Origin of the sequence: Acinetobacter rongchengensis (assembly GCF_003611475.1) — a bacterium.
In the GTDB taxonomy this organism is placed as follows: Bacteria; Pseudomonadota; Gammaproteobacteria; order Pseudomonadales; family Moraxellaceae; genus Acinetobacter; species Acinetobacter rongchengensis.
The window spans coordinates 1-57,671 of sequence record NZ_RAXT01000016.1 but is presented as its reverse complement, the minus strand read 5'-3'; the positions used below and the strand labels follow the sequence as shown (position 1 = coordinate 57,671).

The window sequence follows — 57,671 nt, the reverse complement described above, 5'->3', positions numbered from 1 at the left end:
TGATTGTTATATTTCAAGTCTTAAAATGTAAAATCACTATGAAAACCATATTTTAAAGTTAAAACAGTTTGAGTTTGTTTTAAAATTAACCAAAAATTAAGTGAACATAACGGTTTAATTCAGAATGACCATTAGAACACGGCTCTTTTTTTCCAATTATGACGAGAGAATAATGAGTCTCCAAGATGGGACAAAAGCATTTATTACTAGAAATGGTAAAAAGCGTTAAAGTAACTTCGCTAACATTTTGTTAGACTAGCCATATGCAATAAAGCCGAGAAAATGTGTGTTGCCATTTAAACTTTGGGTTGATGCAGATGCATTGCCTAAAATCCTACGAGAAGTCATTCTGCGTGCTTCTGATCGTTATCAATTGGAAGTGACTTTTGTTGCCAATCAACCTGTGGGGATTACACCATCGGTTCGGATTAACTCAATTCAAGCGATGTCAGGTGCCGATCAAGCAGATCAAGAAATTGTGAATCGTATGAATGAACACGATATTGTGATTACACAAGATATTCCTTTGGCTGCTCAAGTCATTGAAAAGGGTGGTGTTGCGATTCATCCACGTGGTGAGGTTTATACATCGGCCAATGTCAAAGCACGATTACATTTGCGTGATTTTATGGACACTTTACGTGGTGCTGGCGTGCAGACTGGTGGACCACCACCTATTTCAGAACGTGATAAGCGGGAATTTTCGAGTAGTTTAGATCAAACAATTTTAAAGCAAAAACGTAAAACAGCGATATAAGTGACTTTTTAAAATTCATTGGCGTGGCAACTTTGTTTGAATTCACGGTTTTTATGATGATCTTTGTTTAATACATAAATACCTACATTCGGTAAATGTGATTTAGCCTTGTTGAAGAGGATTTTACATTGAGCTGCGACATTATTTAATGCGCAGATTCATATGCTGTTTTCAAAGTGATATGTGAATATTTAATTCTGACGCCGCATTGATATTTATCGTTGTCATTACATTCACCATAATCAAAGCCAAATGGTCTATTGGCCAATAGGAAATCATATGCCCTCCAAATCTAACCTGATGATGACTTATGCTTTATTGGTCTTCATTTGGGCAAGTACACCTTTGGCAATTGTCTGGAGTGTGTCTGATTTACATTTGATGTGGGCTTTAGTTTTACGGTTTTTTATTGCTTTACCGATTGCTTGTGCTGTCTTACTCTTACTTAAAATAAAGTTACCTTTCAATAAAATAGCCATGCATAGTTATTTGGCAGGTTCATTGAGTTTGATTGGCTCTCAAGTCTTTACCTATGCTGCAACGAAATACTTGAGTTCAGGTATTATTGCTTTAATGTTCGGATTTGCACCGATTATGGCAGGTTTGATTGGTCGTTTTGGATTTCAACAAAAGCTTTTATCTTTGCAATGGTTGGGAATGGCTGTTTCTGTTGTTGGGCTAGGCATCATTTGCATGAGCGGTGGTGAAAGTCAGCATGTTCACCCAATTGGAATCGGTCTGATGTTACTGAGTGTATTTGCATACTCGTTGTCGATTTATTGGGTTAAATCTGTAAATGCGCAGATCGAACCGATGGCGCAAGCTACGGGTTCCATTTTGTTTTCTACCTTTGCTGCATTGTGTATTGTTCCTTTCATTTGGCAATATGTGCCGACACATTTGCCCAATACACAATCGCTACTTGCATTGATTTATACTGTTTTGATGGCATCATTATTGGCCATGTTCTGCTATTTCAAACTGGTACAGAATATTAAAGCGACAACTTTATCTTTAACTACCGTCATGACGCCATTGTTGGCGATGTTGTTGGGTGCATTGCTGAATGATGAGAAATTAACAATCACCGTCTTTATCGGGGCGGCTGTTTTAATTTTTGGATTATTCTTATATTTCTATAAAGATTTTAAAGCGAGCAGATTACTCGCTAAAAAAATCGGTGCTTAGTTTTTCGGGTAATGTCTTCAATGAAATCCTTCAGTTTGAAGGAATAGCATTGAGCTGAATACATTCAGCGAGTTTGACTCGGTCTTGAGGATGCAAGGTGATGAAATATGCACCCACACGATATTGTTCATTTTCTACACTTTCTGAATAGGCAATCTGAGCTGTTGCTGCGATATGGAAGAAGTTTTCAGGATGGCTTAAGGCCACATGAATATAAGTACCTTGTTTTAAATGTTGTTGACTAGTAAAGCTAAAACCACTCTCAGAAAAATTGACTTTTTGAGGGGTTGGTAACATGGTTTGTACAATAGAGTCGTAAATAGAACCTGTAATAAGGTTTAACTTTTGATTGAATAAGGATAAGATTCGAGCAATTTGTTGATCTTTTTCATTTAATTGTTCTAATTCGTAGTGAAGTGCATGATCAAATTGATCTAATTCTGCAAGTAGTAGAAAATAGCGCGGTAATACAAAGTTAGAATCATATGGATCGTTCAGCGCAACTTCTTCAGAAATGACTTGATAGTTGATCCTTAATGCAGCATCGATGCGCGACATCACGCGACGTTCATTTGTTTCATTTTGATGCTGTAACGCTTCCATAAAACACCTCGGACTAGATGGTATGTTTAAACCAATCTCGCTGTATATAGGGTTGAGATACACTCGCGCACGGCGTAGTAATCACTTTATTTCTTTTATCGCTCTGGTTTCCATGATCGGTCTCACCTTAGGCGTCGCTGTACTGATCACAGTTCTGTCTGTTATGAATGGTTTTGACCGAGAGTTAAAGACTCGTGTCTTGGGTATGATACCTCAAGCCACTGTTTCTTCAACACAAATTCTAACAGACTGGCCCGTTCTTGCAAAGAAGATTGAACAACATGAGCATGTCACTGGTGTTGCACCCTTTACGCAATTACAAGGTATGCTCACTGCACAAGGTCAAGTTGCTGGAATCATGGTCACGGGTATTGAACCTCAATATGAAAAGAAGGTTTCAATTATCCAAAATCATATGGTGGAAGGTAGCATAGATCAACTAAAAAAGGGTGAATATGGCATTGTTTTAGGTAAACAGATGACAGATGCTTTAGGACTAAGCCTAAATGATAATGTCACACTAGTTTTACCTGAAGCGACACCATCTCCTGCAGGCGTAGTACCGCGTTTTAAGCGCTTTAAAATTGTAGGTATTTTTAGTATAGGTGCGGAAGTAGATTCGAGCCTTGGCTATATTGCTTTGAATGATGCTTCAACTTTGTTACGCCTACCCGATGGTGCGCAAGGTGTGCGCATGAAGTTGGATGATATTTTCCAAGCACCTCAAGTGGCCAATCAAATTGTAAAAGAACTTCCAGGAACGTTTTACGCTTCTGACTGGACCTATACACATGGTAATTTGTTCAGTGCCATTCAGATGGAAAAGGCGATGGTGAGTTTGCTACTTTTCTTAATTGTTTTGGTTGCAGCTTTTAATATTGTGTCTTCATTGGTGATGGTTGTTACCGATAAAAAATCGGATATTGCGATTCTTCGGACTTTAGGTGCTTCACCTGCAACGATTACCCGGATTTTTATGGTTCAAGGTACTGTGATTGGTGTTGTTGGAACAGTGGCTGGAGCTATCTTAGGTATCATTTCCGCTTTAGGTATCAGCAACTTTATTGGCTGGTTGAATACTGCATTAGGTTTACATTTATTTGATGCTTATTTTATCAACTATTTACCGTCTTATTTAAGATGGCAAGATGTGGTTGTGATTGTCGGATTATCCTTATTGTTAAGTTTCTTGGCGACTATTTATCCAGCTTTACGTGCTGCAAAAATTCAACCTGCGGAGGCACTGCGTTATGAGTAACTTTGCCAATGTGGTGAATAGCAACACAGTGCTTGAAGCCAAAGACATTTATAAATCATTTACAGATGGCAAATCGAATGTAGATGTTATAAAAGGTTTATCTTTACAAGTTCAACAGGGTGAGTTTGTCTCGATTGTTGGTTCGAGTGGTTCGGGTAAAAGTACGCTATTGCATATTTTGGGTGGTTTGGATCGTCCGACGCAAGGTTTAGTCAATCTGAATGGCAAACGATTTGATAACTTAGGTGAAGCTGAGCGTGGTTTTTTACGTAATGAACACTTGGGTTTTGTTTATCAATTCCATCATTTACTTCCAGAGTTTACCGCTTTAGAAAACGTTGCAATGCCTTTAATGTTGCGTAAAGATGCAGATTTTAAACAAGTCAAACAACGCGCTGAATATTTACTTGAGCGTGTCGGTTTGACGCATCGTTTAACGCACCAACCTGGTGAATTATCAGGCGGTGAAAGACAACGGGTTGCCTTAGCACGTGCTTTGGTGACGCAACCTAAATTGATGTTGGCCGATGAACCTACGGGAAATTTAGACCGTAAAACAGCCAAATCGATTTTTGAATTGCTGCGTGATTTACGTGAAGAATTGAATATGGCCATGTTAATCGTGACGCATGATGAACAATTGGCTAAATCGGCAGATCGCATTTTACATATGCAAGATGGTTTGTGGATTGACGCTTAATCACAACTGATATTTAATACAGCCTATTTTCTATTCTTAGAATAACATTTAAGCTCAACCAGATTGGGCTTAAGTTTCCTTTAGATAACAATAAAATCGAATAACTATTATGAGTATGTATAGCTACATCATTTTGATTGGGTGGATACTGGGTATCTCATTCATGGGGGTTAAAACACCTCAATCTCTCAACTTATATTTTGCGCTTAGTTTGGGGCTAAGTTTAATTTTACTGGGATTTAAATACTTTAATCGCTTCTATAAAAAATACTCATGTACAGACAGTTCTATATTTAAATGTATGACGTTGATTACGGTGTGTATTTTTACATATCTATCAGGTTTGTTGTATGCAGATCATGCATTAGAAAAGCGTTTGGCGTTAAGACCTTTACAGAATAATCAATCACAACATCTGATTTATATTCAGTCTATGAATAAAATTAAATTGAATGATCAGGCCCAAAATAATACCCCATCGTTTCGACAACAAAAACTGATTCAGCAACGTATTGTGGTTTTAATGCCGAACCAGCAGCCCATTCCCATGGTGATGTATGTCAATGAACAACAAGCTGAAATGATTCAACTGGGACATTATTATCAAGTTACTGGGCAATTTAAGGTCGTACATGGCTATGCTGTTGAAGGTACATTTGATAAAGAAAAATGGTTTTTGCAAGAAAATCTACTCGGGATACTTGACCTACAAGCGATTCATACGATTGATGAAAATCAGCTAAAACAGTTCGGTTTTCAATCTTTTATTGATCAACAGCAGCACTTTGATCAACGTATTTTATTGAAAATAGAACGCCTACGTTTGGATTTTAGACATTTTATTTCTAATTCATCTTTGCACAATAAAGGGCTTTTATTGGCATTGTTAACAGGAGATGAAAGTTTACTCTCTGTTGAAATCCAAAGCTTATTTAAAAAGCTTGGTATTGCACATTTACTTGCAATATCAGGGCCTCATGTACTTATTTTTGCCATGATGTTTTGCTTTATTTTTAATCTTATTGCGAGGAAAATTTATCCAAAAATATTTTTAAAAATACCTCGACTTTATTTATTGGTGTACCCATTTTTAGCTTGTGTGGTTTTTTATACGGCTTTCGTGGGATTTGAAATACCCGCCTTACGAACCATGATTATGGTCTCTGTGTTTAGTCTAATTCTACTTTTAAACCAAAAAATTCAAGCCATTAAACATTTGTTATTCACGGCAAGTATTTTATTACTGATCGACCCATTTAGCATTTTATCCGCTGCATTTTGGTTATCTTTTGGGGCATGTTTTATTCTGATTAGGGTTTATCAAACAATACAGCAGCAACCTAGGCAACAAGTGCAATCATGGCAAGCAAAGCTAAAGCATTTTGTACAGGTATTATTCGATTCTCAGTGGAAAACATTTATTGCTTTAATGCCTTTAGTATTGTGGATTTTTCAACAGTTTTCATGGCTTACACCACTGAGTAATTTTATCGCGATTCCTGTGATTGGAAGTTTGGTCGTTCCTATTGAGGTCTTGGCTGCATGCATGAGTCTATTTTCTACGTCCTTGGGAATATTACTTTTTAAAGTTGCAGATCAGTTGTTGAGTTTTCTATTAAGTTTGCTTGATTTTTTAGATCAGACTTTAGGTTTTAAATTAGATTGGTGGGCTTTTAGTGCTGTACAAATACTGTGTATTGCTTTTGCAATATTTATTCTGTTCTTACCCAAGGGAGTGATACCTAGATTTTGGGCACTCATATGCTTAATACCTTTATTATTACCCAATAAAAGTCAGTATATTTTTCAATTTAATGTGTTAGATGTCGGGCAAGGGCAAGCGGTTTTTATCAATTTACCTGAGCATAAAATGATGGTCGATACTGGCGGTTTTTATGATGAAACTAAATTTAGTATCGGCCAAAATTTGATTATTCCGTATTTGGCTCGACAAGGAGTTGCTCAGCTGGATCAAGTGATTTTGTCTCATTTAGATCAAGATCATAGTGGCGCTTTTGCAGAGATTGCCAAAGTAGTCGATATTCAAAAGGTCTATTCAAATGAAAAAGATCAGCGTTTTGATCATTCTAATTTTGAATATTGTTATCAAGGGCAACATTGGCAATATGGTCAGGTCAAAATAAAGGTGTTGTCACCACCGAAAAATAGCCTAAGTGGAGTGCCATATAATCAAAATGAATTATCCTGTGTGATTTATATTCAAGTGCCTCAATCGAATCAGTATCAAAACTTTTTGATCATGGGTGATGCAGGTTGGGAAACAGAGTTCAGTTTGTTACAACAGTATCCTGATTTAAATGTAGATGTATTGGTGATGGGGCATCATGGTAGTCGGCACAGTTCTTCATTTGCATTTCTAAAACAGCTAAAACCTAAGCTGGCTATTGTATCGGCAGGTTATGGAAACCGTTATGGACATCCACATCCGATTGTTTTAAAAAGATTAAAGGCGCTGAATATTCCAGTAAGGACTACAATCGAGCAGGGATCAATTGAGTTTAATGTTAAAACAAATGGTCAAATGGAGATCAAGGATTTTCGACAAACCCAAAAGTGGTTAATCTTCAAGAGTCACTTGATTTCTGACTGAATTAACCAAAGACATTGCATCAAGATTGGGGATGTTATAAATTTTTTTCAGCTGAGGATGTGCTTTAAAACGTTTATAACTCCAATGATAATGTTCAGGAAATTGTCGAATGAGTTGTTCGATCTGTTTGAAAATGATCGAAGTGCCCTCATCGGCATTGACCTGATAAATACTTTCATCAATTGGTTCAATGGTCATATCAAAGCCATGATCATGATTTCTAGTCGCATATAAAAATAAAGCTTTGGCTTTGGTTTTCTGTATCAGTTTTGCATTTAAATTACTTGAATAAAGTGGAATGCCAAAGTACTCAATCAGCTCCCCACCGATATCAGGGGTGTGGTCTGGCAAAATCACAGTTGTCCCACCTTGTTTTAAGGCTTTGAAAATTTGTCGTACTCCAGACTCATCTGTAGGGACTAAATTTGCATTTTCACGACTTCTTGCTGCACGTACAAACTGATCTGCTTCGTCGCTTTTGATCGGTTTATACATAATGGTCATTTGCGTATATTGAGCAAACCAAGCATTCATGATTTCCCAAGTGCCAAAATGCGGTACGATAAGCACCAAACCTTTACCTTGTGCAATTGCATCATGAAAATAATGTTCGCCTTGAATCTGGTGAATGCGGGCAATATTCTTTTGAGCGGAGCTTCCCCAAATGGTAAAAAACTCCATATAGGATTGAATTTCGTTGCGAATCGCATGACGAGTAATCAATTCACGTTGAGGTTTATCCAATTCAGGAAAGCATATACCAATATTTAAGCGAATCGTTTCCGAAGTTTTACTGATGTGTAATACATTGACAACAGTTGCCAAAAAACGCCCGATAAAACGAGCGATTGGAATTGGCTGTCGACTGAAAAAATTGAGAAGTCGAGTGATTGTAGTCTTATGTTTTTCAGTCATCGGTACGAAAAATAGAAATGTGGTTGATGTATATTGTGATTTAGCAAAATATTATAGAATAAATCGCAATGATTAGACAGATTATATGTATTCCTTGTATATAATGAACCCTGAATAATTAATTTGGATGGTATAAATGTCTGATTGGCCGCCGAAACCACAAAACGAAAACACAAATTCGAATCCTTCCTCTGGTCAACAACCTACAGGACAAGAATGGCGTCTTTTAGAAAAAGTCGTTCTCGCTTCTGTAGAAGAACAACGTCGTAGTCGTCGTTGGGGAATTTTCTTCAAAGTTCTTACATTCCTTTATATTCTTGTTGTCTTGGTGATGATGACTAAAAGTTGTTCATTATCAAATGGTAGTGATGGTGAAGTAACTTCGGGTGAGCATTTAGGTGTTGTGAATATTGTCGGAACAATTGATTCAAGTAATCAAGGTGTGAACAGTGTTGACACGATTAAATCTTTGAAAAAGGCATTTGAATCAACATCAGCCAAAGCTGTGGTTTTAAATGTCAACTCACCAGGTGGTTCGCCTGTGCAATCTGATGATATTTGGCAAGAAATTCAATATCTAAAAAAACAAAATCCAGATAAAAAAGTTTATGCTGTGATTGGTGATATGGGTGCATCAGGTGCTTACTATATTGCTTCTGCTGCTGATGAAATTTGGGTTAATCCTTCAAGCTTAGTGGGTTCTATTGGCGTGATCATGCCAAATTATGGTGTGAATGGCCTAGCTCAAAAATTGGGTGTAGAAGATCGAACCATGACTGCTGGAAATAACAAAGATATTTTAAGCATGACGAAACCGATTAATCCTGAGCAAAAAGCACATATTCAAGCATTGTTAGATAATGTACATTCACACTTTATCACTGCTGTGAAACAAGGCCGTGGTGCAAAATTAAAATCAACTGATCCTGCAATCTTCTCAGGTTTATTTTGGACAGGTGAGCAAGCCATTAAACTAGGTATTGCAGATAAAGCAGGAAATATTGAAACACTTAAACGTGAGTTAAAAGTCACTAAAGCTGTAGATTATACAGTTGAACGTAGTCCTTTTGAGTCAATTTTAGGCCGTTTAGGCTCTGAAATGGGGCATGGCGTGGCTGAGGCAATGAGCCAAAAGTTGAGCATGAACCAAGATGTAAAAATGCAGTAAAATTTTAAAGCCTCCTCTCATTGTTTTACGGTGAGAGGCGTTTTTCTGACTTTTAAAATAGAAAATTAAATATCATGAATCATTCGCATCAACAAAAGCCGCTCATTCATTTTGCACATGCCAATGGTGTACCTTCAAAAGTTTATACCAAGCTATTTGATTTGCTGAAAGATGAATATGATGTGATTTATGTTCCCTTGCTTGGCCCTGATCGCCGTTATCCGATTGCACATGGTTGGAATGAGCTGACAGATCAAGTCATTGACAGTATTGTCCAGCAAGCGCAGGGACGTAAAGTGATTGGTTTAGGGCATTCTTTAGGTGCAGTGTTGACTTTTAAAGCTGCATATAAACGACCTGAATTATTTGAAAAGGTCATTATGCTTGATCCGCCTTTAATCGTGGGAAAAGCTGCTTTTGTGATGTTCATGGCTAAAATTTTTAAACCAAAATTGATTGATAAAATTACGCCAGCATCACTGAGTATCAAACGTCGTGATCATTGGGACTCGCGTGAACAAGCAGCAGAATTGTTAAAACCGAAAGGGTTTTACCAGCATTTTGATCAAGATTGTTTTCAAGCTTATATAGATTATGCTTTAACTGAAGATACAACGAGGGGTGGTGTTGAGTTAACCATTTCTAAATACGATGAAGTCGAAATTTTCCGGACAAATTCAGATTCAATGTGGTTACCTATGCCAAATCCACCTGTACCAACACATTTGGTGATCGGGGATGAAAGTCCATTTCTAAAGCAAAAATTTCCACAAATCATTCAGAAAAAGTTAGCTATACCTTTTACAGTAACCTCAGGAGGACATATGTTTCCTTTGGAGCATCCTGTTAAAACTGTTGAATTGGTCAAGACGTTAATTCAACAATAGTTGGTTCTAATCTGTTTTATCCAAAACTATAATTCCAATAAAAAATGCATCCGAGGATGCATTTTTTGTTTTCAGACACTTGATCATTCTTCAAAGTTGGCAAAACTGAATTGGCTTTTCTAAAGCTTGCCCCTTATATAAAACTTGACCGTTTTCCAAATGTTGAATTGTGCCATTACAAATCCATTCAACTGCTTGAGGGTAAATCAGATGCTCAAGTACATGAATACGTTTTGCAAGTGATGCCACATTGTCATGCTGTGCAACTTTTAAAACACCTTGCGTTAAGGCTTGCCCTGCATCAAGTTCCGCAGTGACATAATGCACTGTGCAACCATGCAGTAAATCCCCAGTGTTTAAAACACGTTGATGGGTGTGCATACCTTTATAATTTGGCAAAAGGGAAGGGTGAATATTCACCATTTTACCTTCCCAAGCGTTGACAAATTGAGCACTTAAAATCCGCATAAAACCAGCAAGAATAACTAAATCAACATTCCAATCGCTGAGTTGTTGATGCATCGCATCATCAAAAGCTTCACGATTAGGATATTGTTTATGTTCAATTATTGCGGTGGGAATATTCGCATTTTTTGCACGTTGTAGTGCATAGGCATCTGCTTTATTGGAAATAACTCCAACTATTTTCCCTGAAAGATTGGCATCGATCAGGGCTTGTAAGTTACTTCCACTGCCTGAAACCAGTACAGCAATTTTGATCATGTGATGTACTTATGCAAAAATAACGCGAATTTTTTCGTCAGCGCCTTCAACTGATTCAGCATTGTCTTGGATATGACCAATTTTCCAAGCTTTTTCACCTTGAGCATTTAATACTTCAATGGTTTTTTCAGCATCAGCTGCATCAACTGCAATCACCATACCTACGCCACAGTTAAATGCACGATACATTTCAAATCTGTCTACACCACCTTCTTTTTGAAGAAGTTGGAATAATTCAGGCCATTGCCAAGATGATTCATTAATCACGGCTTGTGCGCCATTTGGTAATACACGAGGTAAATTACCTGGAAGACCACCACCTGTGATATGTGCCATCGCGTGAACATCGACATGTTTTAGAAGTTCTAAGATCGCTTTCACATAAATGCGTGTTGGTTCCATTGCTGTATCTGCAAGTGGACGACCATCTACGATTTGTGTTAAATCAACATTTTTAACATCAAAGATTTTACGAAGTAGAGAGTAACCGTTTGAGTGTGCACCTGAAGAAGCAACACCAATCAAAACATCACCTGCTTTGACTTTAGTACCATCAATAATTTTGCTTTGCTCAACCACGCCTACACAGAAACCTGCAAGGTCATAATCTTCACCTTCATACATACCCGGCATTTCAGCAGTTTCACCGCCAACCAATGCACAACCTGCAAGCTCACAACCTTGACCAATCCCTGTAACAACATTGGCAGCTACGTCTACATTTAAGTGACCTGTTGCATAATAATCTAGGAAAAAGAGTGGTTCCGCACCGCAGACAAGAAGATCGTTCACACACATTGCAACTAAGTCTTGACCAATTGTGTCATGACGGTTTAAGTTTAGTGCTAAACGTAATTTAGTACCGACACCATCTGTACCAGATACAAGAACAGGTTCTTCATAACCTTTAGGGATTTTACAAAGGGCACCGAAACCGCCTAAGCCACCCATGACCTCAGGGCGAGTTGTACGTTTAGCGACAGATTTGATTCGATCGACAAGTGCGTCGCCCGCCTCAATATCGACACCAGCGTCTTTATAGCTTAAACCAGTGTTTGGGGTAGAAGTTGAGTTGCTCATATGTGAAGTCTCCGCATTCGTGCGCAGATTATACCTGAATATACGAAATTCTTATGTTATTTCTGCACTAAAATGTTATGTTTATTCAAATATTTTTCTTTCTATAATGATTAAATCTGAAAAAGGCGTGATTACATGCACGATCGGACCTTAAAACGCATTTTTATACTTGGTGGTATTGCCTTAATCCTATGGGTTTTATACTTACTCAAACCCGTAGTCATTCCTTTTGTCGCTGCTTTTCTTGTGGCTTATTTATTTAGCCCAGTGGTGGAAAAGTTATCTCAATTTTTACCAAGATGGCTGTCAATTGCAATCGTATTTATTGGAATTGGTGTTGTACTGACATGGGCGGTATGGTTCGTTGTACCTTTGGTGTGGAAGCAATTAATTTATGCACGGGATAGTATTCCAGCAGGGATTCATTGGATTAATTCAACTTTCTTACCTTGGGTTTCTAATTCATTCAATGTAGAGCGAATGGAATTAGATACAGATCAAATTTCTCAGGTTGTGATGGAATATGTGCAGACCAATTATAGTGCTGACAGTATTCAAACCATGGCTTTGAAAATAGCACAATCGGGCCTCAGTTTTATCTCGATTGGTGGAACTATTGTCTTAATTCCAATTATTGCATTCTATTTTTTACTGGACTGGAATCGCATGTTGGCAAGCTTAAGAAACTTGATTCCACGCCAATATGAGCAAAGTACTTTAAGAATTGTGAGTGAATGTCATAGTGTTTTAGGCGCATTCGTCAAAGGACAATTCTTGGTCATGATTTTACTTGGAATTGTCTATGCTGTTGGTCTGCAATCGATTGGTTTAGAAGTCGGTTTAATCATTGGAATGGTTGCTGGTTTATGTAGCATTATTCCTTACTTAGGTTTTGGTGTAGGAATTATTGCGGCAGTGATCGCATGCTTTTTCCAATTTGGTATGGACCCAAAGCATTTATTGATGGTACTGGCCGTTTTTGGTGTTGGACAATTAATAGAAGGCTATATCTTACAACCGTTCTTGTTAGGCGATAAAATTGGTTTATCACCCGTTGCTGTGGTTTTTGCTGTCTTAGCAGGCGCTCAACTTGCAGGCTTCGTGGGAATGTTGATTGCATTACCTGTCGCAGCTGTAATTGTGGTATTACTCAAACATGCTAGAGAATGGTATGAACAAAGTCAGTTTTATCAATTCAGTGCGCCAGCATCCGTTGTGATACACAATGACGGGCATGTTGAAACGATTTCCGTGGATAGTCAGCAAGTTGATCTTGATATTGAAATAAAAAACACGCAAGATAATGAAGAAAAGGTCAAATCAGACCAAGAACCACTTTAGGAATTTATACCGTCTATGCGTCAATTACAGTTGGATATAGAACCACAACTGGATGCCCGAATTAGTGATTTTTCTGGGCCAGGTTGGGGGCCTGTAATTGATGCTGTGCGTCAGCTTCATGCGGGTTTGATGAACCGCTTCTATATTTATGGTGGAGCAGGGACAGGGAAAAGTCATCTACTTTCGGCGATTTGTGATTCTTATTTAGAAATTGGCAAATCTGCAATTAAGGTTTCTTTACTTGAATTACTCGACGCACCAATTGAAGCGATTACCTCATTAGAAAGTTATGATTTAGTCGCCTTGGACGATATTGAAGCCATTAGTGGTGTACCGCATTGGCAAAAAGCTGTGTTTCATTTAATTAATAATAATAATGAAGGTGGTGGTCAACTGGTGTTTTCATCACGTTTTGCACCAATCGAATTAAAGCTCGAATTACCTGATTTACAATCACGTTTAACCCAAGCAGTTAGTGTAAAAGTACCAAGTGGAAATTCCTACGCAGACCGTCAATCACTTTTACATTCAGTACTTGAGCGCAGGGGTGTACATTTTGACCCACAAATAACGGAATATATGCTATTACATGGACCGCATCAAACGAGTACACTGCTTCAGTCAGTTGAACAATTAGAAAAGTTACTGAAGGGTGAGAAAACAAAGTTATCCCATTCTACGTTAAGACAAATCTATGCATTGATTGATGAGTATAGACAATAGATAGAGGGTAGTCTTCGATTGTCTAGCAGGAAGTAAGCCGCAATATCTTGTCAAATCACGTTATCGCAAAATTCTTGAGAATTTTTTTTAACTGTGACAAAGTACGCGAAAAGGATTTATGGCCACATTGCTGGTTGATAAGAAATAATTAAAAGAAATTAAGGAGACTATAATGCTCAAACGGGGCATAGGCTTAGGATTATTATGTATCAGTGGTCATGCATTTAGTGCGAATATTGCGGTGACAACAACGGAAGATGTTGTTAAAGCGGATGATCAGTGTTCATTAAGAGAAGCCATTGAATATATTAATCAGGGGATGCCAGAAGCAGGCTACAATGGTTGTGGTGGCAAGTCAGCAAATGCAAGAATTCTTCTTGATGCCAATAAAGAATATGTGCTCAATAAAGAAGTGCGTATTTCTAAAAATATCGATTTTGCATCTAACTATGAAACCAATGTTACCGATACTGAAAATGTTGTCGGTAAGAAAAACGCAATTATTAAAATGGCAGGTAAAGACCGTTTATTTCACATTGAAAAAATGGTAGATCCTGCTGCTGAAACAGCACCAGCAATGCTCAATGTTACATTTACTGAAATTACATTAAAAGGGTGTGGCCAATCAATCTGTGCAGAACAGGGTGGTTTGATTTATAACAAAGAAAAATTACTTATGAATCATGGTCAGTTGCTCAATGGTGTCGCGAAACAAGGCGGTGCAATTTATAACGCAGGTATTTATGAAGCCAATAAGAGTTTAAGTTTTGTTGGTTTGAACAACACTTTAATTAAAGGCAATAAAGCAGAAGAAGGTGGTGCAATTTATACCGAAATTCCTGCCTATACCATTATGCAGTCGCTTATACGTGATAATGAAGCGACTGCAGCAACAGGTTCAGTCCTTGATACAAAGAATCAATTTTCAGAAGAGGCATTAAAAACTTTAGGTACAGCAGTGCCATTTGGTGTGATTAACAGTACTATTTTTAGCAACAAAGGTTATGTTGCTAAAGTTTTCGATGCCATGCAGATCAATAATGTCACCATGATTTTAAATAGCATGGGCCTGATTTTAAATGCGCCACAAAAGAAAGGTTATGTCGCCAACAGTATTCTTGCTAAAAATGGTACGCAAGACTGTACGATTGAGGCTGGTGGCGAAGCAATGCAGGTGAGTAATAACCTTTATTCTGCAGGTTGTAATGGTTTTCAATCTACTGAATTAGGCAATACGCAATTAATCGCTGGAACAACTACTGAAGGTAAGTGTGATTATAGTTCTAGTGGGATTTTGTGTCCTTTCACGGAAGCGCCATCAATCTCATTAGGTTATTTTTTACCTCGGATTTTACCAAGCTATACTTCTATTACAGACTCACCAATTGTGAATCATGGTGTAACTGTTCAAGATCAAGTTTTGGCATGTTCTACTGCGGATCAACGTGGAAAAGCACGTGATCGTAACCCTGAGTTGTGTGACCGTGGTGCGATAGAATTGGTGATTGATACTTCTAATGTGACTACAGTCGGTCAGGATATCCTATACGATCAAACTGCGAATTTCTCTATTGCAGATCAGTTGCAAGATGGAGAATTAGTGAGTGCTGAACAGTGTAAGAAAATTTTTAATCGTGATTTAGATGGTAACGGTAAACCTTGGCAAATCGGTTGTTTGAAAATAATTCAAACCAAGACGCCTTCAAAAGGCAGCATAACAATTAATCAAAATGGTGATGTGGTTTATACACCAAATGGTCATTGGCAAGGTTCAGATGAGTTTAAAATCAATGTAGTAACATCAACCACCAGTTTTAATAAATCTGATAATCCTTACATTACAATACCTGCACGAATTGTACAAAGAAAACCTGACGATTTTAAAAACGATAAAGTTAAAACTTCTGGTGGTAGTTTTGGTTTCTTATCACTGATTGGTTTAGTTGGATTGGTTGGTTATCGCCGCATAAAGTATAAGTAAAAGGGATTGGACATGAAAAATTATAAAAAAGGACTTTTGACAGTTACGATATTGTCTGCAATGTCACTTATGGCAGCTGAAGATCGTACGATTTACGTGACGACCTTTGCAGATGAAGATGGTGAAAATCTTGATCATTGTTCCTTGCGAGAGGCTTTAAAAGCAGCCTCTACGCACAAGGCATACGGTGGCTGTATTGCAGGGCAGGTCTATGCAAGCGTGCCGAATATTATCCAACTTGAAGCTGGAACATATTTATTAAACAAAGAATTACGGCCAAATTCAGACGTGGCAATTTGGGGTAAAGAATCTGCTGATTACTCACGTCCAAGTGTATTGACCAATACTTATCCTGCGCCTTTACCTTTAAAAACCACCATTTCTGGTCAAGGCAAGGCTCGTATTTTTAATACGATCTATGACAATAAACCAAGCTTAACCCTAAATAATTTAGTGTTAAAAGATGGTTCAAGTTCGAGCGATAGTAATAACGATGTTGGTGGAGCTATTTACGCAGGCGGGACGTTAACTTTAAATAATGTTTCTATTCTGAATGCAAAAGCCAAAGCAGGCGGTGCAATTTATTTAAACGATGTTACCAGCGCATTGACCATTACATACGGTGTATTTCAAGCCAATCAAGCTGAGCAAGGTAGTGTCTTAGGCATGACATGTGCCGATAATTTAAAGTTTACGACACGTAATATTGCGATAAGTTCAGCAAGTTTTGTCAATAATGGTTCGGCAACGAGTTCGAGTGTTTTTAATTTCTGTGGACAACCAACAGCTGCATTGACTGCGAATACAATCACCAATAACACAGCTAACCCCAATAACGGTAGTATTATTCAGTTCAGTGCTACAACACCACAGGGCAAGGTGAATTTCAGTGATGCCTCAAGTTTATCTTTACAAAGCAATACCATTGTTAAAAATAATGCTTGGACGACATTATTGTACGGATATTATGGTGCTAAAGCGCTGGTCAATAATGTGTTGGCCTATAACACAGGCAAATCTTGTCGTTATGCAGATGGTGATGTGTCGAAGGTTGAAGACTCAGGGATGATCTTGAGTTATAACGCATTGACCCTTGCAGCTGGAAATGATCAATGTGAGGTTGCAGAAGCGCTAACCAAAGACAATAAAGATCATACCTTGGATGTCAGTCAAATCAATTTCTCAACGATTTTAACTGAATTACAAACGCCGAGTGAATCGACTAACTTCATGCCTATGTATTTCCCTAAAGATTTAGGCACCGACAAAGACTTAGTCGATGTGGGATATGTAGGATGTAGTACTGCGGATCAGCGTGGTGTCACCCGTGTGGTTGCAGTGAATTCAAATGGTACGAATGAACAAGCAAATTCATGTGACTTAGGTTCAACGGAGTTGCTTCGCTTAACTGCAAACAATGTAAGTGCAACCAATACATCAGTGGTAACTGCGCTAAAAACATATCAAAATGAATTGGATACCTATACTAAACTGCTAGAAGATAAAGCGACAAAACCAGATTATCTGCCGTTTTATAAAATTCAGGTGGATAAATACAGCAATCTGATTAAATATACCAAATCAGACCAAAAGTATCGGACGATCTTTGTTGATCCATTTGCGACGAGTTTACCCGCTGAGGTTGTGACAAAAGATGCGAGTGGCAATGATGTCAGAACAGTGAAACATTTAAGTTCCGATAACTATGAAGTTGTTGTTAAACCATTAGGTGTTGGAATTTTAGATAGCAACAAACAATTTGATGGAAAAGTAGATCCAAAGCTTCATTGTGAATGGAATGCGAATCTCAATAAAATTATGATGTGGCGTACCAGTGATAATGTGACACCATCAGGTGATAATGAGTTTTGTAGTTATCAGTTGAAATTAAAAGGTGCCAATCCTGAGGTTGTGTCATCGGCATATATTATTGCGAGTTATGTCAATATCGCACCTAATGCTGAAGATACCACATTAAATATTGCCTATGGCTCGAGCAATGCAATTGATATTGACCTATTGCAATATGCAAATGATGATGGTGACGGAAATACCAGTGCTTTAACAGATAGACCGAATAAACCAAAATTTTATGTCAATGCAAACGGTGAAGAATTACCAATACGTATTGCAACAAATCTAGATCCTGTGATTATTACAGCTGATCGCAGTGGACCATGCCCAGGCCAAGACAGTAAATATACCTGTTACGGTGGTAAGTTGCATATTCAACTTAGAAATACCTTAGATCCTTTCAGTTATAAATTTACATATCATGTTTATGATGCAGATGGTCTAATTTCTAATGCAGCGACTGTGAAGTTAGAAAACTCAGGCACAGCACCAGGAAGTACGCGTGTGAGTGGTGGTGGTGCCTTTGGTTGGTTCAGTATATTGGGCTTAATGGGACTCGCAGGCTATCGCCGTTATAAAATGAAGCATTAAGACTATTGTATTGTTTATTTGTTTGAAGGAAAGCCAGTTTGAAGAAACTGGCTTTTTTAATCTGTATATTTTTTGCTATTTATATAGGATTCATACGCAATTTATATTATAAGTTTAATGAGGCTGTGTTTTATTTAAAGCATTGCGTAAATCTTTGATAAATTTTGGATAAATATTTCATTTTAAACGGATATGAAACAATTTAAAGTCCTCACTCCTATTGAGCAAATTCCTTGTAGTTCTGATGAGTTGCTTTCAATTAAACGTAATGATTTGATTCCTTTGTTGGATAATCAAACACGTATGAACATGTATGCAGACCAGCTCATTCAGGCGCAATCTGTATTATTAAACAGTATAGATCCAAATTTAACGCAGAAATTAAGTTTAGTGATTAGTAAAATTATTGAACAGTTATCAGTATCCAAAAAAAAACTAGATCAACGGAAATTCAACATTTTACAAAGGTGGTTAGGACTTGATTTGGAGTTTAGTGCAGGTCAGGTTAAATATTTACACGATTTAGAAAGTTCGATAGAAGAAGCGAAGCATTTGAGTCAGCGTCTACAGATTGAAATCCAAAAATCTGAATCACGCTTCCAACAAGCCAGTGGTTTACGTGAACAAATGGCAAAATATATTCGTGCAGCACAAGAGTTTTTACATGAATATCCTGACTTTGTGCAAAATAGACATCCTTTAGATAATTTTTCAGATAGATTGTCTAAGAAAATTCATACTTTACAGACGCTTCAAGCAAGTAATGATATTGCATTGGCTCAAATGCAACTCACTCAACAGCTTTCATTATCATTATTAGATCGATTTAATGAAGCTCAACAGGTGTTGATTCCTGCTTGGCAATATCATGTCAAACAAAGTAGTGCACAGAATTCTTTTACGACAACAGACGATCTCGATAAAAGTCGTGATAAATTAATTCAGTCATTAAAGAAATCATTAGAAAACAAATAGGGTACATTTTTATGAGCGAATCAAATCATCAACAGCCACCAATTGAGTCAAATTCGAGCTTAGAATTACAAAAGTTTGAACAGCTGAATTTAAAAGAAATTGGTTTAAACAATGACGATTTTAATGAAGTTGTAAATGCGCATAAAGATTTGGCCAATATTAATCATGCAGCTGTCGCTGAGTACGGTAAAAATATTGCAACTAAAACATCGACTTATACCGATGAGTTGTTGAACTTGGTTAAAAATAAAGACTTAGATGTAACGGGCCAAAAACTGAATGAGGTTGTACAAGTCGCTCAGCAGTTAAATACTTCAAGTATTTTGAATAAGTCTAAAAGTTCAGGCTTTATTGGCGGGATTTTAAGTAAATTTAAGGGTGCAAAACAAAGCTTTGATCAGCATTTCAACACCACCAAAGAACAGATTGATAGCTTAGTCAAAGAAATCGAAAGTTCACAAACGGGTTTAAAAGCACGAGTTGATACTTTGGATCGTATGTTTAATGGTGTGCAAGAAGAATATCGTCAGCTTGGTATTTATATTGCTGCAGGGCGGATCAAACAGGAAGAAGTGCAGCAAGAAATTGCGAGTTTATCCGCTTTGGAGCAGGATCAGAAAACGACACAACGTGTCTATGATCTCAATCATTTGGCAAATAACTTAGAAAAGCGTGTCAGTGATTTACAGGTATTACAGCAATCTGCAATGCAAACGCTACCGATGATCCGTATTATCCAATCTAATAATATGATGTTGGTGGATAAATTTTATGCGATTAAAAACATTACCTTACCTGCATGGAAGAATCAGATTAGTTTGGCTATTTCTTTAAATGAACAACGAAATAGTGTGCAATTGGCTAATACCATTGACGATGCAACCAATGAGCTATTAAAAAGAAATGCAGATTTATTGCATCAAAATTCTGTTGATACTGCAAAAGCGAATCAACGTTCAGTGATTGATATAGAAACACTTGAATATGTTCAAAACACCCTCATTAAAACTGTGAATGATGTAATTCAGATTCAAAAAGAAGGCATGCAAAAACGTGAAGAAGCGTCTACACGAATCAAAGCATTACAAAATAATTTGCAGCAATTGGTGATCAGTTCGAATACCAATAAGCCATCATGAGTTTTGTATTGATCTGAATAGAATTTTGACCACTTTGTTAGCATAGGTAGTTTGATTGAACCAAACATTGAACCAAAAAACGAAATATCCTTTAGATACTCAGCATTTACAACAAGGCTTAGTCACTTTGACGAAACGTCAGAAAAGATTAACTTTTTTGGCAGTTTTATTGAGTACAGTGGGTATCGTAAGCTTGATGACTGTATTTATGCAGCAAGCCATAGTGTTTGGTTTATTTGGATTGAGTTTAGATATTCACCAAGTACATATTCCTTATGCTGTTGATGAGCAATTGAGGGCGTTTATTCATCAACCTGATTATTTAATGAATGCATTTTCATGGTTTGGGTGGTTGATTTTAAAAGTCATTGTGTCGTTCATTGGTGCCTTTTTTATCGTTAGTGTTTTAAAAAGATTTAAATATTTTTTATTTAAATTTCAGTCTTTTGTACTTAAATTCGTGGCATGGATACTGGCATTTATCGTACTTTGGTCTGCATTAACCTATGTTCAATATGATTTAAAAGATGATGAAGCAAGTGAAGTTGCCTCTTTTATTGAGTATGATCAGAATATTCAACAAAGTGAAATTTATGCTTATTTACAGCAAACAGATATACCTGATCCTGTAAAACATTATTTATTGGTACAAACAGCGTTGATGCATAAACCAGAGGACAAAACTGTCGCGAAAGTTTATGCGGAAAAGCTATTGAATGATGAAAGAGTAGATCGTCGTTTTCAAGAGTATGGCTTTAAATCTGAACAAATTTGGACAATTCAACATCAAGTCTATGGGCAGTCAGTTTCAACGATTGCAAAAACAGTTGATCCACAAATAGACAAAGCGAAATTTTGGTCGAATATAGCACAGAATATTTTATGGTTGGTCACTGCTGTTAGCTTTGCATTGAGTATATTGATCTATTTTCTAGCAAGTAGAATCAAGCAACGTCTTATTCGTATAGATCGGCAGATTGACCACGATGAACGGACAACTTGATTAACACAATAAAACTGCACACTGTTCAATGGTGAATTGTAACCAGCGTGCAGTTTTAGTTATGTGTATTAGTTATGACATGCCAATCATCATTAACGAAATGTTTAAAGGTTTAAGCAACACTTTTCGTATCTTCAAGTAAAAGTTGTTTTAGCTCCAAAGTATCGAAAGTTTTATCCCAAATCTCACCATCTACAATGTAAAACGGAGTGGGATGCTGCCCAAAACTTCTTACGTATTGAGTGATTTCAGCTTGTTTGTCATTGATCTCTTTATGTTGGATCGAACGTAAAACTTTATTGCCATCCAGTCCCATTCCTTCGATGATATTTTTTAATTCATCATGATTCGCAATGTCTTTACCATGCGCGAATAGGGCATGAAAAATGGCTTGGGTTAAGGCATATTGGTCGAATGTATTATCCAAGGCCAAAATTGCTTGATGCGCAAGCCCGCTGTTTGGCATACGTTTCATGTGTTCGATATCAACAGTTAGATCTTGGCTGTAGGCTGCAAATTTGGCCATATCCAACTTTCGATCAGCCTCTTTAGTACCATATTTTTCAGTCAAATATTGATAAATATTTAAGCCTTCTTCAGGAATTTCGGGCAAAACTTGAATTGGCAATAATTCGATTTTTTTTGCAGTAGGTTGATTCCAATGCTGTTTCAATTTTTCAAAAGCTACATAACTCATTGGATAAGCAATATCGAATACAAACTCAATTTTCATTGTTTTACCTCACTTGATTACTATTCTAGGTTTTGATTAAGAACAAGAAACTGTAGTTAATCGTGGAGAAAAAAAGTTTATGGATTTAGCTTAAAACTTTGAAAGAAGATTGGGCATGATTTTTTGTGTAAAGATAGTCGCAAATTTATTATTTTTTATTGAGGATTAATCAAATTTTAAGCTTGCAATAAACTAGAACTTTCACTTAAAGAATTAGTGTTGAAACTATGTTGGATATATTAAAAGATTGAACTTTAACATTAGAAGAATAAGATAGGAGAGGTTAAGAATTAATTAAACTAAAAAACCGATTGTTTTTATGAAAACAAACTGTTTTATCTATTTTTTAAATTGCCGTACTATATACTCAATAAATGAAATTAACTCCTTTGGAGATGTTTACCATGTTAGATCAAAATACAACTGCTCAATTAAAAACACTTTTAGAACGCTTGGAAGCTCCGATCGAATTGGTTGCGTCTTTAAATGATTCAGAAAAATCTGAAAAAATTAAAGAACTAGTGACAGAAGTTGCAGCTTTGTCTGAAAAAGTGACTGCACGTTTTGATGGGCAAAATAATCGTAAACCAAGCTTCGGTATTGCTAAAGCAGGCGAACAACCACGTGTATTCTTTGCTGGTTTACCGATGGGGCATGAGTTTACTTCTTTGATCTTGGCTTTATTACAAGTTTCGGGTTACGCGCCTAAAGTTTCTGATGAAGTTCTTAGCCAAATTAAAAGCTTAAACATCACGGCTGATTTTGATGTATTTGTATCTTTAAGCTGTCATAACTGTCCTGATGTTGTACAAGCTTTAAACTTGATAGCGATTAATAATCCAGGCACAACAGCAACCATGATTGATGGTGCTTTCTTCCAAGATGAAGTGGAAGAACGTAAAATTTTAGCTGTACCTATGGTTTTCCAAAATGGTGAGCATATTGGCCAAGGTCGTATGACTTTAGAAGAAATTGTTGCAAAACTAGATACAGGTGCAGCAGCTAAAGATGCTGAAAAATTAAATGCAAAAGAAGCATTTGATGTATTGGTGATTGGTGGCGGACCTGCTGGTGCGACTTCAGCTGTTTATGCGGCACGTAAAGGCATACGTACTGGTATTGTTTCTGAGCGCTTTGGTGGTCAGGTCATGGATACCATGGACATTGAAAACTTTATTTCAGTGCAAAAAACACAAGGTCCCAAGTTCGGTTCTGATATGGAAGCACATGTGCGTGAGTACGGTGTAGATATCATGAATTTACAAAAAGTTAAAAACATTGTCGGTGCAGACCAAACAGCCAATGGTTTGGTTGAGGTAGAACTTGAGAATGGTGCAAAACTTGAATCGAAAACTGTCATTCTGTCTACAGGTGCACGTTGGAGAGAAATGAATGTACCAGGCGAGAAAGAGTATAAAACACGTGGTGTGGCATACTGTCCTCACTGTGATGGCCCACTTTTCAAAGGCAAAAGAGTTGCGGTTATCGGTGGCGGGAACTCTGGTGTTGAAGCTGCTATTGACCTTGCAGGTATTGTTGAACATGTTACTTTGGTTGAATTTGATACCAAATTACGTGCAGACCAAGTGCTTCAAAATAAATTGAACAGCTTGCCAAATACCACAGTAATTCTAAATGCGCTTTCAACTGAAGTGGTTGGAGATGGTTCACAAGTGACTGCTTTGAAATATCAAGATCGTGCGACTGAACAAGAGCATACTGTTGAACTTGCAGGTATTTTTGTACAAATTGGTTTATTACCAAATACAGATTTCTTGAAAGACACAGCAGTTGAACTTTCAAATCGCAATGAAATTGTTGTGAATGATCGCAATGAAACCAATGTAAAAGGTGTATTTGCTGCAGGAGACTGTACGACAGTACCTTATAAACAAATCATTATTGCAGCTGGTGAAGGTGCTAAAGCTTCTTTATCCGCTTTTGATTACATTATTCGTTCAGGTCAATAAGCGTCAAAGGAAAAGCCAACGCTCTCCCAATTCACGTTGGCTTTTCTTGCATTCCTCTTATGATTTACCCTTGATTGGAATTGAGTCATTAACAGCTCAATTCCTTTTTTTATTGTTGATATACAATCCATTTAGATTATTGGCTGAATCTAGAATAGCAATCAATAAGATAAGTCATATGTTAAATGACTGTTGATTTGAAAATTTATGAAATCAATTAAAAATTCTAATCAGAATTTCGATACAAATGTGGTGTCATTGAATAATGTTGTTTAAAAACTCGTCCGAAATGGGTTTCAGACTGAAAGCCAAGATTTAAAGCAATATTATAAATCGATAGATGACTTGTTTTTAACAATAAGCTCGCATGTTGTAGTCGGATCTTGAGTAAAAAAGCATGCGGTGTGGTATGTAGGTCTTTCTTAAATAGACGAATCAGTTGAATTCGAGTGCAGTGTAGGAAGCTCGCCATTTCCTCTAAACTCCATTTATGTTCAGGAGATTTTAAAATAGCGTGAATGAGTTGCGAAAGTTTTGACGTATTCCATTGCAAAATACGTGCTGAAATATTGTCATGTTGAGCATTTAAATAATTACGAAAAATATAAATCAATAATACTTCGGAGAGGGCATTGATGACTTTCATTTGCCCAACATTTTGTATTTTTTCTTGTTCGAGTAAGTTTAAAAGTGGTTCTAAGAGTAATTGTTCAATATTTAAATGAATAAAATCTGGTAATTGGATAAATAAATCTGCATGTTCTGAATAAGTGAAATGTGCGCAGAATAAGTTCAAATTGAGTTGTTGTATATGGTTGGTCTTTAAGGTTAAGCCTGTGTTCTGCTTGATCGTTGTAATTTCTTGTTTACGTTTCGATTGTTTTTCTAAAATTTGGTTGGCGCTAGTATTCTCTTGAAAATGAAAGAGTTGGTGTGCAGAACCATTCGGAAAAAATATAACGTCGCCTTGATTTAGCGGAATCTTCTTATGATTCAGATATAGCCAACCTTTACCCTGACGGACGATATGAATAATAGCGGTGTTCTGAATGGCTGGAATAGAATATAACCAATTTCCTCCAAATCGGCATTCCGTGTCAATACTGCCTTGGATTTGAGCCAGCTCGATTAATTTGTTTAACATAGCCTGATACTTTTAGATCGTTATTTGATACTTTTAGTTGGTTTTAACCTTATAAAAATTGCAATACTAAATTATCAATTCGACGAGGTGAAAGCAATGTTTGTAGATTGGAAAGAACACACACAACATGTTAAAAAATCATTTGGTGCGTTAGGTAAAAAGCATCCAAAAATGTTACAAGCTTATCAAGCTTTGGATGATGCAGCTGCAGCAGAAGCTTTGGATGCAAAAACACGTGAATTAATTTCTTTGGCTGTTGCTATCACAACCCGTTGTGAAAGTTGTATTTCGGTACATGCAGAAGCGGCAATGAAAGAAGGCGCATCAGAAGCGGAAGTTGCAGGTGCATTAGCTACAGCCATTTCACTCAATGCAGGTGCTGCTTATACTTTTGCATTACGTGCATTAGAGGCTTGCGAAACACAAAAGCCTGAATAATTTTGTATTGATTATGATATAAAATAAGAGCTTATAAATAAAATTTAGTTTAATGAAATAAAAAAGCCAACATGTATTGAATATATGTTGGCTTTTCTCTTTTAGCTTACGATTAATCTTTGGTTCAACACTTGATGGATATCATGTTACTTACCGCCAAGCACTCAATGTTTTTTAAGACTGAATTGTTGATGTAAATCATGCACCAAAGCTTTTAATTCTAACTCTGCTTTTGCAATAGACTTTTGCAATAATTCACCTCCATGTTCCTGATATTCAATTGCAATTTCGTAGAATTGATTTATTCCCATAAAGTTAAATGCAGTTTTAATTGATGGTTCAACATGATTCTTAAAAGGTGCATTGGGAGACTGAAAATCATGTCCGCCACGTGCAGATAAAATAACGATAGGCTTTTCGTGGCTGAGTAAACCTGTATAAGGCTGTTCTTTACGACTATCAAACTGATAGGTTTTGTTCATTCTCACGATATTATCAATATATGCTTTTAAATGTGCAGGTGGCCCAAAGTTATACATTGGAACCCCGAGAACAATAAGATCTGCCCAATTTAACTCAGCAATCAGTTCATCACTCAACTGTAAGCGTTGTTGTGCTTTTTCAGATGATTCAGCATAGCCAAATTCTGAAACAATCCATTCTTCGTCAATGAGTGGTGGTGGATTTTTCCCTACATCACGTATTTTAATCTGTATGGATGAATCAATTTCATTCCATGTATTTACAAATAGTTCAGTTAAACGTCGACTTAAAGATCCGTGAGGATGTATTCCTGAGATACCAGTACGTGCACTTGCATCTATTCTTAATATATTGGTCATTTTAATTGGCCTTTTCTTGATTTGTTGATCATATTTTCATGCAATCATTAAACGGCGACAAACGATAACAATACATGTTATAAGTGAATTAAATTCATGCATTGGGCTTTAAAATGGATTTGCATTATTCACTAGAGCAATTATTGGCATTTCAGTATGTTGCAGAACATCTCAGTTTCAAGAAAGCTGCGAATCAATTGTTTTTAACCCCTACGGCTTTAAGTCATCGAATTAAAAAACTAGAACAGCAATTAAATGTACAGTTATTTGAACGACATACACGTGCGATTTCATTGACGCCAGAGGGAAATTATTTACTTAAACATGTACAATCAGGTTTTGAACAGATTCAAACAGCATTGAATCAACTACAACACCATAAACAACGGTTATTTACGATTACCACAACATCTTCGTTTGCAAGTGAATGGATTATTCCTTATTTACCCGAGTTACAAAGTCGTTTTCCAAATATGATGTTTCGAGTACATACCAGTTATGATCCTGTAAATATGGCTTCAGGTTTGTATGATCTTGCAATTCGTTATGGTTTGGGTGGCTATCAAGATGTAAATGTTGAATTATTGGCAGAAGATGAATATGTTGCTGTAGGGCATCCATCGTTAAATTCTGAGACAATCGACTGGTCAAGCATACCTTTAATTCACTTTACTTGGGGAGATGAATATTGTCCAAACCGAATCAGTTGGCAGAAGTGGTTTGATCGACAAAATTTACACATTCATGCATCTCAACAACAAGTGTTCTATACACAGGAAAATCATGCGATTCAGGCTGTTTTATCTGGACAAGGTGTGGCGCTACTCAGCCGTATTACGATTACAAAGGATTTGCAACAACAGCGGATTAAAATTGTTTCACCCTATATCGAAAAAGCATTAGGCTATTATTTTTTAACTTTACCTACAGCAGATCCAGTGGTCAACGAAATCAAACAGTGGTGTCGGGACAAGTTTTTGCAGTCTTATGTTGTGAATATTCAAATTTGAATAAAAAAGCCAGCATGTTCCCCAACACATGCTGGCTTTTGTCCCTTTGATCTTGTTGTTTTACCCTTTTATCGGAACAGGGTGATTTACAACGCCGTTCCTTTTTTGTTATTCAGAATTATTTATCCTTATTATTTATTGTTATTAGAATTTTCCACATCATTCACAAAGCAAGAACAATACCAACTACTATTAAAATCTTTTGCTACCAAATAAACTTAAATAATGAAACCGATTTAGCAGTTGCTCTTTAGTTTCTTGATGTTGCGGATCAGGAACAATGCATTCTATCGGACAAACATCGACACAAGTTTGGCGGTCATAAAAACCGACGCATTCGGTACACAGTTCTGCATTGATTTCATAAAACTTTTCACCTTCAAATATGGCTTGATTCGGGCATTCAGCTAAGCACATATCACAGTTAATACATTGGTTGGTAATGAGTAAAGCCATATTAATTTCGCTAGTTAAACTGCTTGAAAAGCTAAGGATGCTGCTGAAATATTGGTTGTCGAGTTTGGTAAGTTACGGATCAGTAAGGCATATTCCATTTTGACATCGGCTGGAATAGGAATGCTGACCACATGTCCAGAACCTTTCGCTTCCAAAAATCGAATGACCTTTTTTATCTAAAATTTCAGTTAATATAAAAGTCACGTTCCCTGAAGTGGTCATAAGTTCTAATGAATCACCGACGATAAAACGATTTTTGACATCAATTTTGATGTAGTTGTCATGGCGCTCTAAAACTTCACCTACAAACTGTTGGTGATCAAAGCGTGATGAACCAGATTGATAGTTTTGATATTCACTATGGACATGACGGCGTAAGAAACCTTCGGTGTAGCCACGATTTGCCAAACCTTCAAGTTGAGACATTAACGCTGGGTCAAATGCTTTTCCTGACTGTGCATCATCAATCGCTTTGCGATAAATTTGTGCAGTTCGAGCACAATAGAAGTAAGATTTGGTGCGTCCTTCGATTTTAAGCGAGTGGACACCCATCTGAGTTAAACGCTCAACATGCTGAACTGCTCGTAAATCCTTGGAGTTCATGAAATAGGTACCATGTTCATCTTCTTCAGCAGCAAACATTTCTTCTTGGTTGCGTTGTAATAAAACCGGCTCGCCAAATTGGTGTTGTTGTAAGGCGTGTTGCTCGTCGGCATCTTTATTAATGCAGTCGTTCGATGTTGTCTCCAGTGTTTTAACTGGAATGACATCCCCAGATACATCTTGTACTGCTTCGTGAATATTATATTCCCAGCGACATGCATTGGTACAAGCGCCTTGATTTGCATCACGTTTATTCATATAGCCTGAAAGTAAACAACGACCGGAATAAGCCATGCAAAGTGCACCGTGTACGAAAACTTCGATTTCCATATCGGGTACATTTTGCTTAATTTCCTCAATTTCTTCTAAAGATAGTTCACGAGACAGAATCACACGGCTTAACCCCATATTTTTCCAGAATTTTACTGTTGCCCAATTCACAGCATTGGCTTGAACAGATAAATGAACTGAAACTTCTGGAAAATGCTCTCGAACCATCATAATTAAACCTGGATCAGACATGATTAAAGCATCAGGCTGCATGGCAATGATCGGTTCAAGGTCTCGAATGAAATTTTTTAATTTAGAATTGTGTGGTTGAATATTGACCACGACATAAAATTTTTTACCTAAAGCGTGTGCTTCAGAAATGCCAATTTTTAGATTGTCATGATCAAACTCATTATTACGAACACGCAAACTATAACGTGGTTGACCTGCATAAACTGCGTCTGCGCCATAAGCAAAGGCATAGCGCATATTTTTGAGTGAACCAGCAGGTGAGAGAAGCTCTGTAACATGAGAGATGCGCATAAAATATAAAGGCATACAAAAATTATGTCTTTATTGTAGGGATTTAAAAAGAAGATTCAACCTAGTAAAATACTCAGGATTATTAGGTTGAATTTAATTAAAAACATATATTTATCAATATTTTATGTTTAATTTATTTAAGTGTTTAGAAAAAGAGAAAAAATTATTTTATTCGTTTGAGTTGTTGATCGATAATAATTTCACCATCTTCTTTACTGAAGGGATGAAGTTGTGGTGCAGATAAAATATCCAAAACGAGTTCTGAAGGTCTGCACAATCTGACACCTAATTCAGTCACTACAAATGGACGATTGATCAAAATAGGGTATTTCAACATCAATTCGATGAGTTGTTCATCTGTCCAATGTGGCTGTTCTAATTGTAAATCTTGATAAACTTCGACATTTTTGCGCATAGCTTCACGCACCGATAAACCTGATTGCTGAATCATCCGAATCAATTGATCTTGAGTCGGCGGATTGTGCAAATATTCAATCACTTCAGGTTCTTGCCCTGAATTACGAATGAGCGCCAATGTATTCCGTGAAGTCCCACAAGCAGGGTTGTGATAAATTTTAATCTGATTTGATGGCATGTTGATTCTCTGGTTGAAAGCAATATTGCATTTATATGTGGATATACGTATATTCGCAATAGCATATATTTAAAATTTTAAATTGAGGGGGCAATATGGATCAAACTGATTTCTTTAAGTGCTTATCTGACCCAACTCGGCTCAATATTTTGAAAATGGTGATGGTAAAAGATAATGTCTGTGTCTGTGAAATGACGGCAGGATTGGATTTGAGCCAACCGAAAATTTCGAGACATTTAGCTTTACTTAGAAATCTATCGATTTTACTCGATCAACGCAAAGGGCAATGGGTTTATTACCGTTTAAATCCTGATTTACCTGAGTGGGCTGTTGCAGTTTTAAACATTATTGCTCAGCAACATATTGATGTTTCTGAAAATAGCCTAAGTAATATGAAATCCGCTCATTGCTGTGATTAAATGTGAGCGAGCAAGAGAACACGAGTATGTCTGCATCTAAACTGTCTTTTTTAGATCGTAATTTAACATTATGGATTTTTATTGCGATGGCTTTGGGGATCGGGATAGGCGTCTACTTTCCACAAGCTTCTGCCGCTTTAGATCGTTTAAGTGTCGCTTCGGTCAATATTCCTATTGCAATTGGCTTAGTTTTAATGATGTATCCGCCTTTAGCCAAAGTGGACTATGCAACCTTGCCACAAGTGTTTAAAGATAAACGTACCTTGATGCTGTCATTGGTTCAAAACTGGTTGATTGCGCCGTGTTTAATGTTTGCTTTAGCCATCATTTTTTTACATGCTTATCCTGAATATATGACGGGTCTGATTCTGATTGGTTTAGCACGTTGTATTGCCATGGTATTGGTGTGGAATGGTTTGGCATGTGGCGATCATCAATATGTTGCAGGGCTTGTTGCTTTTAACAGTATTTTTCAGATTCTATTTTTTAGTAGTTATGCATGGCTTTTTCTAAGTTTCTTACCACCATACTTTGGTGTGGAAGGGCAAGTGATTGACGTGGGGTTTTGGACAATTACCCATGCTGTGCTGATTTATTTAGGTATTCCTTTTTTATTGGGTTTTTTAAGTCGACTTATCCTGATTAAAGCCAAAGGTTTACAATGGTATGAGACTCAATTTATTCCAAAAATTAGCCCATTGAGTCTATTGGCTTTGTTATTCACGATTGTTGCGATGTTTAGTTTAAAAGGCGCAGAAGTTGTTCATTTACCTTTAGATGTACTACGAATCGCCATTCCTTTGACGATTTACTTTGTGGTGATGTTTTTCCTCAGTTTCTTTATGAGTAAATGGATGGGAAATGATTACCCACGGACAACGGCCATTTCATTTACTGCAGCAGGTAATAATTTTGAGTTGGCACTTGCTGTAGCTATCGCAACATTTGGGTTGGCTTCACCTGTTGCATTTACCACGGTGATCGGTCCTTTGGTTGAAGTTCCAGTATTGGTTCTTTTGGTGAGTGTGTCTTTGTGGTTGCGGAAAAAATATTTCTCAAAAGACCTAAAGCAAGTGGGAGAATAGAATGAACCTACCCAATATTGATTTAGCGTTATTGCAAACACCAAGTTTGGATCAGATTCAATCCAAAATACTTTTACAGATCGTTATTCTGAACGCAAAGAATCGGCAGAGCAGTTGTCTAAACGGGTAAATCAGAAGGCATTGTAAGTTTTTTATAAACTTTATCAGTTATTCAGAAGTCTCCAGTTGTTTGACAATTTGGCAATGATCGATGGTGGTATTTGAGGCACAGGATTGACGTAATTCATGTAATTGAGTTTTAAAACTCATCAATTCTTGGATTCGGGTCTCTACATGTTGAATGTGTTCCTCAATCAATTGATCAATCACTTTGCAGCCTTGCTCAGGATATTGAATTTGTTCAAGGAGTTGAGTGATTTCATGTAAAGTCATATCTAAAGAACGACAACGTTTGATAAAAATCAGACGTTTTAATGCTTCATCATCATAATATTTATAATTATTATCTGCTCTAAAACTGGGCTTAATTAATTGTTTCTTCTCATAAAAACGAATGGTGTCATTGCTGAGCTGGGTCTTTTTGGCTAAATCACTGATTAAATAATGATGCATGATTTATTACCTCGTTTATTATTCAGAATCGACTTGACCTTGGAGTTACTCCATGGTTTTGAATAGCATAATACAGATGATGATTTATTCAAGTGAGGAATGTTATGGCATGTACTTGTAGCCATGAACCTGCGCCACAAAAACCGAACAGTAAGTTTCGTACAGCATTATGGATCGCTTTGTTTATCAATTTAACTATGTTCTTCGTTGAGTTGATTGGTGGTGCTTATGCGCATTCATCGGCACTTTGGGCAGATTCTCTAGATTTCTTTGGGGATGCGGTCAATTATGGAATTTCACTGGCCGTTTTAGGTGCAAGTCTGTATTGGCGTGCGACAGTCGCATTAATGAAAGGTCTCAGCATGGCTTTGTTTGGCTTGGTTGTGATTGCAAAAACTGCCTATGCATATGTACAGGGTATTCCGCCTGAAGCGATGACTATGGGTGTCATCGGTGTGCTTGCTTTAATTGCCAATGTTATTGCTGCTGTGGTTCTGTACGCATTTCGTGATGGTGATTCCAATATGCAGTCGGTATGGCTATGTAGCCGTAATGATGCGATTGGGAATGTCGCCGTGATCTTTGCTGCGGTAGGTGTGTTTGGTACAGGCAGTTTGCTTCCAGATCTAATGGTCGCTTTGGTGATTTCTATACTGGGATTAACTGGTGGTTATCAAGTGATTAAAAAAGCAGTGCAAGAAAGAAAACAGAATAAGATGGTCAATGCTTAAGTTGATGGTTTTAAATGTGGTTTTTGTTTTACTGTTTGATTTCTCTAGTTTTGTGTTTTGATATGATAATCTATAGGAACTGAACTGCTAATTTTAAATAACTCCATTAAGATCAAATGATTACTTTAATGGAGTTATGCTTAGAATTTTAATCATATGAAATTCTTCACACTATAGCGTAAGTTAAGTTCAATCAGGGTTTTAGTTAGATTGAAGCCATTTTTATCCATATTACGGTAATAATCCAATAAAATAACACCTATACGCGCTGGATGATTCGGTAAGTTTTCCAAAATAACCATCAATGATTTATTCATTACTGGATATGCAGTTAAACCATTGCCCCAAGCTAAGTCATAAGGTGTTTCTTTTTCAGAATGGGTTTGTACACAGTTATAGCTAATGTATAAAGTGTCATCGTTGTTGGTTGAAGCCTCATCAATCACTCTTTTAATTGCCGCGATTTGACCTGAAGTTTCGGTTTGATATTGTAATGGCAAGATACGGAACTTTTGGTCCAAGTGATTTGAGTATTCATATAATCCAGCTGGGCACGGAATACCGATTTCACTGATCGCAGTACAATGATTAAAGAACACAATTTTTCCTCTCAATTCACTGAGTGTTGTATTGTGATCACATTCTGAAAAATAGGTTTTATCGCCTTCAATTAGATACTCTTCTAAGTGATACATGAAATTACGTTTAAAATTGAAAAACTTAGTTTCTCTTTGCGCAATTTGAATACAGATGATTTCTGTAGGATTGCGTTTTAAGAAGCTTTTGCAGGTCAAAAGCACTTGCTCAAAATTAATTTGGCAATGGTAACGATCATGAATCACACTCAAAGTGTAATCTTCGGGATGTGTACATGCTAACTGGATATCCAAATAACGGATCCCATCATGAAGTTGTTCGAGTAAAGTATAGTTCTGATGTTTAAGATGATTCATCGAGTCATCAAAATTATAAGTCGCTGAGCAATGTGTCCCCGGGATGGTGATTTCACTTAATTTTAAGTTTGGATTTAAATGTCTCATCCAATTATGCGTTGCCACACTATATACGTGTTTATTTATTCCAAGATTCATCGCAGAACTCAACTTTGATGTTTATATTGATAAAGTATTCATTTTTTTTAAATGTGGAAATCACTAAAAATAAGTAAAATTTAGGTTTAATTTTCTTTATTTATTTTTAGTGAAAACAATGATTTGTACTAAAATATTGTAACAAAATAATTGCAGATAAACTGAGCTTTAAATTACATGTAAAAGCTCAGTTTGTTTGATGAATTAAGCGTTTTAAAACTTTATTTTAACCGTCATACCCATCAATCAAAGATCTTTTGAATGGCTTGGAAAGGTAAGGTCACCACATCAAATGCAACCGCGAAAGGAAAAAGTACCAATTTATCAGCAGTTTTACTACCGACTTGAGAATAGTCTTTGACTTGCGTATAGGTATAAATACTGACGCTATAGGGTTTACTCAGTGGTTTAAGTGAAGCACTGTTTTTTGCAGGAGGAAAAATCAATCCTGATAAAGCCAAATTAAAGCAAAAACGTTGTGCTTTTAAACGTTGATCGCTTGAAGTTGTACATTCTTCTGCACCATTTTCAATAAAAAATTCACGATCTTGTTTGGTGACATCTTCTGAAAGTTTGACGTATTTCAAGGGTAATGTGCCTGAAAATTTCCCATCATTTTTTTCAGAATAGAATTTAAGCTCTTTGTCTATTTGAATAAGTTTTGGATCAAGCCCTGTAATAACTTTGGCAAATCGTGCGCCACCCGAGGTGAGCACATAACTGTTTTGTTGTCCTGCAATCACGATACTGTCTGCAGGAAGATTCGTGATGCTTTGCGATGGTTTTCCAAAAGCGAGTACTGTGTCATTTACGAGAACATTTTGTACATCGCGAGTACGGACACCATCATCTTTTTCTAAAAGGGTTTTGGTTGCACAGCCTGTAATGAATATGCTTGAAGAACATAAGATTGCCAAAGTCAATGTGTGGCTAGTTTTTTTCATGTTTTACTCATTTTGTTTGAATTGATTGTTTATAACATTTCATCAAACCAGCGTTAAGTTGATAAGTTGCCAAAAAATACGGCAAAAAACTGCTTTATCAATAACTTATTCTTTTTTTTAGGTTGTGGGTTGGCAAAATGTAATATAGAAATTCAAAATTTGATTCGTTGAATAGTCAGAAGGCTCTTCAAATAGTATCTTCATTGGGAATTTTTTGTTGTCTAAAATCTTCAACAATTTCTTTAAGATCTAACTTAAATACCACGCTGTCAAAGTTTTTGGGAAGTTTGAAGTTTGGATCATTTAATTGATTAATGATTAAATCACAATACAATTGCTGAATTTCATCAGTTGATAACTTTTGTATAATTAATGGATTGATATATAAGTTAAATATAATAGATGCTTCAGAGTCTCCATCCCTGTTTTTATGTTTTTGTATAAACTTTTTCTTATGCCATTTTAGATCTTCATTTTCTTCTTCAAAAACACTTATTGGAACAATGATGCAATCGGTAATTATTCCACCATATTGTTTTTTGCGAAGTGATTTGAAATATAGTCTGTCGAAATGATGATTTATCTTATGAAGTTTATCCATAAATGGATAATCACCAGTATGAGATGTTGTGCCTAATTCCATAAAATACCTTATTTATCATTTACAAAATCATTGTAAAAATTATTAAAAGCTAAATCATGCTCTTGAATGGCTTCTTGGATTGTAGAAAACCATTCATCACGTTCTTCTGGTGGAAAACCTGAAAGTATCTCATCAACGAGCTCTTGGCTTTTTTGATACTCAGCAAAAGTTGGTTTTTGAATATAACAATGACAACAAACAACAGAAAATACTGTTCTTTTCATATCATGTAATAAAATATATTCATGAACTTGATGTTCGTTTGGATACATTACTTTAATAAAGGTTTTTATACTAAAACGATTATCCATTTTGTTTTCAAATACATAATTTTTTTCATATTACAAGCATAACAATTGTCATAATATTTGCAAACATTACTTTTTGTATAAAAAGCTTTTAGTCCGATGAATATAGCTAAAAAACGAAAATATTCATTGTAATTTCATGCCAAGATTCATAGAATTGCTCGCTTGTTTGCACGATCAGCGGAACTGAACCTTGAGTAATTTTCTAACCGAGCACCTGATACATCGTGAAGATGATTTTATGGTGATTCATAAGCCAGCAGGCATACTCACAGTTCCCGGAAAAACAGAAGACTTACAAGATTGTGTGATTAATCGCTTATTGAAAATACAACCCAAAACTTTACTGATTCACCGTTTAGATCGAGATACCTCAGGTATTCTTGTATTCGGTTTAAGTAAATGGGGACAAAAAAGTATTTCACGTCAGTTTCAAGAACGCCAAACATCTAAAATATATCAAGCCGTTGTTGCTGGAAATTTGCAAGGTGAAGGTACTGTCGATATTCCTGTAATTTATGATCCTGAGCATCCGCCATTACATATTGTTGATCCTTCAAATAACAAACCTGCTTTAACACATTGGAAAGCAATCGAGCATTTTCAAATACAAGGACAGCCTGTCACACGTGTTGAACTCACACCAATTACAGGGCGGTCACATCAGTTACGTGTTCATATGCAATATTTAGGTCATCCTATTATTGGTGATACTTTGTATGCAACTGCAGAGCAACAACAGTTGATGCCTCGGTTATGTTTACATGCACAACAACTGAGTTTTCATCATCCTAAAACAGAGGAGCTTGTACAATTTGATTGTCCAGTTCCGTTTTAGTCAAAATTTTTTAAATAGATCGTGAAAAAGCTCAGAATTTAGTGAGCTTTATGTCAAAAAGTATTGCGTAAAGGCGGTATACTTTGTTCAAATATTCTCCTGATTTGAGCAACTGTGTTTCGGTCCTAACTTGAGATAAAGGTGGAAAAATTGCAACAATTTGCTATAGGTCAACGTTGGTTATCAGACACAGAAACTGAATTAGGTTTAGGTGTATTGATTGATGTCGATGAACGTTCAATTAGTATTCTCTTTCCGAAAAGTGACGAAACGCGTGTCTATGCACGTAACAACGCACCTCTATCTCGTATTGTCTTCAATGTAAATGATGAAGTTCAGGACCAAGAAGGCACGAAATGGGTTGTAGAATCATTTGATGATCGCAATGGTGTGATTCGCTATAACGTAATCCGCACGCTTGAAAATGGTGAACAAGAACGTAAGGCATTGAATGAAACACGTATTGGTGCGCAAATTCAATTGTCTAAACCATTAGAGCGCTTACTTGCAAGCCAAATTGACTATAAAGAATGGTATGACTTACGTATTGAAGCTTTGCAAATGCAAGCCAATATGCAAACTTCACCATTACGTGGTTTAGTGGGGGCACGTGTAGGTCTTATTCCACATCAGCTTTATATTGCGCATGAAGTGGGTAAGCGTTTTGCACCGCGTGTTTTACTTGCCGATGAAGTTGGTCTAGGAAAAACCATCGAAGCAGGCTTGATTATTCACCAACAACTCAAAACAGGTCGTTCTGAGCGTATTTTGATTCTGGTACCTGATTCATTGCAATATCAATGGATGATTGAAATGCGCCGCCGTTTCAATCTGAACTTCTCATTGTTTGATTTGACCCGTACTGCTTCAATTAAAGAACATGATCCTGAACTCAATCCATTCTTAACTGAGCAATGCATTATTGCTTCAGTGGATTTGATGATCGACCATGATGATCTGCGTGATCAAGCACTTGAAGCAGGCTTTGATTTGCTTGTTGTTGATGAAGCACATCATTTGATGTGGAGTGAAGAAGAAGGTGGTAATGACCGTTACGACCTTGTAGAAGAGCTTGCAGAAAAAACTGAAGGTGTATTGTTATTAACAGCAACACCTGAACAATTGGGTGTAGAAAGCCATTTTGCTCGTTTACGTTTACTCGATCCACAACGTTTTAGTTCTCTTGATCGTTTCTTAGATGAAGAAGAGCAATATCATCATACCGCTAAAATTGCAGAAGTGTTGATGTCTGATCTTCCGCTTGAAGCAGAGCATTTAGCCGCTGTCGAAAAGCTACTTGGTCATCCGATTGAAGACCAACCTGAACATCGTTTCCGTGCGATTCATGAACTTTTAGATCGTCATGGTACGGGCCGTATTCTTTTCCGTAACACACGTGAAGCAATTCAGGGTTTCCCTGGTCGTGACTGCCAGCCTGCGCCGTTACCAGCACCAGAGCACTGGTCTAAAGACGGTAAGTTACGTGAGCAAATGTGGCCAGAAGAAGCACAGCTTGATGGTGCTTGGATGGAAACAGACCCACGTGTGACGTGGTTGATGGAAAAATTACGTACAGATTTAAAACACCATAAAGTATTACTGATTGCACGTAGTGGTCCAGTGGTCGAAGCTTTGGAAAATGCTTTACGTATTCATGCAGGTATTCGCACAGCGATGTTCCATGAAGGCATGAGCCTTTTGGAACGCGATCAAGCAGCGGCTTATTTCGCAGAAGACTCTTACGGTGCTCAGATTTTACTCTGTTCTGAAATCGGTTCTGAAGGTCGTAATTTCCAGTTTGCTTCTAATTTGGTGCTATTCGATTTACCTGCAAACCCTGATGTTTTAGAGCAGCGTATTGGTCGTTTAGATCGTATCGGTCAGGAAAATCGTATTCAAATTCATGTGCCTTATCTTTTAGGAACAGCACAAGAGCGTATGTTCCGTTGGTACAATGAAGCATTGAATATTTTCAGTAGTATTTCTCCAACAGCGCAAACGCTTCAAGAAAACTTCATTCTCGATTTAAAAGAATGCTTATTGACTGACAAAGGTCAGGAATTTGAAGAGCTTCTTGAAGCTGTAAACGTGCAACGTCAAGCACTTGAAAATGAATTGCAAGAAGGGCGTGATCGTTTGCTCGAATACAACTCTTGTCGTCCTTTAGTTGCACAGGAAATTGTGACTGCGCTTGAAGATTATGATGACAATACATTATTGCCAATGTTTATGAAGCGCTTTATGGCATCGACGAACATTGATTTTGATGAACAAAGTAATGGCACAGTCATCATTAAGCCAACTGATCAAATGCAAGTCCAAGGCTTAGATATTGATGAAGAAGGGATGACAGCAACGTTCTACCGTGATCAAGCACAGATTCGTGAAGATGCTCAGTATTTAACACTTGAACATCCATTTACTGAAAGTGTGATGGAAATTATCCGTACACAATCTTTTGGTAGCACCAATGTGGCAATTCTTAAAACCAATGCTTTGAAACAAGGGACAATCTTGTTAGAAGTATGGTTTAAAGTGGATGTCATTGCACCTAAAGCGTTGAATTTACCTTCAAGTTTGCCGACACAATTGATTCGTGTGTTATTGACTGAAAATGGTCAAGATATCACGGCTAAGCTTGATCCTGAGATCATTAAACCGTACTTGCACCATTTAGACAGCAATAGTTGCCGTCAAGTGGTGAAAGCACGCCGTGAAGTGGTTGAAGCTCGTTATGCACAAGCCCTTGATATTGCTAAAGGTGCATTGCCGACATTGCGTGAGCAGGCAAAAGAAATTTATGGTGGTAAATGGCAATATGAAATTGATCGTTTAACGTATCTAAAACAATTCAATCCAAGTATTCGTGCAGATGAAATTGAACGCTTACAGAAATTCCAAAAAGAAGGTTTGGGCTTATTGGATGGTTTATCTGTAACGCCAGAAGCGATTCAAATCCTTGTTGTGGTTAAACCATAATTCATACTTGTTGATTCTCAAACAAAACAAAAGCTCCTTCGGGAGCTTTTGTTTTTTCTTAGATCAGCTTGGCTTCTTTTAATTCAAGTTTGATATAGGCATAGAAAATAGGTGCAACGATTAAACCTGCAAGTCCAAAAATAGATTCAAAGATCAGCATGGCCAACAAGACTTCCCATGAGGCAGCATGGATTTTTGTTCCGATAATTTTAGCATTGATAAAGTATTCAAGTTTATGAATTAAAATTAGATAAATCAGTGCAATACCCGCAGTTGTTACTGAAATGGTTAAGCCTGTAATCACAATAATCGAGTTAGAAATCAGGTTTCCGACAATAGGAATTAATCCAAAAATAAAAGTCAAAATCACCAATGTATTGGCAAAGGGTAGATCTACGCCAAAGATTGGTAAGAGAATATGCGAAAAGATCAGAAATAACCCAGTATTAATCAGTGAAATTTTGAATTGAGCAAATACGACATTTTTAAACGATATTGATAAGTTTTCAATACGTTGAATCATGGCTTGTTTAAATGCAGGATGCTCAGGTATTTTATGTAAACGGTTTAATGAAACCAATATGCCAATAATTGAACCAATCAGCATTGTGGCAAGATTATGAATGAAATCAGTGCCTGTATGTTTCAGTGTAGATAAATTGTCTTTCATCAAAGCCAATGTTTGATCTTTCAGTTCAGGTAAAGTATAGGGAATAAATCCAGGGATATACTGTGCAATTTCAAGTTGTAGCTTTTGCAGTGTAGCGTCAATTTGCAAACTTAATGCATTGATCCCTGAACCTTGCACATCATGTTGCATAAAGCTAATCAGACTAGTAATCGCAAAAGTAATCAATGTCACAATCGTAATGCCAAGAATTACGCTAATGGTGAGTCTCGCACGTTGACCATCGATGTATCGTTCAGTAATGTTCCCTAAACTATTGATCATTTCGTAGATCACAAAACCAGCAAAGAAACTTGCAAGAAGGTGTAGTGGAATAATTGAAATTAAAGCGATGAACATGATGATATAACTTGCAAGAATACTTTGACGGTTGTTCAGTAGATTCATTGAATTGTCCAAATCGCTTATGTAGTGCTGGATTTTCAGGGGTGTTTAAGTGTGATGGAGATACCTATTTATTTAAGCAATTCTAGGCTTATTTTTATTTATAGTGTGAAATACTTAAAATTAAATGAAAGTATTGATTTCTCAAGGCCACTACATAGATTTTTGTGCAAAAAAAGGCTGATGAACATGTGCAGTTCATCAGCAAAGAGGGACTTGAGTGCATTTTATACATAGAAAAACATGGTTGATCACTGCTCAATGAACTTAAGCTAATTAAGTTTAAAATGGCATATTTAAACCCTGCTAAACACTTAAAAAATATTGAAGCATAACTAAAAACAACAACTAGATATTAAAAAATTCCCCAGTAAATTGAACTCAATTGTGTTCTTATACTTAAGCAAATACTGATCATCCCCGATAAGGAAAAAGATGTCTTCACTTTAGATGATTAAATTAGTTCAATGCATTCAGATAATAAATCACTAAAAATAAGTAATTTAAAATTTATATTAATGTTAATTAAATCTTAATAGAATGTGTTTTAAATTATAAAGAAATACTCTGCTTAATAAAATATGTTACATAATCATTAAAGTAATAGAATTCATACGCTTATTATAAGAGGCTAAATATTTATTTAAGATTATATGAAATATACCCAATATTGGTTATTGTCTTATCAGTACTTTTAAACTAAAAATATTAAGAAGTAAGGAAGGAGTAGAATACATGTTTTCTTTAGACTATCAACTACCATTACCTACTCATACATTAGAAGATGATCATAAAATGGATGAACACTTTGATAATATTTTTAATATAGATTGTAAATTAAGGTTGCCTGTTCTTGTTTTAGAAGATGATCCAGTTATTCAAGAGCGTATGTACAAAATACTCGTGGGCTTTGGTTATAAGGATGAGGACTTAAATTTTACTCAAACAATTAAAGGGGCTGAGGAAATTTATGAAAAGAAGCACACTGAACTGGTTTTGGTCGATCTAGGCTTACCCGATGGTAATGGTATCGATTTTATTTCTTACATGCGTGAAAGAAAGAATGACAACAAAACACCGATTATGGTGGTTTCAGCATGGAATTCTGTAGACACTATTTTAAAAGCATTATCTGCTGGTGCTTCAGGGTATGTGCTAAAGGAACGTGATGATTTTGAACTGATTTTTGCAATTCGTAGTTTGTTACGCGGTGGGGTAATTATAGACCCATTTGTTGCCAGTCAAATTCTGAAAAGTATGCATCATATAGATGATGACGTTAAACCATCGTGTTCACAACATAAAATGGAAAGTAATTTATCAGGACGAGAATTAGAAATTTTGATTTTAGTTGCAGCAGGAAATAGTAGCCGAGAAATCTCTGAAACATTGAGTATTTCGAAGTTTACCGTGGATTGCCACATTAAAAATATCTATCACAAACTTTCAGTAAACTCTAGAACTAAAGCAATCAATGCTGCAAAGAAAATAGGGCTCATTGATTAATATTCTTTAAGATTGATCAGAATTTTTAGCTCAATCTAAGCTTAAATTGCTCAAAATACTCAGCCATTTTAGTTAAACTAAAATGGTTTTTTTATAAGTGCGTGGGGTTTTCGCAAACTTTATTATCGCCATTGCATAGTGAATAATTAAGCCACAATTTTCTGTAAGAATTTAAAAAAAATTATTAGATATAATCTTACTTTTGTTGGATAACGGATTTTTTTAATAAATATTGCATAAGATAAATATCAATTTGTAATGATATTAAATCTTATCCTGTGATTATAAAGACTACTTATTATTGATATTATAATATGTATTTTATTTACACCTTATTGTTAGTGCTCTAATAAGGCGAGGTTATGTAAACATTTGTTGGATTAAAAATGAAACTTTATATTATAAAAATATAAATCGTTAAATTAAACTAAAATAGGGTGGTGTGTTATAAAGAAAACTTTTATGAAGAATAGCCTTTCTTAAAATATTTCTGTTTATTTTCGATGATTTTAAGTCCTTAAAAGTAAAATTGATAATGGGCTGATTGTAAGTGTAAATATTCGATAAAAAAGCTCAGTGAGTTTTGATAAAAGCCTAATGATAATCAACTCACTGAAGGTATTCTTCGAATGCTACATACCAAATCATCAAACGCATGATTTGCATTAATCATAGTCATCGTTTGAATTGTAGATAGCAAGCCCGTACTCAAGAATAATTAGCGAATTTGAGCTTCATCTAAATGACGAGAGCCTTCAAGTAGCATACGAATCATAATCATGGTTTGTTCCGCCACTTCTTTACGCTCATTGACAGGTAAATCAATCACTTTAGCGCCCATGTTGAACACCAATTGAGTTATGGCTTTGGCAACTAAATCAGGATGCGCCAATTTACTATTGTTAATGCGTTCTAAGCGAATTAAATCTTCTTGAAGTTCTTGTTGGAAATAATTCAATTGTTTATCGACAGCAAGTTTATATTGAATTGAGCCTGTATAACCTTCACGGAGTAAAAGGCTGAGATTCCCTTCATCTGCATCTAACTGTTCAATAAAAACTTCGACAGAACTACGAATAATACTGCTTTGTTTGATGGCTTTTATACGAGCTTGATGCAAAATTCGGCGTAGGACGCCACCTGAGAGTTCAATCAGTTCAATGGCTAATTCATCAATATCTTTAAAATGTCGGTAAAAACTATTTGGTGCGATACCTGCCTCTCGTGCAACTTCTCTTAAGCTTAATGAAGCGATACTTTTTTGAGGTCCAATCAGATTGAGCGCAGCTTGGAATAATTCTTCTTTAGTAATCGTTGCTTTTCTGCCAACAGTACGCACAGATACTTTCTCAAGCTCATGATATTGCTCTTGAAGTGTAGATGGATCCTGAGAAATTGCAGAAGTCTGATTCATAAATATCAAATAAATTAAATTATTTAACCATTATAGCGGTTGCAGTCACATAAATGAAACGACTAGATACAATACGAGTGTATATACAAATATATATACATGTGTATAATAATTAAAATTTAGACAAATGGTGAGCTCAAATGCACGCTATTGAAAAGCAAAAATCTCCCGTAAATTCAATGTTTGACATCGTATTAGGTCAACATAGTGTTAATTTTTGGCTACAGAAAATTAATCCTTTATGGTCTGTTCAACAGGCTTTAGGAAAAATTGTTCAAAAGCAACAATCCGCAGCGGACACGGTGAGCTTAACCATTCAAGTCAATCGTCACTTTAAAATGGGGCAAGCAGGGCAACATCATCCGATTATTATCGAAATAAAAGGTATTCGCTATGAAAGAACCTATAGTCTGACGCAACTAGATCATCAACATGTACTTTTAACTGTTAAAAAAGTAGATCAAGGTATTGTCAGCCAGTGGTTGAATGATCATGCCAAAATTGATGATGTGATTGAGTTTGGTGTTCCTTATGGAGAAATGCTGGTTCCAAAAAACTCACAAAATTTGATTCTCTTGGCAGCGGGTAGTGGTATTACACCGATGTACAGCCTAATCAAGCAATTAGCAACGACGCGACAATTAGATCAACAAGCAGTACATTTAATGTATTGGGTCAAAAAGCATGAAGACGTTGCTTTTAAACAAGTATTTGATCATTTCAGCGAGCAATTTCCACAATTTAAATTTGAAGTATTTTATACCCAAGAACAACTTGCGGATTCCCGTTTAAATGTTGAACATCTGAATCATATTGAAAATCTACAGGACAGTACCGTATATGTGTGTGGGCCTTCAGGATTTGTTTCAACAGCAGAAGCATTGTTTGAAAATGTTCAAGACTTCAAGAGTGAAGCTTTTAGTCTAAGTCCTGTAATCACAGATGATATTGGTTTTATCAACGTGACATTAACACAGTCGAATAAAGTGGTTGCGATTCCAAAAGGTCAGTCTATTTTAGTCGGACTTGAGCAACAAAATATAAAACCACAACATGGTTGCCGTATGGGAATTTGCAATAAATGTGCATGTAACAAAGCACAGGGCGCAACCAAGAATTTAGTCAATGGTTCAGAAAATTCAGAACCGAATAATTTACTGAGAATCTGTGTCAATACAGCTCAAACTGATTTAGTTATCGATATTTAAGCGAGTTTTATCATGAATATGCCAGTTAAAATTCAATACTTTACCAATCCTAAAAACCGTGAACTAACTCAATTTGAATTAGACGAACTTGCACGTGAGTTAGATGCAATTAAGCAAGAAGTACTGGATGATATTGGGGAAAAGGATGCTCAATACATTAAAAAAGTGTACGCTGCGATTCGTTATAGCAGCATTTTAGGTCGTGCTTGTTTATTTGCAGGATGGTTCCCACCAGCATGGCTGTTGGGTACAGGCTTACTCGGTTTTGCCAAAATCATGGAAAACATGGAACTTGGTCATAATGTTATGCATGGGCAATATGACTGGATGAATGATCCACGCTTTAAAGGTACAACTTACGAATGGGATATCGTTGGAACTTCAGATAATTGGCGTCAAACGCACAATTATAAACATCATACTTATACCAATATTAAAGGTATGGATGATGATATTGGTTATGGTTTATTGCGTTTATTTCCAGAACAACGTTGGAAAGCAGGGCATTTATTACAACCTTTATATGCAATTCCATTCTGTTTGTTGTTCCAATGGGGGGTTGCTATTCAAAATCTCGAAATTGGCAAACTGATCTATAAGCGAAAAACTTGGGCACAGTTTAAAGAAGAGTGGAAACCGACTCAGAAAAAAATTGGCAAACAGTTTTTTAAAGATTATCTCTTTTTTCCACTTATTGCAGGACCTGCAGCATTACCTGTTTTTACTGGTAATTTAGTGGCCAATGGTATCCGTAATATTTGGACATTTAGTATTATTTTCTGCGGGCATTTCACAAAAGACGTTGAGGTTTTTCCAAAAAGCGTACTACAGAATGAAAGCCGTGGTCACTGGTATATGCGTCAGATTCGTGGATCATCAAATTTAACAGGTTCAGAAGCGTTTCATATTTTGACAGGGCATCTAAGTCATCAAATTGAACATCATCTATTCCCAGAAGTACCTGCACGTCGTTATCGTAAAATGGCACCCAAGGTCGAAGCTGTATGTAAAAAATATGGCCTAAATTATAACAATGCCAGTTTGTTTAAGCAGTACGGTCAAGTCTTAGGACGTATTGTCAAATATGCATTTCCATTTAAGAAATAAATAGTTTTGATTTAAGACTTTCTTTTAAAAACCACTTTCGAGTGGTTTTTATTTTTTAATGAGATAGAAATGATTTTATATTCAGTAATTTCAGGTATAAATGTTCAATGAAAGAACAAATCATAGCCCATACGACTGATTAAGAAAATCAGTAAAATCAAAAAGAAAATCCGAATAAAACCACTACCATATTTTATGGCCAATGCTGTTCCTGCAAATGAACCCAAGATATTACACACAGCTAAAACAAGGCCTGCCATCCACAAAATATGTCCAGCAGGAATAAAGAAGAACATGGCAGAAAGATTGGTTGCTACATTGACCAATTTGGCTGAGGCAGAAGCATTTAAAAAGTCAAATGCAAATACTTTAACAAATAGAAAGAGTAAAAAACTTCCCGTGCCAGGGCCGAAAATTCCGTCATAGAAACCAATCAATGCACCAAAAAATATCCCTAAGGCAATTTCTTTTTTACCTGTTTGCAAAACAGTATGTATTTGTCCTAAGTCTTTTTTGGCAAAGGTGTAAATTGCGATAATAATGAGAAGGAAAAATACGATATAGCGCATCAGTTCTTTAGGAATCAATGAAACAGACATTGCGCCAAAAAAGGAGAATATAAATGCTGCCAACATCGTTGGGAGTATTAATTTCCAGTTGATAGAGACTTTCTTATAGTAAGCAAAAGCTGATGAAACTGTACCTGCCATGGCAATAATTTTATTGGTGCCAAAAATAGTTGCTAGGCTTTGCTTTGGGAACGCATGCATTAGCGCAGGGAGTTGGATTAAACCGCCGCCACCGACTGCTGCATCGATTAAACCCGCACAAAAGGCAAAAAACCCAAGGCTGAGTAATATTGTTTCGTATTCCATTACAGCGTTTTCTAAAGGCTATTTAAGAGAACCATCATAGAATATATTTAAATAAAAGGAATAAATGTGAATTAGGTTTGAGCAGATTTAAATTCAATAGGCTTTAAAATCTACTAAATACCTGACGTATATCCACTCACACGCACTAAATAGCTTAGCTTTTAATTTTCAATGCTCAATCAGCTTTATTTTATTTTGTGGTCATATAGCTTGGCTTTTTGGTAATTCAACAAATAGGAAATGAGGTGCCCAATATGATCACAAATGAAATCCATTTTAAAACCATAAAAACAATCGACTAAGGGGCTTTCTTGACTTACATGCGGATATACGATGCTGATGAATTTCTTTATGTACCTAGAAGCCGATACATCTGCAGTTGAATATGATTAGAAATCTCAGTACAAAAATCATTAATTTGCAAGCGTTGTCAGTTTTATATCGATAGACATTAAGGTATTCAATTTTTGTCATGATTGAGTTTTGACCCTAATGCCTATCTTTTTACAAGTTATTGATCCTGAATTTACGCCAAGATATGTTTTATCTATTAAATTGATCTAGATTTAGAGCATATCTGAAATCACAATAGACCTTAAATCAAGAAGCAAGTTTTTGCATGATTTTATCCAGCTTTTTATCTATTTGGCTACGATAGACATTTGGCAATAGACGGGAAACATTGGCCAGTATACGGGCTTGGGTACTTGGAATAATCATAAATTGATTAGACATAATGCCGTTGTAAATATCTTTACAGGCTTTTTCAAGGGGGAGGCTTCCTCCAAGTTGTTTTAATGCCGCAGTAATCGGTGAACCATTTTTACGTTCATCAACCACCATCGGTGTTTCAATCTCTGGTGGACAAACCACGGCAACCTTAATTTTTTGGCTACGAAGTTCCATACGAAGCACTTCTGCTAAACCAACCACACCAAATTTAGATGAGCAATAGCCTGTATAGCCGTAGCAACCGACTAAACCAGCCGCGGATGCAATTAAAACTAATTTAGGTGACTTGCCTTGTTGTGTTGCCTGTTTTAAGTAGGGCAAGGCAGCATGTGCAACATTGCGACTGCCGACTAAGTTGATATTAATCTGTCTTAAAAACTCTTCAGATGTCATGTCTTCAAAAGACTTTGCAATACCAATCCCCGCTGAGTTAATCAGCAAATCGGGTACTCCAAAAGCTGCAACAGCTTTGGCAAATTGAGTGTCTAAGATACTTTCGTTTTGTACATCGACTTCAAAACCACAGATACTCGAAGAATGTTTTTGTAAATTGGCAACGGCTTGTTCAATACCTGCATGGGCAAAGATACAGACTTGATAGTTGTCTTGAAGTAAATATTTCGTGAGTTCAAGACCGATACCGCTACTACCACCAGTAACCCATGCTGTTTTCATATTTTTTTTCATCTCAAATTCCCTTATGAGTGTTGATGTGATTTCATTAAACAGATTCAACAACTTCGCTTTTTAGAAGCACATCGCCAAATTGATGACGAAGTTCAGCTTTTACAATTTTACCAGTGCCATTAACAGGCAAGGCTTCTACAAAAATCACCACATCTGGAATTTGCCAGCGAGCAAGTTTATTTTCAAAATAAGCACGTGCTTCTTCTTCAGTCAGCGTAGAATTTTCATTTTTAACTGCAATCAGAATTGGGCGTTCATCCCATTTTGCATGTCGTGCTGCAATTGCTGCAGCCATACGAATTTCAGGATGACCTACCGCGATATTTTCAATTTCTACTGAAGAAATCCATTCACCGCCAGATTTGATCAAATCTTTCGCACGATCACAGATCGTCATATAACCATCTGCATCTAGCGTTGCAATGTCACCTGTATCAAACCAACCATCAGTGGTCAGGGCACTTTGCTCTTGGTTAAAGTAATGATCAACAATCCAAGCTCCACGTATTTGTAGATTACCTTGAGTCTGACCATCATTTGGCAATGGGGTGAGGTTCTCACCATCTACAATACGGAGTTCAACGCCAAAGGGTGGACGACCCTGAGTTAAGCGTAGTTTCTCAAAGTCTTCAGCACTCAATGCCGCATGTTTTGCTTTGGGGTGGTTTGCTGTTCCTAAAGGACTTGTTTCAGACATACCCCATGCATGAATCGTGTCACAAGCATAATTATGTTTAAAGTCACGAATAATTGAAGGAGGACAAGCCGCCCCACCGACAACATTTCGAGTCATACTTTCTAATCGAGTGCCACGACTCTTAGCAGCTGTAAGAAGTCCTTGCCAAATGGTCGGTACGCCTAGTGCAATGGTAACTTTATAATCATCAATCAAACTGACCAAGCTATCACCATCTAGATTTGGTCCAGGGAGTACCAGAGTACAACCCGTCATTGCCGCGGCATATGGCACACCCCATGCATTGACATGGAACATTGGTACAACAGGCATCACAATATCACTGGCAGATAAGTCTAAAGAGTCTGGGAAGCAAATTGCCATGGTGTGTAAAAGTGTAGAACGATGACTATACAACACACCTTTAGGATTTCCAGTTGTTCCTGAGGTATAGCAGAGTGAGCTAGGTGTTTCCTCGTTAAACTGTGGCCAAGCAAATTCAGCTGACTGATTTTGAATCAATTCATCATAGAAAAGCACATGAGGTAATGCCTCAACGATTTTCTCATCACGAGCACCGTAGCAAATAAATCGTTCTACGGTAGGTACTTTACCTTGTATAGCATTGATTAAAGGTAAGAAAGTGCTGTCAAAGAAAATCACTTTATCTTGAGCATCATTGATAATGAAAATTAATTGTTCAGGAAATAAACGTGGATTAATAGTATGGCAAACATAGCCACTACCAGAGATAGCATACCAAGATTCTAAGTGACGATGATTGTTCCATGCAATCGTTGCAAGACGATCACCTTGCTCTAGATTAAATGAGCTAAATGCATTGGCTAAACGCTTACTGTTTTGTCGAACTTGGAGCCAATTGGTCGTAGTGATTTGACTATTCACTTCCCGTGAAATAATAGGGGTGTCCGAGTGATACTTTGCTGCATGTTCAATTAAGTTACTAATCAACAAAGATTGGTGCATCATTTTGCCAAACATTTTATTCATCCTTGGTGGCTATTTTTCTCAAAAAAAAGACTTCTAGTCGAAACTAAAAGTCTTTCAATTATTTATTGGTCGTTAAATCCAACTGGAGCACCTGGTTTGATATAACGTGGCATTTTTTGCCCTGTTTGTTGTGCAACAGCAAGCAGTGTACGTTCAATCCAACCAGCATCCATAATGAACATGAGTGAATCATCGTCATTTAAGTTGACATTGGCACCTTCAATGATCATGAAGCCTTCAGCACCTTCTGGTGTACTTAAAGTGTGGATAGAACCTGCTGGTTCAAATAAATAACTACCAGCTGTTTGAACATCTTCAGGATATTCAATATAGTGCCATGAACCTGCTGTGGTGTAGAAATGTACAACACCAGTATGGAAGTGACGTGGAAGGGTCGTACCTGCATCAAAACGTGCACGAATCACCCATACACCATTATCTGGATCTAAAAAGCAAGGTGTAACATGTACGCCTGGTAAAGCATTTTTGATTTCGCCATCATTAATATTAATGGTTAATAAACGATCTTGATGGTTGACTGATTGTGCAATGCTCATGACAAACTCCATGTATGTCTTTTAAGTTTGAGGAAATTTTCGGATGCGCCAGTTGGGATCTCGACTAAATTTCCGTTCGTCTTGTTTTACTTTTAACAGCATAACAATCTTGATGATGGTTTAAACCACTCGAAAGAATGGAAATAAGAGGGGGGATTCACTCAGGTCATAGTGGATAAATCTTATGCAATTGCGAAAGCTGAGCTTTATTTTTTGTTCAATATTATGATTAGAATGACTTTTCATCTAATGTTACATTTAAAAAATTTTGCTTTTCATTTATTTTCTGATGTATACAGTTGATGCTGATTTTGGGCCAACTATGTAAAATTTTGGAAAGTAGCCTTGGAAATATCGTCGAAAGATAAATCTTCAAAGAAATAGTCTGTAAAAATATCGTGAATTTTGAGCTTGTATTTAAGTTCAAGGGAATGGAAATATAAACGGTAATGCAATATCCATAAAAGGATTGGATGAAACGAAAATATGCAAGTTTTAAGAACAAAACTGAGTCGACCAACGACTTTGAATCCTGTAATTATGCAGCGAGCAAATTTATTCAATCATTTGCAGCAATATCGTCATAAAGCACTTCTTTTTATCCATGCTGCTGCTGGATATGGTAAGACTATGTTGATGTGTCAACTGAGTGACCAATCTTTATATCAGGGAAAGCAAATACATTGGTTAACGCTCGATGTTGATGATAATGATCCTATACGACTGTTTCAGTATTTATGGCTTTCATTATTGGGTTTAGAACAATTGTCTTCTGTACCAGAAGGACAGATCAATAAGCATAATATTTTGGAGCTACTAGATCAGATTGCACCATCTGGCCAGCAACATGTTTTATTGATTGATGAGTTGGACGTATTAGAAAATTCAGATTGTTTAAATATGATTTGGTGGTTGTATCAATATTTGCCAAGTAATATAAATTTAATTATTGCCTCTCGGATCAAGCCTGAATGGAATTTTTCTAAAGAAATCTTACAGGGACGTTTATATCTTGCAGATGAAAGGCTTCTGAGTGTTAAATCTGAAGAGATTCCTGAATTAATAGAATTTCTATCGCAACAAAATTTTGAAAATGTGGCTTTAAGTTCAGATCAAGTACAACTGTTAATAGAAAAAACGGAAGGCTGGATTACAGGTATTCAGCTCACCAATTTATATTTAAAAAAAGATCATGATGCCAACAGTATTATTCAAAATTTAAGTGGTATACATAACCAGATCGTTGATTATTTGAGTGAACAAGTATTTTTGCAATTGCCTGAAGAAATGCAATTCTTTTTAATGCAAATAAGTGTTTTAAGAAAAGTAAATTTAGGATTGATTCAAGAAGTTACAGCACATTCACAAGCATCACCATTTTTGGACACGATTAAACATCGAGGCCTATTCATGCAGGCTGTGGATGAACAAAGACAATGGTATCGCATACATCATTTATTTCGAGATTTTTTAGAAAATCGTTTTAAATTATTTGATATTGATAAATTTAAACAAGCCCATTCAAAAGCTGCATATTGGTATAAAAAACAGCATTTCTTAATGGAAGCAATTTATCATGCGCAGCAGGCCGATAATCAGGAGCTGGCACTAGATTTACTGGTCACGGTTAGCCGTGAATTGATTTTAGAAGGACGCATTTATTCTCTCCTCGAACTGGTAAAGCAACTACCAGAACATATTCTTATAAAACATCTAAATTTATTGTATGACGTGATTTGGTCATTATTGCTGACACGTCAAAACCAACAAGCCAATTATTTTGTAAAACTTTGGGATAGCCTAGAGGAAAGCCCAAATTTAATATTAAAAGAAGATCAGTTAGGAATTGCACCATTAATTGCACTGCTTGAAGATGATTTGGCGCAAGCTTATGTTTTGGCACAGCAGAATTTGGAAAAACTGACTGAAAGTGCTTATTTTTCTCGAGGACCATTGATTGGTATCTGTGCTTTATATCAGATTTGTATGGGGAAAATATCGGAAGCGCGAAAATTAGTGATTCAAACAAGAGCTGCTTATGTACAAGGCTGCAACTTATATGGTTTGGTTTTTACAGATTGTATTGACGCTACATGTGAACGTTTGATGGGGAATTTATCTTTAGCTGAGGAAAAGTTTAATCAAATTGGTAAAAGTGCAGATTATATAAAACTAGGTATAGAACACAGTAATCACGCTGTGATCAATGCGATCACCAGTAGTTTAAAAGCGGATCTGTATTATGAAATGAATAAAATAGAGTTAGCGGAATTGGCGCTACAAGACTTTAATGGTGGGGATCAACTCGTTATCCCAGATATGGTCATTATAGGCTATGTTTTACAATTACGGCTTGCTCATTTACGTGAAGATGTTGTTTTTGAACAAACTTGCTTGACCCAGTCTCAAATTAAAACCAATGATTGGTCGTTGCCACGCCTTGCAAAAACAGTACAGATGGTGAATGAATATCAATATGGATTGGAGCAGGCGGATGTAACATATACGCTCGAGAGTGACAAAGATAATCTCCAATTGTCGAAAACAGCAAAACAAATGAATATTACCAATCTATTGATAGGTGATGATTTATTGATTTACCGTAGACTTATTTTTAATGGTGAAATTGAAAAGGCTATTGATGGATTATTGTTTGAAGCGCAGCTTATCATTGTTTATCCACTACGTCAGCTGCGTATTCAGTTATTGCAGACAATTGCACATTATCAATTGGCGCAGTATACGGTTGCCTATGAATATTTGGAAAAAGCCCTTTCAATGTTGATGTCGACGCAGGCTGTACGTATTATTTTAGATGAACATCCTTTGATTTGGGAAATACTTGGGCAATTTAATCAATATTTAAATAAAAAAAAGCGACAAAGTGTCGCACCGTTATTCGCATATATTCAATATTTATTTACACTTTCTCCGTCGACACAAAAAGAATCAATAGTATTGCATACAAAACTTTCAGAAAGAGATTCAGAGTTGTTATCTAAGCGTGAAATTCAGATTTTGGAAAAAGTCAGTGATGGATCTACAGATGCTGAAATTTCAGAATACGTTTTCCTATCTGTAAATACGGTAAAATGGCACTTACGTAACATTTATAATAAGTTACAAGTTCGTTCAAGATTAGAAGCAGTAAAAGATGCAAAAAAAAGAGGGTTAATACATTAACCCTTGGAAAAGAACCCTAAATTTTTTCAGTGTGTGGGTTTGGATCTTAGAAGATTGAATATGCCCCATCCACTTTCACAATACTACCATTAATGAAACTTGCTGCATCTGAAGCAAGGAACACCACAAGATTAGCAACTTCCTCGGGTTTACCTAATCGTCCCATTGGTGAACGTTGCATAATACCGCCGTAGACTTCAGGCATATCTTTAAGCGGTTGGATAAGCGGTGTATCAATCCAACCTGGTGCGATAGCATTAACACGAATTTTTGCTTCGGCAAAGCTTAGTGCATGTGAGAAGGTGAGTTGATCAATTGCACCTTTAGAACATGAATATGCAGGCGCAATCGCAGACCCAAATATTGCATACAATGAAGAGACATTAATAATTGAAGGGTTATCAGATTTTGCCAATGCTTTAGCTGCAACCTCACTGATATAGAAAACAGAGGTTAAATTCACTTCCAGTACTTTTTTATAAGTATCTAGTTCATGCTCTGAAACAGAGCCCATTCCCGCACCATTGAACAACGTATCTATACGGTCAAGTTTGGAAAAAAATTGGTCGACTGCTTCTTTATCAGTCACGTCCATTTCTACAGCTTGGATATCTAAACCTTGTGGATAGATCGCTTTATCGCTCTGTAAACCTAAGGCCCAAACTTTTGCACCTCTTTGAGCAAAAGCCACTGCTACGGCATATCCGATACCTGATGTTCCACCAGTAACAACCGCAATTTTATTTTGAAACATGGTTGTGTTGAAAGTTTCCATTTTCTTTTCGTCCTATTTGATGTCATCAGTTCGCTCTGATGTTATTTAAGGTAATGGTGAAGGGGATAAAAGAAAAGAATGGAACGTGAAAACCATTCTATAACCATTCTTTTGCATGGTTGATTGATATTAAAGGCTTGCTAATCTGCCTGAACTGACCATAAAGCGTAAAATATTTTCGACATCGATGGTGTTTGAGCGAAAAGAATGTTGAATGGTTATGTTTTTGCAGTGTATTGCACTGCGAAATATCGATGTGAAATCGGTTGGTCAATGATCAGGGTTGAGAGGAAAGCAACCGCGACAATAACAGAGATATAGCATTCTTAAACATTTAAAAGACATTCAGGTAAAGGCCATTTACTGATATTTCACAGCAACTATCAGATTTAAATTTGCCACAATTTAATTAAACACAATGAATGCTTTTTTGTTGGGACGTAAAGCATTTAAGGTTTAAATCTTCACTAAAGGATTAGAAATGAAATTGGATAAAAAAAGTCTTGCAGTTACTGTACTTTCAGTTTTTGCAGTTCAGACCTATGCAGCGGGTCTTGAGCGTTCACCACAGCAAATTGATGCACTTTTTGAAAATGGGACCTATGCGGAATTAGGTTATATCCATATTTCGCCTAAGATTACTGGTAAAGATACCAGCGGGAATCACATTTCTGATATGGCAGAAGACTTCCAATCACTTAACTATGCAGTGAAAACTGATTTAGTTCCTAATTTACGTCTAGCTGTTATCTATGACGAACCATTCGGTGCGAAAGTGAAGTTTGAAGGTGAAAATAACTTTATTGCAAAAGATCGCCCAGCAGATGATGCAAGTACAAGTGTAAATGTGAAAGTGAAAAATGTGACCACCCTTTTAGGCTATAACGTAAATAAAAATGTGATGGTTTATGGTGGTCCTGCATTGCAAGAGACTAAGGCTGATGTACGTTTACGAGGTTTAACCTATGATGTAAGTAGTGGTTATAATAATCATTTTGATGATATTGCTTTGGGGTGGGTTGCAGGTATGAGCTATGCTAAACCTGAAATGGGAATCTTAGCATCATTAACCTATCGTTCAGAGATCAAACATAAGACTACAATTCATGAGGATGATCCTTTAGCTGATATTGTTTATGCAGGTGATTACTCGCACAGTAATCAAGGGGATATTACTACACCAGAGTCATTCAATTTAAATTTGCAAACAGGTTTAAATCAAACAACGGCTATTTATGCCAAAATGCGTTATGTGCCTTGGAAGGACTTTGCGTATTACCCACCCGTACTGAAAGCATCGACTTCAATCGCATTAGGTAAAGGCATACCTTTAGTTGATTATTCCGAAGATCAGACTTCAGTTGAACTGGGTCTTGGTAAACAATTGTCTCCAAATTTAGCAATTTCTGTTTCTGGTTTATGGGATTCAGGCGCTGGAGATCCGGCACCAACTTTAGGGCCAGTAGATGGTTATTGGGGCGTTGGTTTGGGAGCAAAATATAACTTGAGTCAAAATTTAGCTTTCAGTTTGGGTGGTCGCTACATGTGGTTTGGTGATGCAAAAGGGGAATTATCTAGCCGTCAAGTTGTTGGTGATTTCAAAGACAATACAGGCTATATCGTTGGGATGAAGCTTTCTTACTCTTCTTCGAAATAAAGAAGATTCAATTTACTTAAGTTTTTTCCAATAAGCCTAGACTCTAGACTAGCAGAATAGATGTGTTAGTCTAGAATAATAAAAAACAGTAAATTAAATCACTACACGGTCAAAAAATTATCCAATCCTTTTGCATTCTAGTGCTTTTATAAGGAAGATCGGCACAGTTCGATGGTATCCAAAAGAGTATTCTGATTATCATCTCAAAGAAACTGAATGATATTAGATGAGAACCGAAGGAGTTGGCAACAGCATTGTTGTAATTTCAAACGGTAAAATTAAGGACAAATCTGCGAGTTTAGATAACATTCCTGAGTTCACTTGCCGTTTGTTGAAGTAGTGGAAGAATTTGCTCAATTAAATTCTCTTTAGAGATGCGGGTGGTTGGTGAAACAATATTAAGCGCAGCAACAACATTACCTTTCGGTCCATAAATGGGAACAGCAAGAGCATGAACACCTAACTCATGCTCTTCACTTGAATAACACCAATCTTGTTCTTTAATTCCCTCTAATATCGTTAGAAATGTCGCATTATCGGTACAACTGAATTTGGTTAAGCGCTTTAAAGGATACTTCTCGAGCCATTGAATTTGTTCAGATATATTCAAATGAGCAAGTAATATTTTACCTGCAGAAGTTGCATGTGCAGGTAATCTATTACCAAGATGTAACCCATAAGGATTTACCCGATCAGTTTGTTGAGATGATGCACTGCGAGCAATGGTAATCGCCTCAAAACCATCTAATACCATGACTGAAAAAATAAGCGCAGTTCGTGTCGTTAAAAGATTTAGTAGGGGTTGGCAGATTTTAGGTAATTGAGAACCGCTTAAATAAGCACCTGAAAATTTCAAAACTTTTGGTGTCAAATAATAGTAATGTCCATCAAAATCTAAATAGCCTAAGTATTCAAGTGTTAATAAATGACGTCTTGTTGCGGCTCGCGTTAGCCCTGTCTTTTCTGCAGTCATAGTGACATTTAAACGATGCTTTTCTGGACCAAAGCATTCTAAAATCGCCATACCTTTACTAATACCTGCAATAAAGTCTTCATGACGAATAGTTTTTTTGTTGTCTTGGTTGTGAAGCCACTTTTTAGTTTCGTTTATTTCTTCAGTTATATCCATATCTTTATCCAGTTTACCGCTTATCTATTTTTTACTATAACTTAAAATCAGAGTAAAATAATCAGGTTTTGTTCGATACTTGTTGTTTTTGTTCGATCATCGAACAAAACCTATGATCACTATCTAGCCAAAGAACAATAAATTATAAAAAATGAGTGAATAAGGAAATCTAACTAAAAAACTAGGGAATGGTGTTTTAGCAAAATCATTAACCAGTATACGTTAGTTTTTCGCACCTTTTTCAGATTTGCATGATGCACAATGGAGTTATCTAATGATCGATAAAAGTTCATTATCCATGATGGAAGCACTCTCCCAAATTACAGATGGCTCAACCATCATGATTGGTGGTTTTGGAACAGCTGGGCAG

Annotated in this window: 50 protein-coding genes and 1 pseudogene; 28 read left to right on the top strand and 23 right to left on the bottom strand. The window is 36.5% G+C overall.

All coding sequences use genetic code 11. From position 1 onward, the window contains the following. The first annotated feature begins 286 nt into the window (after nucleotides 1–286). Both D7V20_RS09735 and D7V20_RS09730 read left to right on the top strand, forming a co-directional pair. Complete coding sequence (locus D7V20_RS09735) at nucleotides 287–757, top strand: YaiI/YqxD family protein (protein WP_120384094.1); 471 nt, start codon at nucleotides 287–289, stop codon at nucleotides 755–757. A 279-nt stretch (nucleotides 758–1,036) separates the two neighbouring features. Then, nucleotides 1,037–1,945, top strand: a complete 909-nt coding sequence (locus D7V20_RS09730) for a DMT family transporter (RefSeq protein ID WP_120384093.1) — start codon at nucleotides 1,037–1,039, stop codon at nucleotides 1,943–1,945. A 30-nt stretch (nucleotides 1,946–1,975) separates the two neighbouring features. Here the strand turns inward: D7V20_RS09730 and D7V20_RS09725 are convergent, their stop codons facing one another. Continuing rightward, nucleotides 1,976–2,548, bottom strand: a complete 573-nt coding sequence (locus D7V20_RS09725) for a PilZ domain-containing protein (RefSeq protein ID WP_120384092.1) — start codon at nucleotides 2,546–2,548, stop codon at nucleotides 1,976–1,978. 22 nt (nucleotides 2,549–2,570) lie between these two features. Between D7V20_RS09725 and D7V20_RS09720 the strand changes: the two genes are divergently transcribed. The 3 genes from D7V20_RS09720 to D7V20_RS09710 all read left to right on the top strand — a co-directional run bounded on the left by D7V20_RS09720 (nucleotide 2,571) and on the right by D7V20_RS09710 (nucleotide 7,117). Beyond that, nucleotides 2,571–3,806, top strand: a complete 1,236-nt coding sequence (locus D7V20_RS09720) for a lipoprotein-releasing ABC transporter permease subunit (protein WP_120384091.1) — start codon at nucleotides 2,571–2,573, stop codon at nucleotides 3,804–3,806. Then, the gene (lolD, locus tag D7V20_RS09715) at nucleotides 3,799–4,506 is read left to right on the top strand and encodes a lipoprotein-releasing ABC transporter ATP-binding protein LolD (protein WP_120384090.1); all 708 of its coding nucleotides are present in this window, start codon (nucleotides 3,799–3,801) and stop codon (nucleotides 4,504–4,506) included. Before D7V20_RS09720 ends, lolD begins: the two co-directional genes overlap by 8 nt. 109 nt (nucleotides 4,507–4,615) lie before the next feature. Then, a complete protein-coding gene (locus tag D7V20_RS09710; protein ID WP_235831621.1) occupies nucleotides 4,616–7,117 on the top strand; it encodes a DNA internalization-related competence protein ComEC/Rec2 in 2,502 nt (833 codons plus the stop codon). Here the strand turns inward: D7V20_RS09710 and D7V20_RS09705 are convergent. Next, nucleotides 7,085–8,032 (bottom strand): lysophospholipid acyltransferase family protein, encoded by a 948-nt coding sequence (locus D7V20_RS09705; protein WP_120384088.1) that lies wholly within the window; start codon nucleotides 8,030–8,032, stop codon nucleotides 7,085–7,087. The genes D7V20_RS09710 and D7V20_RS09705 overlap by 33 nt on opposite strands. 136 nt (nucleotides 8,033–8,168) lie before the next feature. Here D7V20_RS09705 and sppA point away from each other — a divergent pair, with 136 nt between their 5' ends. Together sppA and D7V20_RS09695 are read left to right on the top strand one after the other, a co-directional pair. After that, nucleotides 8,169–9,200: a signal peptide peptidase SppA gene (gene sppA / locus D7V20_RS09700; protein WP_120384087.1), complete on the top strand. Its 1,032-nt coding sequence runs from the start codon at nucleotides 8,169–8,171 to the stop codon at nucleotides 9,198–9,200. A gap of 74 nt (nucleotides 9,201–9,274) precedes the next feature. Then, entirely contained in the window at nucleotides 9,275–10,087 is an 813-nt protein-coding gene (locus D7V20_RS09695; protein ID WP_120384086.1) for an alpha/beta hydrolase, read from the top strand. 90 nt (nucleotides 10,088–10,177) lie between these two features. On the opposite strand, the gene purN is transcribed toward D7V20_RS09695, so the two are convergent. Further along, complete coding sequence (purN, locus tag D7V20_RS09690; RefSeq protein WP_120384085.1) at nucleotides 10,178–10,810, bottom strand: phosphoribosylglycinamide formyltransferase; 633 nt, start codon at nucleotides 10,808–10,810, stop codon at nucleotides 10,178–10,180. A 9-nt stretch (nucleotides 10,811–10,819) separates the two neighbouring features. Then, nucleotides 10,820–11,890: a phosphoribosylformylglycinamidine cyclo-ligase gene (gene purM / locus D7V20_RS09685; RefSeq protein WP_120384084.1), complete on the bottom strand. Its 1,071-nt coding sequence runs from the start codon at nucleotides 11,888–11,890 to the stop codon at nucleotides 10,820–10,822. Nucleotides 11,891–12,025: 135 nt separating this feature from the next. Between purM and cxpE the strand changes: the two genes are divergently transcribed. The 7 genes from cxpE (at nucleotide 12,026) to D7V20_RS09650 (ending at nucleotide 21,497) form a co-directional block, all read left to right on the top strand. Next, nucleotides 12,026–13,231 (top strand): chloramphenicol efflux transporter CxpE, encoded by a 1,206-nt coding sequence (cxpE, locus tag D7V20_RS09680; RefSeq protein WP_120384083.1) that lies wholly within the window; start codon nucleotides 12,026–12,028, stop codon nucleotides 13,229–13,231. Nucleotides 13,232–13,246: 15 nt separating this feature from the next. Continuing rightward, complete coding sequence (gene hda / locus D7V20_RS09675; protein ID WP_010113236.1) at nucleotides 13,247–13,954, top strand: DnaA regulatory inactivator Hda; 708 nt, start codon at nucleotides 13,247–13,249, stop codon at nucleotides 13,952–13,954. Nucleotides 13,955–14,126: 172 nt separating this feature from the next. Beyond that, nucleotides 14,127–15,935, top strand: a complete 1,809-nt coding sequence (gene rbtA, locus D7V20_RS09670) for a rhombotarget A (protein ID WP_120384082.1) — start codon at nucleotides 14,127–14,129, stop codon at nucleotides 15,933–15,935. Between the two features lie 12 nt (nucleotides 15,936–15,947). Beyond that, nucleotides 15,948–18,380, top strand: coding sequence for a CSLREA domain-containing protein (locus D7V20_RS09665; RefSeq protein ID WP_120384081.1), 2,433 nt, complete (start codon nucleotides 15,948–15,950; stop codon nucleotides 18,378–18,380). Between the two features lie 192 nt (nucleotides 18,381–18,572). Next, a complete protein-coding gene (locus D7V20_RS09660; protein WP_120384080.1) occupies nucleotides 18,573–19,355 on the top strand; it encodes a tellurium resistance protein in 783 nt (260 codons plus the stop codon). Nucleotides 19,356–19,366: 11 nt separating this feature from the next. Next, a complete protein-coding gene (locus D7V20_RS09655; protein WP_120384079.1) occupies nucleotides 19,367–20,494 on the top strand; it encodes a toxic anion resistance protein in 1,128 nt (375 codons plus the stop codon). Nucleotides 20,495–20,549: 55 nt separating this feature from the next. After that, nucleotides 20,550–21,497, top strand: coding sequence for a hypothetical protein (locus D7V20_RS09650; RefSeq protein ID WP_235831620.1), 948 nt, complete (start codon nucleotides 20,550–20,552; stop codon nucleotides 21,495–21,497). A gap of 112 nt (nucleotides 21,498–21,609) precedes the next feature. Here D7V20_RS09650 and D7V20_RS09645 read toward each other — a convergent pair whose 3' ends face one another. Continuing rightward, entirely contained in the window at nucleotides 21,610–22,230 is a 621-nt protein-coding gene (locus D7V20_RS09645; protein ID WP_120384078.1) for a DsbA family oxidoreductase, read from the bottom strand. A gap of 404 nt (nucleotides 22,231–22,634) precedes the next feature. Between D7V20_RS09645 and ahpF the strand changes: the two genes are divergently transcribed. Continuing rightward, complete coding sequence (ahpF, locus tag D7V20_RS09640; RefSeq protein ID WP_120384077.1) at nucleotides 22,635–24,200, top strand: alkyl hydroperoxide reductase subunit F; 1,566 nt, start codon at nucleotides 22,635–22,637, stop codon at nucleotides 24,198–24,200. A gap of 226 nt (nucleotides 24,201–24,426) precedes the next feature. On the opposite strand, the gene D7V20_RS09635 is transcribed toward ahpF, so the two are convergent. Next, complete coding sequence (locus D7V20_RS09635) at nucleotides 24,427–25,344, bottom strand: AraC family transcriptional regulator (protein WP_120384076.1); 918 nt, start codon at nucleotides 25,342–25,344, stop codon at nucleotides 24,427–24,429. Between the two features lie 96 nt (nucleotides 25,345–25,440). Between D7V20_RS09635 and D7V20_RS09630 the strand changes: the two genes are divergently transcribed. Continuing rightward, nucleotides 25,441–25,782, top strand: a complete 342-nt coding sequence (locus tag D7V20_RS09630; protein WP_120384075.1) for a carboxymuconolactone decarboxylase family protein — start codon at nucleotides 25,441–25,443, stop codon at nucleotides 25,780–25,782. Between the two features lie 164 nt (nucleotides 25,783–25,946). Here the strand turns inward: D7V20_RS09630 and D7V20_RS09625 are convergent, their stop codons facing one another. Further along, a complete protein-coding gene (locus tag D7V20_RS09625; RefSeq protein WP_120384074.1) occupies nucleotides 25,947–26,624 on the bottom strand; it encodes an FMN-dependent NADH-azoreductase in 678 nt (225 codons plus the stop codon). A 113-nt stretch (nucleotides 26,625–26,737) separates the two neighbouring features. Here D7V20_RS09625 and D7V20_RS09620 point away from each other — a divergent pair, with 113 nt between their 5' ends. After that, nucleotides 26,738–27,634 (top strand): LysR family transcriptional regulator, encoded by an 897-nt coding sequence (locus D7V20_RS09620; protein WP_120384073.1) that lies wholly within the window; start codon nucleotides 26,738–26,740, stop codon nucleotides 27,632–27,634. Nucleotides 27,635–27,826: 192 nt separating this feature from the next. Here the strand turns inward: D7V20_RS09620 and D7V20_RS09615 are convergent, their stop codons facing one another. From D7V20_RS09615 to arsC, 3 genes and pseudogenes are all read right to left on the bottom strand, one after another. Next, on the bottom strand, nucleotides 27,827–28,090 hold the full coding sequence (locus D7V20_RS09615) for a YfhL family 4Fe-4S dicluster ferredoxin (protein ID WP_120384072.1): 264 nt from the start codon (nucleotides 28,088–28,090) through the stop codon (nucleotides 27,827–27,829). 14 nt (nucleotides 28,091–28,104) lie between these two features. Beyond that, nucleotides 28,105–29,506, bottom strand: a pseudogene (gene trhP, locus D7V20_RS09610) (prephenate-dependent tRNA uridine(34) hydroxylase TrhP). A 163-nt stretch (nucleotides 29,507–29,669) separates the two neighbouring features. Further along, a complete protein-coding gene (gene arsC / locus D7V20_RS09605) occupies nucleotides 29,670–30,101 on the bottom strand; it encodes an arsenate reductase (glutaredoxin) (RefSeq protein ID WP_120384071.1) in 432 nt (143 codons plus the stop codon). Nucleotides 30,102–30,196: 95 nt separating this feature from the next. Here arsC and D7V20_RS09600 point away from each other — a divergent pair, with 95 nt between their 5' ends. Then, nucleotides 30,197–30,520: a metalloregulator ArsR/SmtB family transcription factor gene (locus tag D7V20_RS09600; protein WP_120384070.1), complete on the top strand. Its 324-nt coding sequence runs from the start codon at nucleotides 30,197–30,199 to the stop codon at nucleotides 30,518–30,520. A gap of 26 nt (nucleotides 30,521–30,546) precedes the next feature. Next, entirely contained in the window at nucleotides 30,547–31,605 is a 1,059-nt protein-coding gene (gene arsB, locus D7V20_RS09595) for an ACR3 family arsenite efflux transporter (protein WP_120384069.1), read from the top strand. 168 nt (nucleotides 31,606–31,773) lie between these two features. Here the strand turns inward: arsB and D7V20_RS09590 are convergent, their stop codons facing one another. Further along, on the bottom strand, nucleotides 31,774–32,178 hold the full coding sequence (locus D7V20_RS09590) for a Cd(II)/Pb(II)-responsive transcriptional regulator (RefSeq protein ID WP_120384068.1): 405 nt from the start codon (nucleotides 32,176–32,178) through the stop codon (nucleotides 31,774–31,776). Between the two features lie 104 nt (nucleotides 32,179–32,282). Between D7V20_RS09590 and D7V20_RS09585 the strand changes: the two genes are divergently transcribed. Then, nucleotides 32,283–32,909: a cation transporter gene (locus D7V20_RS09585; RefSeq protein ID WP_120384067.1), complete on the top strand. Its 627-nt coding sequence runs from the start codon at nucleotides 32,283–32,285 to the stop codon at nucleotides 32,907–32,909. A 152-nt stretch (nucleotides 32,910–33,061) separates the two neighbouring features. On the opposite strand, the gene D7V20_RS09580 is transcribed toward D7V20_RS09585, so the two are convergent. The 4 genes from D7V20_RS09580 to D7V20_RS09565 all read right to left on the bottom strand — a co-directional run bounded on the left by D7V20_RS09580 (nucleotide 33,062) and on the right by D7V20_RS09565 (nucleotide 35,898). Beyond that, a complete protein-coding gene (locus D7V20_RS09580) occupies nucleotides 33,062–34,000 on the bottom strand; it encodes a phosphatidylinositol-specific phospholipase C domain-containing protein (protein ID WP_120384066.1) in 939 nt (312 codons plus the stop codon). Nucleotides 34,001–34,242: 242 nt separating this feature from the next. After that, nucleotides 34,243–34,944 (bottom strand): YidX family protein, encoded by a 702-nt coding sequence (locus tag D7V20_RS09575; protein WP_120384065.1) that lies wholly within the window; start codon nucleotides 34,942–34,944, stop codon nucleotides 34,243–34,245. 187 nt (nucleotides 34,945–35,131) lie between these two features. After that, complete coding sequence (locus D7V20_RS09570; protein WP_120384064.1) at nucleotides 35,132–35,587, bottom strand: hypothetical protein; 456 nt, start codon at nucleotides 35,585–35,587, stop codon at nucleotides 35,132–35,134. Nucleotides 35,588–35,595: 8 nt separating this feature from the next. After that, the gene (locus D7V20_RS09565; protein WP_120384063.1) at nucleotides 35,596–35,898 is read right to left on the bottom strand and encodes a hypothetical protein; all 303 of its coding nucleotides are present in this window, start codon (nucleotides 35,896–35,898) and stop codon (nucleotides 35,596–35,598) included. Between the two features lie 190 nt (nucleotides 35,899–36,088). Between D7V20_RS09565 and D7V20_RS09560 the strand changes: the two genes are divergently transcribed. Both D7V20_RS09560 and rapA read left to right on the top strand, forming a co-directional pair. Next, nucleotides 36,089–36,733 carry an RluA family pseudouridine synthase gene (locus tag D7V20_RS09560; protein WP_089604817.1) on the top strand — a complete coding sequence of 215 codons (645 nt, stop codon included), beginning with the start codon at nucleotides 36,089–36,091 and terminating at the stop codon, nucleotides 36,731–36,733. A gap of 141 nt (nucleotides 36,734–36,874) precedes the next feature. After that, nucleotides 36,875–39,712, top strand: a complete 2,838-nt coding sequence (rapA, locus tag D7V20_RS09555) for an RNA polymerase-associated protein RapA (RefSeq protein WP_120384062.1) — start codon at nucleotides 36,875–36,877, stop codon at nucleotides 39,710–39,712. 58 nt (nucleotides 39,713–39,770) lie between these two features. On the opposite strand, the gene D7V20_RS09550 is transcribed toward rapA, so the two are convergent. Beyond that, on the bottom strand, nucleotides 39,771–40,787 hold the full coding sequence (locus tag D7V20_RS09550) for an AI-2E family transporter (RefSeq protein WP_120384061.1): 1,017 nt from the start codon (nucleotides 40,785–40,787) through the stop codon (nucleotides 39,771–39,773). A gap of 732 nt (nucleotides 40,788–41,519) precedes the next feature. Between D7V20_RS09550 and D7V20_RS09545 the strand changes: the two genes are divergently transcribed. Beyond that, entirely contained in the window at nucleotides 41,520–42,290 is a 771-nt protein-coding gene (locus D7V20_RS09545) for a response regulator transcription factor (RefSeq protein ID WP_235831619.1), read from the top strand. Between the two features lie 718 nt (nucleotides 42,291–43,008). Here D7V20_RS09545 and fabR read toward each other — a convergent pair. Beyond that, nucleotides 43,009–43,704, bottom strand: coding sequence for an HTH-type transcriptional repressor FabR (fabR, locus tag D7V20_RS09540; protein WP_120384060.1), 696 nt, complete (start codon nucleotides 43,702–43,704; stop codon nucleotides 43,009–43,011). A gap of 140 nt (nucleotides 43,705–43,844) precedes the next feature. Here fabR and D7V20_RS09535 point away from each other — a divergent pair, with 140 nt between their 5' ends. Both D7V20_RS09535 and D7V20_RS09530 read left to right on the top strand, forming a co-directional pair. Beyond that, entirely contained in the window at nucleotides 43,845–44,912 is a 1,068-nt protein-coding gene (locus tag D7V20_RS09535; RefSeq protein WP_120384059.1) for a ferredoxin reductase, read from the top strand. 12 nt (nucleotides 44,913–44,924) lie between these two features. Further along, a complete protein-coding gene (locus tag D7V20_RS09530; protein ID WP_120384058.1) occupies nucleotides 44,925–46,019 on the top strand; it encodes a fatty acid desaturase family protein in 1,095 nt (364 codons plus the stop codon). Between the two features lie 104 nt (nucleotides 46,020–46,123). Here D7V20_RS09530 and D7V20_RS09525 read toward each other — a convergent pair whose 3' ends face one another. The 4 genes from D7V20_RS09525 to D7V20_RS09510 all read right to left on the bottom strand — a co-directional run bounded on the left by D7V20_RS09525 (nucleotide 46,124) and on the right by D7V20_RS09510 (nucleotide 50,557). Next, nucleotides 46,124–46,894 carry a sulfite exporter TauE/SafE family protein gene (locus D7V20_RS09525; protein WP_120384057.1) on the bottom strand — a complete coding sequence of 257 codons (771 nt, stop codon included), beginning with the start codon at nucleotides 46,892–46,894 and terminating at the stop codon, nucleotides 46,124–46,126. A gap of 600 nt (nucleotides 46,895–47,494) precedes the next feature. After that, on the bottom strand, nucleotides 47,495–48,313 hold the full coding sequence (locus D7V20_RS09520) for an SDR family NAD(P)-dependent oxidoreductase (RefSeq protein ID WP_235831618.1): 819 nt from the start codon (nucleotides 48,311–48,313) through the stop codon (nucleotides 47,495–47,497). Nucleotides 48,314–48,347: 34 nt separating this feature from the next. Further along, on the bottom strand, nucleotides 48,348–49,991 hold the full coding sequence (locus D7V20_RS09515) for a long-chain fatty acid--CoA ligase (RefSeq protein ID WP_120384056.1): 1,644 nt from the start codon (nucleotides 49,989–49,991) through the stop codon (nucleotides 48,348–48,350). A gap of 71 nt (nucleotides 49,992–50,062) precedes the next feature. Further along, the gene (locus tag D7V20_RS09510) at nucleotides 50,063–50,557 is read right to left on the bottom strand and encodes a 2,4'-dihydroxyacetophenone dioxygenase family protein (protein ID WP_120384055.1); all 495 of its coding nucleotides are present in this window, start codon (nucleotides 50,555–50,557) and stop codon (nucleotides 50,063–50,065) included. A gap of 486 nt (nucleotides 50,558–51,043) precedes the next feature. Here D7V20_RS09510 and D7V20_RS09505 point away from each other — a divergent pair, with 486 nt between their 5' ends. Beyond that, nucleotides 51,044–53,740, top strand: a complete 2,697-nt coding sequence (locus tag D7V20_RS09505) for a LuxR C-terminal-related transcriptional regulator (protein ID WP_120384054.1) — start codon at nucleotides 51,044–51,046, stop codon at nucleotides 53,738–53,740. Between the two features lie 46 nt (nucleotides 53,741–53,786). On the opposite strand, the gene D7V20_RS09500 is transcribed toward D7V20_RS09505, so the two are convergent. Next, the gene (locus tag D7V20_RS09500) at nucleotides 53,787–54,515 is read right to left on the bottom strand and encodes an SDR family NAD(P)-dependent oxidoreductase (protein WP_120384053.1); all 729 of its coding nucleotides are present in this window, start codon (nucleotides 54,513–54,515) and stop codon (nucleotides 53,787–53,789) included. A 481-nt stretch (nucleotides 54,516–54,996) separates the two neighbouring features. On the opposite strand from D7V20_RS09500, the gene D7V20_RS09495 reads away from it, so the two are divergent. Further along, nucleotides 54,997–56,172, top strand: coding sequence for an OmpP1/FadL family transporter (locus tag D7V20_RS09495; RefSeq protein ID WP_120384052.1), 1,176 nt, complete (start codon nucleotides 54,997–54,999; stop codon nucleotides 56,170–56,172). A gap of 298 nt (nucleotides 56,173–56,470) precedes the next feature. On the opposite strand, the gene pcaU is transcribed toward D7V20_RS09495, so the two are convergent. After that, nucleotides 56,471–57,301, bottom strand: a complete 831-nt coding sequence (pcaU, locus tag D7V20_RS09490; RefSeq protein WP_120384051.1) for an IclR family transcriptional regulator PcaU — start codon at nucleotides 57,299–57,301, stop codon at nucleotides 56,471–56,473. A gap of 274 nt (nucleotides 57,302–57,575) precedes the next feature. Between pcaU and D7V20_RS09485 the strand changes: the two genes are divergently transcribed. After that, the coding region (locus D7V20_RS09485; RefSeq protein WP_328588407.1) for a CoA-transferase at nucleotides 57,576–57,671 on the top strand (96 nt) is incomplete at its 3' end.

Bases quoted from the DNA above. Each gene is read 5' to 3' on its own strand.
- D7V20_RS09505 (WP_120384054.1), top strand. From the start codon at position 51,044: ATGCAAGTTTTAAGAACAAAACTGAGTCGACCAACGACTTTGAATCCT.
- sppA (WP_120384087.1), top strand. From the start codon at position 8,169: ATGTCTGATTGGCCGCCGAAACCACAAAACGAAAACACAAATTCGAAT.
- D7V20_RS09585 (WP_120384067.1), top strand. From the start codon at position 32,283: ATGGCATGTACTTGTAGCCATGAACCTGCGCCACAAAAACCGAACAGT.
- D7V20_RS09625 (WP_120384074.1), bottom strand. From the start codon at position 26,624: ATGACCAATATATTAAGAATAGATGCAAGTGCACGTACTGGTATCTCA.
- D7V20_RS09645 (WP_120384078.1), bottom strand. From the start codon at position 22,230: ATGAAAATTGAGTTTGTATTCGATATTGCTTATCCAATGAGTTATGTA.
- pcaU (WP_120384051.1), bottom strand. From the start codon at position 57,301: ATGGATATAACTGAAGAAATAAACGAAACTAAAAAGTGGCTTCACAAC.
- rbtA (WP_120384082.1), top strand. From the start codon at position 14,127: ATGCTCAAACGGGGCATAGGCTTAGGATTATTATGTATCAGTGGTCAT.
- D7V20_RS09565 (WP_120384063.1), bottom strand. From the start codon at position 35,898: ATGGATAATCGTTTTAGTATAAAAACCTTTATTAAAGTAATGTATCCA.
- purN (WP_120384085.1), bottom strand. From the start codon at position 10,810: ATGATCAAAATTGCTGTACTGGTTTCAGGCAGTGGAAGTAACTTACAA.
- D7V20_RS09545 (WP_235831619.1), top strand. From the start codon at position 41,520: ATGTTTTCTTTAGACTATCAACTACCATTACCTACTCATACATTAGAA.
- D7V20_RS09655 (WP_120384079.1), top strand. From the start codon at position 19,367: ATGAGCGAATCAAATCATCAACAGCCACCAATTGAGTCAAATTCGAGC.
- D7V20_RS09695 (WP_120384086.1), top strand. From the start codon at position 9,275: ATGAATCATTCGCATCAACAAAAGCCGCTCATTCATTTTGCACATGCC.
- D7V20_RS09515 (WP_120384056.1), bottom strand. From the start codon at position 49,991: ATGTTTGGCAAAATGATGCACCAATCTTTGTTGATTAGTAACTTAATT.
- D7V20_RS09730 (WP_120384093.1), top strand. From the start codon at position 1,037: ATGCCCTCCAAATCTAACCTGATGATGACTTATGCTTTATTGGTCTTC.
- cxpE (WP_120384083.1), top strand. From the start codon at position 12,026: ATGCACGATCGGACCTTAAAACGCATTTTTATACTTGGTGGTATTGCC.
- D7V20_RS09705 (WP_120384088.1), bottom strand. From the start codon at position 8,032: ATGACTGAAAAACATAAGACTACAATCACTCGACTTCTCAATTTTTTC.
- D7V20_RS09590 (WP_120384068.1), bottom strand. From the start codon at position 32,178: ATGCATCATTATTTAATCAGTGATTTAGCCAAAAAGACCCAGCTCAGC.
- D7V20_RS09535 (WP_120384059.1), top strand. From the start codon at position 43,845: ATGCACGCTATTGAAAAGCAAAAATCTCCCGTAAATTCAATGTTTGAC.
- D7V20_RS09500 (WP_120384053.1), bottom strand. From the start codon at position 54,515: ATGGAAACTTTCAACACAACCATGTTTCAAAATAAAATTGCGGTTGTT.
- D7V20_RS09630 (WP_120384075.1), top strand. From the start codon at position 25,441: ATGTTTGTAGATTGGAAAGAACACACACAACATGTTAAAAAATCATTT.
- D7V20_RS09495 (WP_120384052.1), top strand. From the start codon at position 54,997: ATGAAATTGGATAAAAAAAGTCTTGCAGTTACTGTACTTTCAGTTTTT.
- D7V20_RS09725 (WP_120384092.1), bottom strand. From the start codon at position 2,548: ATGGAAGCGTTACAGCATCAAAATGAAACAAATGAACGTCGCGTGATG.
- D7V20_RS09620 (WP_120384073.1), top strand. From the start codon at position 26,738: ATGGATTTGCATTATTCACTAGAGCAATTATTGGCATTTCAGTATGTT.
- D7V20_RS09615 (WP_120384072.1), bottom strand. From the start codon at position 28,090: ATGGCTTTACTCATTACCAACCAATGTATTAACTGTGATATGTGCTTA.
- arsB (WP_120384069.1), top strand. From the start codon at position 30,547: ATGTCTGCATCTAAACTGTCTTTTTTAGATCGTAATTTAACATTATGG.
- D7V20_RS09510 (WP_120384055.1), bottom strand. From the start codon at position 50,557: ATGAGCATTGCACAATCAGTCAACCATCAAGATCGTTTATTAACCATT.
- purM (WP_120384084.1), bottom strand. From the start codon at position 11,890: ATGAGCAACTCAACTTCTACCCCAAACACTGGTTTAAGCTATAAAGAC.
- D7V20_RS09710 (WP_235831621.1), top strand. From the start codon at position 4,616: ATGAGTATGTATAGCTACATCATTTTGATTGGGTGGATACTGGGTATC.
- D7V20_RS09660 (WP_120384080.1), top strand. From the start codon at position 18,573: ATGAAACAATTTAAAGTCCTCACTCCTATTGAGCAAATTCCTTGTAGT.
- D7V20_RS09550 (WP_120384061.1), bottom strand. From the start codon at position 40,787: ATGAATCTACTGAACAACCGTCAAAGTATTCTTGCAAGTTATATCATC.
- hda (WP_010113236.1), top strand. From the start codon at position 13,247: ATGCGTCAATTACAGTTGGATATAGAACCACAACTGGATGCCCGAATT.
- D7V20_RS09530 (WP_120384058.1), top strand. From the start codon at position 44,925: ATGAATATGCCAGTTAAAATTCAATACTTTACCAATCCTAAAAACCGT.
- arsC (WP_120384071.1), bottom strand. From the start codon at position 30,101: ATGCCATCAAATCAGATTAAAATTTATCACAACCCTGCTTGTGGGACT.
- fabR (WP_120384060.1), bottom strand. From the start codon at position 43,704: ATGAATCAGACTTCTGCAATTTCTCAGGATCCATCTACACTTCAAGAG.
- D7V20_RS09600 (WP_120384070.1), top strand. From the start codon at position 30,197: ATGGATCAAACTGATTTCTTTAAGTGCTTATCTGACCCAACTCGGCTC.
- D7V20_RS09720 (WP_120384091.1), top strand. From the start codon at position 2,571: ATGTTTAAACCAATCTCGCTGTATATAGGGTTGAGATACACTCGCGCA.
- D7V20_RS09580 (WP_120384066.1), bottom strand. From the start codon at position 34,000: ATGAATCTTGGAATAAATAAACACGTATATAGTGTGGCAACGCATAAT.
- lolD (WP_120384090.1), top strand. From the start codon at position 3,799: ATGAGTAACTTTGCCAATGTGGTGAATAGCAACACAGTGCTTGAAGCC.
- D7V20_RS09635 (WP_120384076.1), bottom strand. From the start codon at position 25,344: ATGTTAAACAAATTAATCGAGCTGGCTCAAATCCAAGGCAGTATTGAC.
- D7V20_RS09575 (WP_120384065.1), bottom strand. From the start codon at position 34,944: ATGAAAAAAACTAGCCACACATTGACTTTGGCAATCTTATGTTCTTCA.
- D7V20_RS09665 (WP_120384081.1), top strand. From the start codon at position 15,948: ATGAAAAATTATAAAAAAGGACTTTTGACAGTTACGATATTGTCTGCA.
- D7V20_RS09570 (WP_120384064.1), bottom strand. From the start codon at position 35,587: ATGGAATTAGGCACAACATCTCATACTGGTGATTATCCATTTATGGAT.
- D7V20_RS09525 (WP_120384057.1), bottom strand. From the start codon at position 46,894: ATGGAATACGAAACAATATTACTCAGCCTTGGGTTTTTTGCCTTTTGT.
- D7V20_RS09520 (WP_235831618.1), bottom strand. From the start codon at position 48,313: ATGAAAAAAAATATGAAAACAGCATGGGTTACTGGTGGTAGTAGCGGT.
- ahpF (WP_120384077.1), top strand. From the start codon at position 22,635: ATGTTAGATCAAAATACAACTGCTCAATTAAAAACACTTTTAGAACGC.